Raw genomic sequence first — 40,505 nt, forward strand, 5'->3', positions numbered from 1 at the left:
GAGAGAGATACAAGGTCGGATTAGCGTTAGCGTAATCCGACAGTTTTATTTAAAAAGCTTTTGATTTTTAAAGGCACGTGTTCTTTACGCGCTGCACCCAGCGCGTGTTACTTTCTTTGCACGAGCAAAGAAAAGACACTCGCGCTCGGTGGGCGCGAAAAGAACAACTGGTTTTAAAATTTAAAAGCTCTAAAAGAAAAACAAAAAAACCACTACTTCTTCACCTTAGGCAACACCACCACACGCGTATCCGAAAACCGGTCATGCAAGGTGCGTTTCTCCTTATCGACGAGCATCCACAACATCGCCAGCCCGGCGGTCATCAATGTGACAATACCGGCCATGAAGCGCAGCAGGGACTGGCCCAGGTTGAGGGGGCTGCCATCCATGCTTTCCACGCGCAGGCGCCAGGCACGCATGCCGAGGGTCTGGCCGCCGCGCGTCCAGAACCAGGCATAGAAGATGAAACTCAGGGTGAACAGGTAGGTCTGGTACCAGGGATTGCCGGGGCTGATGGCCTCGCCGCCGCTGAAAGGCAGGGCAATGAAGCCCGCGATGAGCAGGATCGCGGCCAGCAGCAGGATATCGTAGATAAACGCGGCAAGGCGGCGGAGCAGCCCGGCAGGTGGCAGGGTCGGGAAATCGGTGTCTGTGGTCATGGTGATGTCGTATACACGGTGGTTAATGGCACGATTATGAAGGTTTTGCTGATGAATGTGCAGGAAAACTGCAAGAATGCCCCGAGCAATGCTATTATACACCCACTAATTTTCTACTTAAGCATTTGCTTGAACAGGTTTTTATCCGAATTTGAACACTTCATCAACAAGCGAGTCCGCACCGCGAATTATTCCCCGTGCCGAACACAGCATTTCCCGCTCGAATATCAGTAAAGAGGCCCTCAAGGTCCTTTACGGGTTGAAGAAGGCCGGGCATGCCGCCTACCTGGTCGGGGGCGGGGTCCGTGACCTGTTGCTCGGCCGTGAGCCCAAGGACTTTGATATTGCCACCGATGCCTCGCCGGAAGAGATCCGGGCGGCATTCCGTAACTGTCGCCTGATCGGGCGACGCTTTCGCCTCGCGCATATTCACTTTGGTCGCGAGATCATCGAAGTGGCCACTTTTCGTGCCCAGCTTGATGGCGAGGCCGAGGGCGATGTGCACATGGAGAATGGCCGTATTATCCGTGACAACGTCTATGGCACGATCGAGGAGGATGTCTGGCGCCGTGATTTCACGGTCAACGCCCTGTATTACAACATCCGTGACTTCTCGGTGATCGATTATGTTGGCGGCTACGAAGATCTGCAACAGGGGCTGTTGCGCCTGATCGGTGACCCCGAGCAACGCTATCGTGAAGACCCGGTGCGCATGCTGCGGGCAGTGCGCTTTGCCTGCAAACTGGGGATGCGTATCGAGCCCGAGACCGAGGCGCCGATGAGAGAGCTGGCGCCCTTGCTCGGTGATATCTCGCCGGCGCGACTGTTTGAAGAGGTCCTGAAACTGTTTCACGCCGGTTATGCCCTGCAGACCTATGAGCAGCTACGTCACTATGACCTGTTTGGGCAGTTGTTCCCGATGACCGAGCAGGCGCTTGCCAAGGAAGAAAACGGTTTCCCGAATATCCTTCTGGCAGAGTCCTTGCGGAGTACGGACAAGCGGATTGCGGAAGGCAAGCCGGTCAATCCTGCCTTCCTGTTTGCAGCATTGCTGTGGCAACCCATGCAAGAGTACCTGCCCAGGCTGCGGGACAGCGGCATGCCGGAGGTGCAGGCCATCCAGGTAGCGACGGACAAGGCCTTTACCCGCATGCGCGAGTCCGCCTCGATCCCGCGCCGTTTTGCCCTGATGGTGAAAGAGATTTATGTCCTGCAGGCGCGGCTGATGAACCGTGCCGGGCGCCGGGCACTGCGCCTGCTGGAACTGCCGCGTTTCCGCGCGGCATATGATTTCCTGGTGCTGCGCGCCATCGCCGATGAGTCCTTGCGTGAAACCGCCGAGTGGTGGACACGCATCCAGGAAGTTGAAGGCGAGGAACGTGACGCGATGCTGCTGCCGGCAGCGAAAAAAAAGAAGGCTCGCCGCCGCCGTAGCAAGCCCCGGAAGAAACCGGAAGGCGATTGAGACCGTGTCGGTGAAGGCCTATATCGGTCTGGGTGCTAACCTGGAGGAACCGCAACAACAGCTGGAGACAGCGCTTGTGGCACTGCACCGGCTTCCTGGCAGCCGCGTTGTCAAACGCTCCTCTTTCTACCGCAGTAAGCCGATGGGCCCGGCCGAGCAGCCCGACTATATTAATGCGGTGGCTGAACTGGAGACGACACTGGCCCCGCCGGCACTGTTACTTGCCTTGCAGGGCATTGAACAGGCACAGGGGCGAGACCGTAGCGGGCAGCGCTGGAGCGCGCGCACACTGGATCTGGACCTGTTGTTGTATGCCGATGAAATCATCCATACCGACAGCCTGCAGGTGCCGCATCCGGGTCTGGCCGAGCGAGACTTTGTGTTAGTCCCGCTGGCCGAGATTGCCCCGGATGTCGTCATCCCCGGTCAGCCGGGACTGCAAGCGTTGCTCGAACATTGCCCGGTGTATGGGCTGGAACGCCTGCCGGGTTGAGCCGAAACAGGTTACAATAAGGGCTTCTGGGTAGCGCTATACAGTTATGACTGAGACAAGACCGGATTTTATCGTCGTTGAAGGGCCGATCGGGGTAGGGAAGACCACTCTTGCCCGGCGTCTGGCCCGATCTTTTGGCAGCGAGTTGCTGCTGGAGGGCGCGGATGAAAACCCCTTCCTCGAACGCTTTTATAAGAAACCGCGTGAGGCGGCGCTGCCGACCCAGCTGTTCTTTCTCTTTCAGCGGGCCCGGCAGATGCAGGAGCTGCGCCAGACCGATATGTTCCGTCCGGTCAGGGTTTCGGATTTTCTGATCGAGAAGGACCGCCTGTTTGCCGAGCTGACCCTGGAGGACGACGAGTTTGACCTCTATGAGCAGGTTTATAACAACATGACCATGGATGCGCCGCAGCCGGATCTTGTGATTTACCTGCAGGCACCGGTCGAGGTTTTGTTGAATCGCATCAGTAAGCGTGGCCACGACTATGAACGCAATATTTCGGCCGCCTACCTGCAGCGCCTGAATGATTCCTATACACGTTTCTTCCACCAGTACACGGATGCCCCGTTATTGATTGTGAACGCCGCTGATCTGGACTTTGTGAACAGCAGCCAGGATTACGAGATGCTGCTGGAACGTGCCAAGGCCGTCCGTAGCGGACGACACTTCTTTAATCCGCAACCGTTTAACCTGTAACCATGTCGCGCCTTGACCTGAATACCTTTATGCAGATGAAACAGCGGGGTGAGAAGATCGCCGTGTTAACCGCTTATGATGTGAGCTTTGCCGGTTTGTTCGAGCAGGCCGGCGTGGAGGTATTACTGGTTGGCGATTCACTCGGCATGGTCATCCAGGGGCAGGCTTCCACCCGTCCCGTCAGCCTTGCTGACATGGTGTATCACGGCCAGGCAGTGGCGCGTGGCAGCCAACAGGGTTATATCGTTGTCGACATGCCCTATAACACCTATCAGACGACAACCGAGACCGTGGAGAATGCCCGGGTCCTTGTCGGGCAGGCCGGCGCGCAAATGGTCAAGCTGGAAGGTGGCCGCGAACAGCTTGAGGCAATCAATGCGCTGGTCGCGGCCTCAATCCCGGTCTGCGGGCACCTTGGCCTGTTGCCGCAATCGGTGACCACGCCTGATGGTTACAGGGTGCAGGGTCGTGATGCCGCGAGCGCAGAGCGCATTCTGGAAGACGCCGTATTGCTCGAACAGGCAGGCATCGGCATGCTGGTACTGGAGTGTGTGCCGGCGGGGCTGGCAAAACGAATCAGCCAACGCCTGCTGATACCGGTGATCGGCATCGGTGCCGGTGTCGATTGCGATGGCCAGGTGCTGGTGTGTTATGACATGCTTGGCATCAGTGGCGGGCACAAGGCAAGGTTCGTGCATAACTTCCTGGCAGGGCAAGACAGCATCGAGGCGGCCGTGCGGGCCTATGTCAAGGCAGTCAAAGATGCGCGTTACCCGGCCGTTGAACATACTTACCAGTAAAGACATGAAACAACTCCCGGATATAAACAGCCTGCATGAGCAGCTCCAGACCTGGCGCGCTGACGGTGAACGGATCGCGCTGGTGCCGACCATGGGCAACCTGCACGAGGGACATTTATGTTTGATCGACGCGGCGAAACGCCATGCCGATCGATGTGTGGTGAGTATCTTCGTCAACCCGACGCAGTTTGGTCCAAATGAAGACTTTGCCGCCTATCCGCGCACACAGGAAGAAGATTGCGCCCTGCTTGCGGCGCGCGGTGTTGATGCGGTGTTTCTGCCGACGGTCGACATGATGTACCCGCAGGGGGAGGCTATCAGCACGAGTATCGCCGTCCCTGAGGCGCTGGCGAATATCCTCTGCGGGGCTGCGCGGCCGGGGCACTTTAACGGTGTGGCCACGGTGGTGACGAAACTCCTCAACCTCGTCCGGCCTGACGTGGCCGTGTTTGGTGAAAAGGACTACCAGCAACTGCTCGTGATTCGTCGCGTGGTGGCGGACCTGAACATACCCGTCGAGATAATCGGCCAGGCTACGATTCGCGAGGCCAGCGGTCTGGCGATGAGTTCACGAAACCGCTATTTGACCGGCCCGCAACGTGACCAGGCCGCGCAATTGTATGCAAGCCTGCAAGCCTGTTGCGAGCAGTTGCAGACGGGCGAGCGCGATATCGCCGCTATCGAGGCGAGAGCAGAAGCCCGGCTTGAATCTGCCGGTTTCGAGCCGGAATACGTGAGCATTCGCCGGGCTGCAGATCTTGGTCTGCCCGGTGCCGCTGACAGTGAACTGGTGATCGTCGCCGCGGCCCATCTCGGGAAGGCGCGATTAATCGATAATCTGCTCTGTGGACGCTAAAAATGGCCTTTTGGGGGAATGTAACCTTATATAATTCAACAAGTTGTCGCAGAGATTTGAATGCCAGCGGGGAAAACCGGATAATACGGCCGGGCTCGCGACTGACGGGCCCTGTTTCTTACCGCAACTCAAGGGCAAAGCATGCACTTAACGATGCTTAAATGTAAGCTCCACCGAGCCTGTGTCACACACTCCGAACTGGAGTACGAAGGCTCGTGTGCGATTGACGGGCACCTGCTGGATACAGCGGGCATCCGTGAATATGAGCAGATCCAGATCTATAACGTGAACAACGGTGAGCGGTTCACGACCTACGCTATTCGTGCCCAGGATGGCTCCGGCATTATTTCCGTGAATGGTGCGGCCGCGCACAAGGCTGACCCCGGTGACCGGGTCATCATCTGCAGTTATGTCTCGCTGAGTCAGCAGGAATTGGCCGGTTTCCAGCCAACCCTGGTCTATCTCGATGAGAAAAACGAGATCACACACACGCGTAACACTATTCCTGTTCAGGTTGCCTGATTCCGGCCGATACAATATCGAGACTCCCGTGACACGCAACGGTCACGGTATACAGACGATATAAAAAGGAAGCGTGATAGATGGTCGATTCCTACGATGGTCGCGACTTTCGACGTATGAACATCGACTGCGAGGTTGTTGTACGTCGTATTGGCGAAGATGTCATCATTAACGGCACAGCAACCAACCTTAGTGCTACGGGGCTTTTGTTCAATTGCGCGACAGCACTCGAGTTCGATGAAGTACTCGAGATCAAAATCTCCCCCGGCAAGGAAGGCCTGACGCCACCCCTGCATGCCATGGCACGCGTGGTACGGGTAGAAGCCGGGGCCGGGGATGATTACGCTATTGGTTGCTTGATTACCGAAATGATCGATTAACCCCGGCAGCGCCCCGGCGCGTTACTTGCGGCGCCTCATCAAGCAGTTGGACGACGCCGGATATGAAGGCTCTCGGGCTTGCTGCGGCTACCTGCAACAGGGTTCTATGCATATGGAACATGCGAACTTTTATTTTCACGATGTCCTCAACGACTTCCTGCCTGCCGGCCTGGCAGGCAAGGCCTGCCCCTATCATTTCGATGCCCATCCCGCGATCAAAGATGCGATCGAGGCGATGGGTGTGCCACATACCGAGGTGGCCGTTATGCTTGTTAATGGTAAGGCGGTTAATTTCTCATATGGGTTGAATTACGGTGATGTGGTTCACGTTTATCCGCATGCTGCACACCCTTTCGTTGCCAATGAATACCGGCAGGATTTCCTGCCGATGGGATGTCCTGTTTTTGTGCTGGATGTTCACCTGGGAAAGTTGGCCCGCTACCTGCGCACGGCGGGTTTTGATACGCTCTATACTCCGGTCGATATGGGGGATGCCGAGATTGCTCATGTCGCCGAACGGGATGACAGGATCGTCGTGACACGCGATGTGGGCTTGCTCAAGCGCAGCCAGATCCGCTATGGCTACTGGCTCCGGCAAACGCAGTCCCGCCAACAGTTTCGCGAGCTGGTCTCGCATTACCGGCTGAAGGATTTGTTCAGGCCCTTCTCACGTTGTCCGCACTGTAACGGTAAAGTCAGGCAGGTAGAGAAAAGCACCGTCAGTAAGCGTCTTCCGGGCAGGGTGGCAAGTGATCCCGGACTGCAAAATTTCGTGCAGTGTTGTGATTGCGGGCAGGTCTACTGGGAAGGCTCGCACTATACCCGCATGCAAGAATTTTTCGACAGTGTTTGATGAAATAAGAAAAGATCCCAAAAAAGGGCACTGCCGGTAAGCATCGCCCTTTCTAAACCAAACCTTGTGCATCGAAGGCTTAACCGGTGTTACGCATACCCTGGGCGATAGCGTTGATGGTTCGCAGTAACGGGTTGCGCCAGATATCACGTTCATCGTCACTGACGCTTTCATCGCGCAGGCGGCGTAAAAGAGTCGTCTGGATATGGTTGAGCGGATCGAGATAGGGATTGCGACGCTCCAGTGAGAAGGCCAGCGCAGGGGTTTCCTCCATCAGGTAGCTGCAGTTTGAAACCCGCAGCACCTGCTCTTTGGTACAGGCATATTCGTCACTGATCTTGCTGTGCAGGCGTTCGGCCATGGCGCTGTCTTTGCACAGATCAGCATATTCGCGGGCGATGTTCATATCACCTTTGTAAAGCGCCATTTGCGAATTACTCAGCAGGGCGCGGAAGAATGGCCATTCCCTGTACATGCTTTGCAGCTTCTCGATACGTTGCGGGTCATTGTTGTGCCACTTGCTCAGGGCGGTGCCAATACCATACCAGGCAGGCACTGTATGCCGTGATTGTGCCCAGCCGAAGACCCAGGGTATGGCACGAATCGAGTTCATGGATCGGTCAGACTTCTTGCGATGTGAGGGACGCGAACCGATGTTAAGCAGGCCGATCTCTGAAACCGGTGTCGCCTCATAGAAGTAATCAAGGAACCCTTCGGTACGGTTAATGAGTTCGCGGTAGCAGTCTTCACCAATCTGTGCCAGTTCGTTCATGATCTCGAGATACTCGGTTTGATCATCTTTGGGCGGGACGATCAAACTGCGGCTGGCCTTCATCAGGCCGGTAACCCCCATGCTGAGTTCATAACTGGCGGTCTCAACATTGCTGTATTTGTATGAAAGGACTTCACCCTGCTCGGTGAACTTGATCTCGCCGTACACGGTATCCGCAGGCTGCGAAAGGATCGCGTGATGAGTCGGGCCACCACCTCGGCCAATGGTACCGCCACGACCATGAAACAGGCGTAGATCGATACTATACTGGCGCGCGAGCTCGGTGATCTGGCGTTGTGCCTGGTACAGGTTCCAGCCGGAGGCGAGAATACCGCCATCCTTGCAGGAGTCAGAGTAGCCCAGCATGATTTCCTGACGGTTACCCGCGACCTTGAGCAGGGCGGCATAGTTCGGGTTGCTGAACAGGGCCCGCATGACCGGATCGATGTGTTGCAGGTCTTCCACGGTTTCAAACAGCGGGCTGATTGAAATATCACAGAACCATTCGCCCTCTTTCTTGCCGGCCAGGCCACACAGGGAAGCCAGGAACATGACTTCCATGATGTGACTGGCCGCATGGGTCATGGAAATAACATAGCTGCCAAAGGCCTGCTTGCTGACCTCCTGCTGCATCTGGGCCATGACCTTAAAGACGGCAACGGTCTCGCTGGTCGGTTCACTATAAGCGGCTTTGTCCAGCGTGATGTCGTCATGGTCAGCCAGCAGACCGGCCAGTTTTTCCATGCGTGCGGTTTCATCCAGTGCGGCATAGTCGATGCCATTGGCCTGCATGATTTCGACGACCGCCTCGGTATGGCGGGTGGATTCCTGGCGAATGTCGAGATGCGCAAGGAAGAAGCCGAATGTCTCTACCAGACGTATCAGATCAAGCAGGTCCTGATCAGCAATATTCCTGTCACCATGACTGCTCAAGGAATCATGGATCATCTTCAGATCAGCAAGCAGCTCATCTTCATTCTGATAACGACCCTCGAAACGTTCACGGTCATTACCGGCCAGCTGGTTCTTGACCGTGCAGAGTGACAGTTCCAGACGGTAATGCATAAGGTGCAGTTTGCGACGATAGGGTTCATGACTGAAACGGTTCGGATTATCGGCAAAGGCACTGCGACAAATGTCATCCTCACATTCAATGCTTTTCCTGATAGCGGCACTTGGCTCGCAAAGCTGACTTGAGTGCGTGAGTTTGTGTCCGAGCCGACTAACGCGATGCAGGTACTCGAGCAGCATCACACGTTTTTGCATCCGCAAGGCCTCGACCGTCGTCTCCGGTTTTACAAACGGGTTACCGTCACGGTCGCCACCAATCCAGGATCCAAAGCGCATAATTGTCGGGATATGAATCTTTTTGGCTTCCTCTCCGTAGATACGGCGAAGTGCTTTCTCCAGGTAGCGGTAACTGCGGGGGACGGCCTCGAACAGGGATTCACGGAAATAGTACTGACCGTTACGGATCTCGTCGCGAACCTTGGGCTTGTGCACGCGGACTTCATCGGTCTTCCACAGTACCTGGATCTGTGACTTGATATCTTCAACGATCTCCTCACGTTCGCTCTTGCCCAGGCGTGGGTCGTTGAGTCTTTCACTGGTGACAAAGACACGGCGGAGTGTCTCAAGGATAGTCCGGCGCTTGGCCTCGGTCGGATGGGCGGTGAAGACAGGCATGTAATTCAGTTGACTGAGCAGGGTTTGCAGTTGTTCGGCAGTGATGCCCTGATCGCAGAATTCCTGCAGGGTGTGATTAAAAGACCCTTCCCAGAGTGGCCCACTGGTGCGGACCTGCTGGCGGCGTTGGCGGTGCTGGTAGGCCTCTTCGGCGATGTTGACCAGGCTGAAATAGGTGCTGAAGGCCCGCACGACGTGGGTGGCCAGTTCTGGTTCAAGCCCCTCGATAATCCTTTTCAGACGGCGTGCCCTGGCAGCATCATCCTTCTGGCGCAAGTTGACGTAGCCCCTGCGCAGGGTCTCGACGGCCCTGTAAACGCGCTCCCCAGCCTGCTCATGGAGGACATTACCGAGTAATCGACCGAGTAACTTGACCCGACTACGGAGCTGCTTATCGCTGATCTGGGTTGCCATAAAAAATAAAACCGCCTGTAAACAATTGGTTACAATAATAGTGGCGAGAATATAGGAATACCCTCGCCATACAAAGTGGCGCATTATACCTGTTTTGGGGACATATCGCAGGCTTCACCGCCATACCTTATATACTAGGACGAGGGCAGGTTGTTTCGGTTCTGGTTTTGCTGTTTCGTCAGTCAGTTGGCAGAATGGTCCGAACCGCCTGTGTTGCAAGCGAACGCGGTGACGTGAACCCGTTCAAGGTTTGGAAGGCATGAAAAGTTGATAATCACAGGCACTAATAACAATAGAAAAGGAGCCCGCGATGCCGGACATTAATGTCATTCTGGATTCGATGCATCGGGCGATGCGGAAAAATCCGATTTTTGGCGACTTGCTGTCGCAGCAAGATCGCGAGTACTTGCTGGCGCGTGGGACGATACGTGTAGTCGAGGCCGGTGAGATCCTGTGCCGGCAGTACCAGCGGGACCGCAATGTATTTGTCCTGATCAATGGTGCCGTTGAGGTTACCGAAGAGGTGCAAAACAAGACCGTTTCGCTCGGCAAGTTATATTCCGGTGAAGTCTTTGGCGAGATCGCCGCGCTATTCATGATGCCCCGCATCGCGACGGTGACAGTGTTGAAGAATTCCGTAGTACTGGATATACCTGGTGAGGTACTAGGTGAATTGATCGAGCAGGTGCCGGTGTTACGTGATGCCGTTTTCGAGCGTTATCACAGGCGCAGTATCCAGACGGCCCTGAAGTCGGTAAGTATATTCAATTCGCTTACTGACGAGGCCTTTGATGAAATGTGCAAGGTGGCCTCACTGGTGACGGCACGTAAGGGTGAACGACTGATTCGTGAAGGCGAGTTGGGTGATGCCTTGTATATAATCAATTACGGTATCGCACGTGTCTTTACGACGATTGACAATACCGAGCTGAACCTGGCCCTGTTACGCCCCGGGGACTATTTTGGTGAGTGGTCATTATTGACAGGTGCGCCACGTGCGGCTTCGGTAGCTGCCGTGACACAAATGGAACTGGTGCGCCTTGGCTGTAGTGAATTCCTTGAATTTATCCGTAAATTTCCCAATATTCAGGAAAGCATTGACCTGGTCGCGCATGCGCGAAAATCACGCACCGAGCATGCACGTACGCGTCCCGAGTCTGAAAGTGATGTACAGACTATCCTTGCCGATATTGAAACAGTACTGATTGCCGAGCATGAGGTTAATGAGTAGAATTTTCGCACGATACCGGTTTTTAAATCATAAAAAATACAAGGTTATATTTTATGGGGCAGGATGTGATTGAACTCTCCGCACAGGAATGGCGGGAACGCCTGAGTGACGAGCAATTCCATGTTTGCCGCGAGAAGGGTACCGAACGTGCCTTTAGTGGCAGATACCATGACTGTAAGGATAAAGGCATTTACCGGTGTGCCTGTTGCGGAGAGCCACTGTTTAATTCAGAAACCAAGTTTGATTCCGGTACCGGTTGGCCGAGCTTCTGGCGGGCACTTGATGAAGTCGCTATAGAATCTGATGTCGATGTAAGTCACGGCATGCGACGTGAAGAGGTGCATTGCCGCAAGTGTGGATGTCACCTCGGACATGTGTTCCCCGACGGTCCACAGCCAACCGGTCTGCGTTATTGCATTAACTCGGCATCTTTGACGCTAGAGAAAGAATAATTTTCAAATGGAGAAAATGTGATGAAAAAGATTACCTGTGCGGCCCTGTTTTTATGCCTGTTTTCTGCCCTTGCCCAGGCCGCGGTCAAGACCGAAGAAGTGACTTACAAGGACAACGGCACCGAGCTAAAGGGCTACCTGGCCTATGATGACGCCATACAGGGCAAACGCCCTGGCATTCTCGTTGTACACGAGTGGTGGGGTCATAACGATTATGCGCGCAAGCGTGCCCGCATGCTGGCCGAGCTCGGTTACACCGCGCTGGCCATAGATATGTACGGTGATGGCAAGACCGCCAACCATCCGGATGATGCCGGTAAATTTGCCAAGGCAGTAGGTAGCGATTTGCCGCTTGCCAAGGCCCGTTTTCTCGCCGCGCTAAACCTGTTGATGACGCATGAGACAGTCGACAAGGACAAGACTGCCGCGATCGGCTATTGCTTCGGCGGCGGTATAGTATTGCAAATGGCAAGACAGGGTGTTGACCTTGATGGTGTGGTCAGCTTCCATGGCAGCGTTGCCACTACTACGCCGGCGAGCAAGGGTGATGTCAAGGCCAGCGTGCTGGTTTATAACGGGGCAGATGACCCGTTTGTGAAACCGGAACAGATCGCAGCCTTCAAAAAGGAAATGGATGAGGCCGGCGTCGCGTATGATTTTGTAAATATTCCCGGCGCAAAACACAGCTTTACGAATCCTGCGGCGGATGATTTTGCGAAGCAGTTCGGTATGCCGCTGGCCTATGACAAGAGTGCGGACGATCTGTCATGGCAGGGTATGCAGGACTTCTTCAAGAAAATCTTTAAGCAGGATTGATGATCAGGAGAAACTTGAACTTATCCGTGAATATTACACAGCGAATTATATAAATAGACAGGATTTACAGGATTGACGGGATAAAAAACAGCACGAATAAAATCCTGTTATGTCCTGTAAATCCTGTCCATATTATTTTTTGGTTTTCTTCTTTTCTTTAGACTTTTCCTTGCTCTTCTTGGCGCGTTTCCTGGCCGCATCTTTCTTGCGTTCGGAAGACCATTTTTCTTTTTTGCGCTCGGTCTTCTTTTTTGGCACCGGGCTGTCTTCCTGTACCTTGCCTCGCGGTTTCTTCTGCACCGGCGCGTCGCTGAAAGTTGAGCCATCGGCAAGACTGATGTTTAACGGCTTGTGGCAGACCCGAACCTTTATGAGGTGCTGGAAGTTCGTTTTTGACAGGTCCTTTGGCAGCTCGACGGTGCTGTAGTCATCATAGAGCTTGATGTGGCCGATACTGGAAAAATCCAGACCGACTTCATTGGCAATGGCGCCGACGATGTTCTTCGGCATTACACCGTCATCGCGACCGACCTCGAGACGATAGGTAACCATGTCGGCTTCGTTATCGGCACTGCGATGCTTGTCTGTCTTGCGCGGGCGTTCCTGGCGTTCGCGTGTTGGTGTTTCCTTCCGCGATCGCGGTGATTCTTTTTCCTGCCGTGCCTGGGGGAGTTCCTTCATGCGCAGCGGGCGTTCGGTTTGCACCTGTTTTGCCAGTGCAGCGGCTATTTGTTCAACGCTGATTTCATGTTCATGCTTAATCTGGTCGATTATGTCGTGGAAGAAATCCAGGTTACCTGATTCAATTGTTTCGAGTATCTTTTCCTTGAACTGGGCGATACGCTTGTTAGTGATTATTTCAGAAGATGGTAGCTGTACCCGCTCGATTTTCTGACGGGTGGCGCGCTCAATGGCGTGCAGCATGCGCATTTCCCGAGGCGCTACAAACAGGATGGCGCAACCCTTGCGGCCGGCACGACCGGTGCGGCCGATGCGGTGTACATAGGATTCGACATCATTCGGAATGTCGTAGTTAATCACATGCGATATGCGCTGCACATCGAGACCACGAGCAGCGACATCGGTGGCGATAATAATATCGAGCTTCTTGTTCTTTAACTGCTGGACAGTGCGTTCACGAATATCCTGACTGATGTCCCCATTCAGGGCTGCGCAACGATAACCCCGTGCCTCGAGTTTCTCCGCAAGTTCCACTGTTGCGGTACGGGTGCGGACAAAAATGATACTGGCATCAAAGTCCTGTACTTCCAGGATCCGGGTCAGGGCATCCAGCTTGTTGGTGCCGCTGACCTGCCAATAGTGCTGTTCGATAGTCTCGACAGTACTGGTTTTGGTTTTGATCTTGATCTCAACAGGGTCGTTAAGATGCTTGCGGGCAACCTTGCGGATAACATCGGGCATGGTCGCGGAAAACAGCGCGATCTGGCGCTGTTCAGGGGTCTGTTCGAGGATCCATTCGACATCGTCGATAAAACCCATGCGTAGCATTTCATCGGCCTCGTCGAGCACCATCGCGCGTAGTGTATCGAGCTTGAGGCTTTTACGGCGCATATGATCCATAACCCGCCCCGGTGTGCCGACGATAACGTGCGGGCCACGTTTCAGGTGTTGCAGTTGCTGGCTCATACTCTGGCCACCATAGATAGGTAAGACATGAAAACCTTTCAGGTGCCGTGCATAGGTCTGGAAGGCCTCGGCTACCTGGATAGCCAGTTCACGCGTCGGGGTCAGAACCAGGACCTGCGGCTGTTTGACAGCCAGCTCGAGCTTATGCAGCAGCGGCAGGGCAAAGGCCGCGGTTTTTCCCGTCCCGGTCTGGGCCTGGCCGAGCAGGTCATGGCCCGCCAGCAAGGGCGGGATACTTTCCGCCTGGATCGGCGACGGGGTTTCATAGCCGACTTCTTGCAGAACCTGAAGAATGGGAGCAGACAGGGCCAACTGTTCGAAGTTGGCAATCTCGGTGGACATGGGGGTGCGCCTTGGTTAATAGGGTAATCGCCGGATATGGCGAATTACCGAGTGGATAATATCGTGCCGGGATCATACCTGATTTTGCCGCCAACACCCAGATATATGCGGGTTAATCGGCTATTTCAGCATTAAAATCGTAACCACAGGGGGTGTACTGTGAAGGCTTGATTGCGTTTGCTTCTGGGGGCAGCGGGCCTTCGCAATCTGGAAACACCTGCTAAAACCTGGTAACCGATTGGAAATTATAGTAAAAAAATCAGGAAACCGTGTCTTTGAGGGGAAACTGAAATGGTACCGAGGGTCGGACTCGAACCGACAAGGTGTCTCCACCGGGGGATTTTGAATCCCCTGCGTCTACCAATTTCGCCACCCCGGCACGGGTCAGGAGGTGACATTCTATAGTATTTCCTGTTTCGCTCAAGCCAAATCTGGTTACCCCCGCTAAACAAGACGGAAACAATTACCCACAGCGGGGACTCGGCTCCCGCATGTATAACCGGTGTTTACATTTCACACTGCAATAGTCTCTGCGAGAGCAACCTGGTCTGCCGATTTATAAAACAGGGGCTTTTAAAAATAGTGTTACAGCTCTCCCGCTGTATACCGGACATTTAGTGCTGACAGAGAATATGTGAACGGGAAATGTTTTAAAGGACTGAATATGCTGTGCCAGTTCAGGCGGGTCAGCACGCCGCTACGTAGCTGGTAAATAATCTTGTAAGCTTGATTGTGCATAGCCCCGGGTCTTATGAGTCACGATCTATTCCCGGCTCTGTTAGAATCCCGCCATGCAGCGCAGTGATTTTCATTTTGATCTCCCCACGGAACTGATCGCCCAGCAGCCCGCCGCAGAGCGCGGCGGCAGTAGGCTGTTGTGCGTGAATGTCGCCGATGCCACGCTGGCGGATCGCCGCTTCAGTGATCTGCCTGAGCTGTTGCGGGCCGGTGACCTGCTGGTATTTAACGATACCCGCGTGATCCCGGCGCGCCTGCACGGCCACAAGGCCAGTGGTGGCAGGGTCGAGGTGCTGGTCGAGCGGCTGCTGGATACCCGCCACGTACTGGCCCACATCCGCGCCAGCAAGACCCCGAGACCCGGTAACCCGTTGCGCCTCGAGGGCTGTATTGATGCCGAGGTGCTGGGGCGGGAAGGGGAGTTGTTCAAGCTCCGCTTTGATGACTCGCGCGAGGTGCTCGAGATCCTCGAGGCCCACGGGCACATGCCATTGCCTCCTTATATAGATCGCGAGGATGCGGAGCAGGACCGCGAGCGTTACCAGACCGTGTATGCGCAACGCCCCGGTGCAGTAGCCGCACCCACGGCCGGCCTGCACTTTGACGAGGCGATGCTGACGACATTGAAAGATATGGGGGTGAATAGCACGCAGGTGACCTTGCATGTGGGGGCAGGCACCTTCCAGCCGGTACGCGCGGATGATATTCGCGATCACCACATGCACAGTGAATACATTGAAGTCAGTGCCAAAACGGTGGCCGCGATTGAACAGACTCGTGCCGCCGGGGGCCGTGTCATCGGCGTGGGCACGACCAGTGTCCGCGCGCTGGAGAGTGCCGCGCAGGCGAACGGTGGGGTGCTGGCACCGTTCAGCGGCGAGACCGATATTTTCATGTATCCCGGTTACGAATTTCTGACCATTGATGCGATGCTGACCAATTTCCACCTGCCGGAGTCCACCCTGATTATGCTGGTGAGTGCCTTTGCCGGGCATGAGCTTATAATGACCGCCTACCGGCATGCCGTAGAAGAACGTTACCGTTTTTTCAGCTACGGCGACGCGATGTTTATCAGCAAGTTGTGAGTATTTAATAATAAAGCCCAACGCAGAGGCGCGGAGACGCAGCGAACGCGAAGGTTAATGAAGAATAGAATCGTAAGCTCGCAATGCCGTATTTGTATAGGCTTAAAATGAAAACTCTAATACTTATAATTATTTTCTCCGCGTTCTTCGCGCCTTTGCGCCTCTGCGTTGGGCTTTGGGATTGTTATAACTATGAAATTTGAATTACACACCACAGATGGTCAGGCACGTCGCGGCCAGTTGCAGTTTGCGCGCGGCACGGTTGAGACCCCGGCCTTTATGCCGGTCGGCACCTATGGCACGGTCAAGGCCATGACCCCGGAAGAACTGCGTGACATCGGTGCCGAGATCATCCTTGGCAATACCTTTCACCTGATGCTGCGGCCGGGCACGGCAATTATCGAGAAACATGGCGATCTGCATGATTTCATGCACTGGGACGGGCCTATCCTCACCGATTCGGGCGGTTTCCAGGTCTGGAGCCTGGGCAAGCTGCGCAAGATCACCGAGGCAGGCGTGCACTTCAGCTCGCCCGTGAACGGCGACAAGGTTTTCATGGGCCCGGAAGAGTCGATGGCGGTGCAACGCGCCCTGGGGGCCGATATCGTCATGATCTTTGACGAGTGTACGCCGTTTCCGGCCACCGAGAAAGAGGCCCGCGATTCCATGGAACTCTCGTTGCGTTGGGCGGCACGGAGCAAGCAGGCGCACGGCGATAACCCGGCGGCGCTGTTCGGCATTGTGCAAGGCGGCATGTATGCACACTTGCGCGAGGAATCCCTGGCCGGGTTGGTCGAGATCGGCTTTGATGGTTATGCCCTCGGCGGCCTCTCGGTCGGCGAGCCCAAGGAGGAAATGCTGAAGGTGCTCGATCGGCTGGCCGGACAGATGCCCGCGGATCGACCACGTTACCTGATGGGCGTAGGCACGCCCGAGGACCTGGTCGATAGCGTCTGTCGCGGGATTGATATGTTTGACTGCGTGATGCCGACTCGCAATGCCCGTAATGGACATTTGTTCACCAGCGAGGGGGTCGTGCGCATACGCAATGCCCCCTACCGTGATGACACGCGCCCACTGGACCCGGCATGCGAATGCTACACGTGCAAAAACTATACTCGGGCCTATCTGCACCACCTTGACCGGGCTAACGAGATCCTCGGTGCACGTCTCAATACTATACATAATTTGTATTATTATCAGGCACTCATGCGTGGTTTGCGCGTGGCCATTGCGAGTGGCACCCTGCAGGACTTCGTGGATGATTTCTATGCAAAACGCGACCAAACCGCGCCGGCTGTGTCATAATAGCCAAAGTTTTAACTGAGCAATAACGAGAGAAGGTTAAATATCATGAGTTTTTTCATTTCTGAGGCCCTCGCCGAGGGTAATGGCCAGGCGGCCACACAGGGCGACCCCATGACCAGTCTCATCTTTATGGTCGTCATTTTTGCCGTATTTTATTTCCTGCTTATCCGGCCACAGGCCAAGCGCGCCAAGCAACACAGGCAGCTGGTAGCGTCGTTGAGCAAGGGTGACGAGGTACTCACATCTGGCGGGATCTACGGCAAGCTGAGCAATGTGGCCGATGACCATGTGGACGTCGATATTGCCGATGGCACAACCATTAAAGTGCAGCGTCAGGCGGTGGCATCGGTGTTACCGAAGGGCACAATCAAGAGTTTGTGAAGGCAAAAGCCTCTAAGCAGATATGTGTAAGGAAACAATGCAGTCGGCGGAAAGCCGACAGCGCACAACAAAACGATAGATAATTTATGAACCAGTATCCGCTCTGGAAATACCTGTTAATCCTCTTTGTCATTGCTGTCGGTGTGCTCTACGCCGTGCCGAACCTGTATCCGGGTGAGCCGGCTGTGCAGGTGTCGCCGTCATTGCGAGGCGCCAAACTTGATCCGGGTCTTGCCGATCGAGTCAGGACCATTCTCGATGACAAGGCCATTGTCTATCGGCGCATCGAAGCCAGTAGCGAAAAACTGATCGCGCGCTTTGATGACACCGAGTTGCAGCTCAGGGCCAAGGATATTATCAAGGAGGAGCTGGGGCGTGACTTTGCCGTGGCCCTGAACCTCGTACCTACTACGCCCGAATGGTTGCGTTCGATGAACGCCTTGCCGATGTATCTCGGTCTGGATCTGCGCGGCGGGGTGTACTTCCTCATGGAAGTGGATATGGAGGCTGCCGAGCGTCTCGGTGAAGAGCGTTATGTCAGTGATGTTCGTTCCGCGCTCCGTGATGAAAAGATCCGTTATCTGACGATTAACCGTGTGCCTGGCAATGAAACCCGCACCGGTGGTGTTGAAGTGAAATTCCGTGACGCCGAACGTCGTGACAAGGCACATGCGATTATCGCCACGGAATTTCGCAATCTGGAATTGACTGATGAAGAACGTGATGGCGCCTTTTATCTGCGTGCCAGCCTGAGCCGGGATGAAATTATTGAAACAAAGCGTTCGGCCCTGCAACAGAATCTTTCCACCTTGCGTAACCGGGTGAATGAACTCGGCGTGGCCGAGCCGATTATCCAGCAGCAGGGGGATACCCGGATCGTTGTACAGCTGCCCGGCGTGCAGGACCCTGTCTATGCCCGGGATATTCTCGGCGCCACGGCAACCCTCGAATATCACGCCGTGGATACCGAAAACGATCTGCAGGAAGCCCTGCGCGGCCGCGTACCGCCAGGTTCACGCATATATAAGGAACGTAACGGCAACCCGATCCTGCTGAAGAAGCGCCTGATCGTGACCGGTGACATGGTCGTGAATGCCGCCTCCGGGATTGACCAGCGTGCCGGCAGCCCGATGGTCAGCGTGACCCTCGATGATGCCGGGGCCAAGCGCATGCTCAAGTTCACCAAGGAGAATGTCGGTAAGCCCATGGCCGTGGTCTACATCGAGACCAAGACGGTGATCCGCAATATCGATGGCGAGGAAGTCCGCCAGCGCAAGAAGATCGAAGAGGTCATCAGTGTCGCCAATATCCTCGAGCCCTTCAGCAAGCGCTTTCAGACTACTGGTCTGGATAGCCCGGATGAGGCCCGCCAGCTGGCATTGTTGCTCCGTGCCGGTTCACTGGCCACGCCAATCGACATCGTCGAGGAGCGGACCATCGGGCCGTCACTCGGGCAGGATAATATTGACAAGGGCACCCGCTCGGTCATCATCGGTTTTGTGCTGGTGCTCGTGTTCATGGTCATGTGGTACCGCGGTTTCGGCTTGGTCGCAAACCTGGCCCTGGCCATGAACCTGGTTCTGATTATCGCGGTATTGTCGATGCTGCAGGCCACACTGACCCTGCCCGGTATCGCCGGTATCGTCCTCACCGTGGGCATGGCGGTGGATGCCAATGTGCTGATCTTTGAACGTATCCGGGAAGAGCTCCGCATAGGTAACTCACCCCAGGCGAGTATTGCGGCCGGTTACGATAAGGCGCTCTCGACTATTGCCGATGCCAATGTCACGACCTTGATTGCCGCGGTCGTCCTGTTTGTATTCGGGACCGGGCCGATTAAAGGTTTCGCGATTACGCTATCCATCGGCATTGTCACTTCCATGTTTACCGCCATCATGGGTACCCGGGCAGTAGTCAACCTGGTCTGGGGCAAGCGCCGCCTGACCAAGCTGTCGATTTAAGGAAACGACCATGCAGATATTCAAGCAAGCCGCCACATTCAACTTCATGGGCAAGCGCCGCCTGGCGATGGTGCTGTCATTGCTCCTGATTGCAGCCTCAATTGCCTCGCTGGCCACCAGGGGGCTGAACCTCGGGGTCGATTTTACGGGTGGGGCCGTGATCGAAGTTGGCTATGAACAACCGACGGAACTGGCCGGGGTGCGTGCGGCCCTGGCGAAAGACTATGGCGATGCCCAGGTACAACACTTCGGGGCCTCTACCGATGTGCTGATTCGGCTGGCACCGCGCGAGGGCATTAGCAGTGTGGATTTGAGCAAGAAGCTTATCGACACCTTGCAGGCGGCGTCAGAAGACGAAGTTGAAATGCGCCGCGTTGAATACGTCGGCCCACAGGTAGGCGATGAACTGACCGAGCAGGGGGCATTTGCCATTCTGTATGCCCTGTTCGGCATCTTTGTTTATGTCTTCCTGCGCTTTCAGTGGCAGTTTTCGGTCGGCGCGGTGGCGGCCTTGTTTCATGATGTGTTGATAACCCTGGGGTTTTTCTCACTGCTGCAACTCGAGTTTGACCTGACCGTCCTTGCCGCCATTCTGGCCGTGATTGGTTACTCTCTGAACGATACTATCGTCGTGTTTGACCGCATTCGTGAGAATTTCCGTCGTCTGCGTACCAGCAACCCGCTTGATGTAGTTAATATTTCCATTAATGAAACCCTGTCCCGCACCATCATCACCTCGTTGACCACGATGCTGGTTTTGCTGGCCCTGTTCTTTCTCGGTGGCGAGTTGATCCACAGTTTTGCCACCGCGCTGCTTGTCGGTGTTGTTGTCGGTACTTACTCGTCTATTTATGTGGCCGGTTCCGCCTCACTGTCACTGGGCGTGAGCAAGGCCGACCTGGTACAGGTAAAGCCGGAGAATGTGAATCCGGATGGCTCACAGGTCTGATTAGACCGCCTTAACCGGGTCAAACAAAAACGGCGACTGATACAGTCGCCGTTTTTTTGTCTTTGGAGTTGGGTCAAGCTGTTGCTGCGGTTTAGGTGGGCCACTAAATCCCAATCATCAATCAGCGATCATAAATCATCAATTCCTGTTTTATGCCGCTGCCTGTTTCTTGCGCTTCAGGGGGATAACCACGGCACTGTCTTGCCCGGCCTTTTCGGTTTCTGTGGCTGGCAGGGGCGAATCGACAAAGTCCTCAGGTGAATCGATGCCGAGGATCTCAAAACAATGCCCGCCCCTGGGGGAAAAGCCGCTCATGTTGGCAAGTTCTTCCATGCCGTCGATCACGTCACGCATAATCAACTCGAGCGCCTTGCTAGTCTGCAGATTTTTAGAATCGCTGAATTTTTCGAGGTCATACCGCTTCGGCATTTTGATACCCAAGTGTTTGTGTTGTGTATTTACTATGTCGGACAACACAGGCAAAACTTGAGTGATCTGCGTCACACTATGCGGTGTGAGACAGGGCGCGCAGCTACATTATCTTGTGGTCAAGGCCGTGTGGCGATCAAGAGGCGAAAAACTCCGGCTTCAGGTGTGGGCGGATCGTTGACAGAATTGCCTTAAACATCCTTGGGTTGCCGGCGACAATATGACCTTTCTCGAGGTATTTGTGGTCGCCGGCGAAGTCCCCGACGATACCGCCCGCTTCGAGGATGAGCAGGGCCCCCGCGGCCATATCCCATTGGTGCAGGCCCAGTTCCCAGAAACCGTCCAGACGCCCGGCGGCGACGTAGGCGAGATCCAGCGAGGCTGCACCGGGCCGGCGGACACCACTGCAGTGTTGGAACAGGGACTTGAAGGTCTCCAGGTACATATCGAGGTGTTCTTGCTGGCGGATCGGGAAACCGGTACCGAGCAGGCTACCCTCAAGGGTGCGTGAATTACTGACCCGAATCCGGCGTTCGTTCAGCGCAGCGCCGCCTCCGCGAGAGGCCGTGAACAGGTCCTGGCTGACCGGATCATAGACCACACCCTGGGTGAGGCGGCCCTTGTGGCGCAGCGCGATCGAGACCGCAAACTGGGGAAAACCGTGCAGGAAATTGGTGGTGCCATCCAGGGGGTCAATGATCCATTCGAATTCATTGTGGCCCTGGGTACCAGACTCCTCGGCGAGGATAGCATGGTCCGGGTAGGCCTTGTGGATGGCCTGAATGATGGTCTGCTCGGTCTTCATATCGACCTCGCTGACAAAGTCGTTTCTGGCCTTGGCACTGATCGTCAGGTTATCAAGTCGTTCGTAATGATACATGATGATCTTGCCTGCTTCGCGCGCGGCGCGCACAGCAATATTCAGCATCGGTTGCATGCGTTTGTTCCTGCTATCCGGTTTAGGTAAGAGCGTGCAGGCAGAGGCCTGCGAGTGGCCGCAAGTGTATAGTCGGGAAGGAAAAATCACAAGTCGTAGCTGGACTTGCGTGGCACTTATCGGTAGCTTTCACGCCATGTACGAGAATATCCGCATTGTGCTGGTCAATACGAGCCATCCCGGCAACATTGGTGCGGCCGCCCGGGCCATGAAAAACATGGGCCTGAGCCAGCTTTACCTGGTCGAACCGCTTTCTTTCCCCAATGCCGATGCCAGCGCCCGTGCCTCCGGTGCCGATGACCTGCTGGCACGGGCGACAGTCTGCCAAAGCCTGGAAGCCGCCGTGGCCGGCTGCAGTCTTGTATTCGGGGCCAGTGCCCGGCTGCGGAGCCTGCCCTGGCCGCTGGCCGAGCCACGCGAAGCGGCGGCGCAGATCATTGGCGCCAGCAAGCAGACCCCGGTGGCCGTGGTGTTCGGTCGCGAGCACTCGGGCCTGACCAATACGGAACTGCTGTGTTGCAATGCCCTCGTGCATATTCCCTGTAACGAGCACTTCAGTTCCCTGAACGTGGCGGCCGCTGTGCAGGTGCTCAGCTACGAAATCCACATGGCCGGTCGCGAGGGTGTGACCGAGGTGGAGAGTGACAGTCCGCCGGCGACCACGGCTGACGTTGAGCGGTTCTTTGAGCATCTCGAGCAGGCGCTGATCGAGATCGAGTTTCTCGACCCGCAACAACCACGCCAGCTCATGCGCCGTCTGCGCAGGCTATATAACAGGACTCGCCTGGAGGAGACCGAGGTGAATATCCTCCGTGGAATTCTGACCGCGACGCAAAAACGGGTGCGGGATCGTTTACAATAGCGCTATTAACCAACCACGAGAATCAGGAATCTTATGTTTGCACGTATCCGCGAAGACCTCATGTGTGTATTCGATCGCGACCCCGCGGCGCGGAGTGTGTTCGAGGTCCTGACAACCTATCCCGGTTACCATGCCTTGCTGGCCCATCGAATCAGTCATCGCCTGTGGTTGTGGAAGCTGCGCTGGCTGTCACGCTGGTTATCGACGCTCGCTCGCTGGCTCACAGGCGTGGAGATACATCCCGGGGCCTGTATTGGCCGGCGTTTTTTTATCGATCACGGTATGGGCGTGGTCATTGGTGAGACAGCAGAGATCGGTGATGACTGCACGCTTTATCATGGTGTGACCCTTGGCGGTACCAGTTGGAAGAAGGGCAAACGCCACCCGACCCTCGGCGATAACGTCGTCGTGGGCGCCGGGGCCAAGGTCCTCGGCCCGATAACGATCGGCACCAATGGCCGTATCGGCTCAAATGCCGTGGTGGTCAAAGATGTCCCGGCGAATGCCACGGTGGTCGGGATCCCGGGCCACATCGTCAAGGTGGTGAGCACAAAAGACCATGAAAAACGTAAGGCATTTGCCGAGAAGATCGGCTTCGATGCCTATGGCACCTCGCACGGTGACATGCCTGACCCGGTGGCTAATGCCGTCAACAGCATGCTGGATCATATTCATGCCATGGACTCCAAAATGGAAACCATGTGCCAGGCCCTGAAAAGTTTAGGTAGCGAAATCGCGGACTTATCGCTACCAGACCTGGGGCCCTGCAAGATCCAGACGGCGGATGAACCCGAACCCATAGATGATGGTGACATGTCTGAGGAAGAGCCGCACAGCGACCAGGAACCGCCCCGGAGCAAGAGCTGAAACCCGCTACAAAGTCCCTGCAGTTTATCGTAGAATATGCGCCCTTCCGTTCGGCCTGGAAAGAGAGGTATCGAGGGGTATTTAAAGTTGACTAAATTACTCAGGTATGTAAAATAAGTACAAGCTTATATTATGTTCCCAAGAGGGTATTTGCAATGAGACTCACGACAAAAGGCCGTTACGCTGTAACCGCAATGCTCGATCTCGCTCTTCATTATGACGATGGCCCGATTACCCTGGCCGACATCTCTCGTCGACAAGGTATTTCCCTGTCTTATCTTGAACAGCTGTTCTCCCGCCTGCGCAAGAAAGAACTGGTGATCAGTGCCCGTGGTCCGGGCGGTGGTTATCGTCTTAGCCGTGTGGCCAGTGATATCGCAGTGGCTGACGTGGTAACCGCAATTGATGAAAAGGTTGATGCAACCCGCTGTGGTGGGCTTGCCAACTGCCAGGATGACGAACCCTGTCTTACCCATGAATTGTGGACCGACCTGAGCGAGCGTATTTATGATTTCCTGAGTGGAATTACCCTGCATGACCTGGTTAACCGCCGGGAAGTACAGGAAGTCGCACAGCGCCAGCATGGTGTGAAAGTAAGTGAAATTAACGGCAAGACTGTCACCGTTTAATGCTATCTGAATTTTAATGCTATCTGAATTGCCCGGGTATACGGGTAATGACTACGGAGCAGATGTATATGAAGCTACCGATTTATTTTGACTACTCAGCAACAACACCGGTAGATCCGCGTGTTGCCGAGAAGATGATGGAATGTCTGACGCTGGAGGGTAACTTCGGTAACCCGGCCTCGCGTTCACATGCCTATGGCTGGGACGCGGAAGCCGCGATCGACCTCGCCCGCAAGCAAGTTGCCGATCTTGTTAACTGTGACCCGAAAGAAATTATCTGGACCTCCGGTGCTACCGAATCCGATAACCTCGCCATCAAGGGTGCTGCACACTTCTACAAGAAGAAGGGCAAGCACATCATTACCTGCAAGACAGAGCACAAGGCAGTGCTGGACAGTTGTCGCCAGCTGGAACGCGAAGGTTTTGAGGTTACCTATCTTGATCCGGAAACGAACGGTCTTATCGATCTGGGCAAGCTGGAAGCAGCCATGCGTGAAGACACCATCCTGGTTTCAATCATGCACGTGAATAACGAAATCGGTGTGATCCAGGATATCGAGGCGATCGGTGAACTGACCCGTCCGCGAGGCATCCTTTTTCATGTTGATGGTGCACAGAGTGCCGGCAAGGTCGAGATTGACTTGCAAAAGGCCAAGGTTGACCTGATGTCATTCTCTGCCCACAAGATCTATGGGCCGAAGGGTATGGGTGCCCTGTTTGTTCGACGTAAACCACGCATCCGTCTCGAGGCACAGATGCATGGTGGTGGTCATGAGCGCGGTCTGCGTTCCGGCACATTACCGACTCACCAGATCGTGGGTATGGGCGAGGCCTTCCGGATTGCCGGTGAAGAAATGGCTGAAGAAACTGCACGTCTTCTGAAGCTGCGCCAGCGACTACTGGATGGCATGGAAGGTATTGAGGAAGTCTATATCAATGGTGATATGGAGCATCGCATCGCCGGTAACATCAACATCAGTTACAACTATGTTGAAGGCGAATCATTGATCATGGCACTCAAGGACCTCGCTGTTTCATCCGGTTCGGCCTGTACTTCAGCGAGCCTGGAGCCATCTTATGTATTACGTGCCATTGGCCGCAATGATGAACTGGCACATAGCTCAATTCGCTTTACGATGGGCCGTTTTACAACGGAAGAAGAAATTGATTATGCGATTGGGCTGATACGAAAGAGTATCGATAAACTTCGGGATCTGTCGCCACTTTGGGATATGTACAAGGCAGGTATCGATCTGGAATCAGTACAGTGGGCTGCGCATTAATCCATGTGCATTATTTTTTAAAGATTTAAAGATAATCTTTATCTCTGGAGGTATAGAAAGATGGCATACAGTGACAAGGTAATGGATCATTACGAGAATCCACGTAACGTTGGTTCTTTCGAAAACAGTGATACCGAAGTCGGTACCGGTATGGTCGGTGCCCCGGCATGTGGCGATGTTATGCGCTTGCAGATAAAGGTTAATGCCAGTGGTATTATCGAAGATGCCCGTTTCAAGACCTATGGCTGTGGCTCAGCGATTGCATCCAGCTCCTTGCTGACCGAATGGGTCAAGGGCAAGACACTGGATGAGGCAGGTGAGATCAAGAATTCGCAAATCGCGGAAGAGCTCGCATTGCCACCTGTGAAGGTACATTGCTCGGTGCTTGCTGAAGACGCCATCAAGGCCGCGATCACTGACTACAAGAGCAAGAATGTTAAATAATCGATCGGAGTTTTTATCATGGCGGTTACGCTAACCGATAAGGCAGCTGAACGCATTCGCCATTTCCTTGAGTCTCGTGGCTCGGGAGTAGGTCTGCGTCTCGGTGTAAAGACAACCGGCTGCTCGGGCATGGCCTATGTGATCGAGTTTGTTGACGAGGCTAATTCTGAGGATACAAGCTTCGAGGCCCAGGGTATCAAGATATTTGTCGATCCGAAAAGCCTTCTCTACCTTGATGGCACAGAACTCGACTATGCCAGGGAAGGCCTGAATGAGGGCTTTCAGTTCAAGAACCCTAATGTCAAGGATACCTGTGGCTGCGGCGAGAGCTTTACCGTATAACGGCAGTGTTCGATTGGTGAGCACTGGAGTAGTTACATGCAGGTAGTTCCTGGTAAAAATTATTTTGAATTATTCGGCCTCCCGGTTTCCTTCGAGGTTGATATCTCCAGCCTGAGAGAGCGATATCGTGACCTGCAGCGCAGTGCACATCCGGATCGCTTTGCCAACGCCAGCGATCGGGAACGTCGACTGTCTATGCAGCAGGCGTCGCTGATCAACGAAGCGCACCGGGCATTAAAAGATCCCCTGCAGCGGGCGCGTTACCTGTTAAGCCTGCATGGTATCGACATCAATGATGAATCGAATACCGTCATGGATGGCATGTTCCTGATGGAGCAGATGGAACTGCGCGAAGAGCTTGATGCGATTCCCGGGAAGGACGAGCCGTTGGCGACACTGGCGGAATTCACGGCCAGTATCGAGTCACGTATTAGCGAGCGGGTACAGAAAATGACGGACCTGTTCGCCAACGTGAATGACGAAAACCTGCAACAGGCACATAGCCTGAGCCTGCAGTTACAATTTTTATATCGCTTGCGCGAAGAGGCAGAGTCTCGTGAAGAGAGCCTGCTCTAAGGACATTAATCAGTTATGGCATTACTGCAAATATCAGAACCGGGTAAAGCAACCGCGCCACACCAGCATCGTCTGGCCGCGGGGATCGATCTGGGGACGACCAACTCACTGGTCGCCAGCGTGCTCAGTGGCGAGGCGGTGACTCTGGCGGACGCCGACGGGGAACACCTGTTGCCTTCCGTGGTGCGTTACCTTGCCGATGTCAGCCCCATGGTTGGTGAAGCGGCAAGACAGTCCGCCAGCCAGGACCCGCAGAACACGATTATCTCCGTGAAACGTTTCATGGGACGTGGGTTCGTGGATGTACAGGCCGATAACAGCGGTTATCAGTTTCTGGAGACGGATTCCGTCCCGCGCCTGAAGACGATTGCCGGTGAGGTCAGTGCCATCGAGGTCTCGGCCGAGATCCTGAAAGCACTAAAGCAACGTGCAGAACAAAGCCTCGGCGGTGAGCTGAGTGGTGTCGTGATCACGGTGCCGGCATACTTTGATGACGCACAGCGCCAGGCGACCAAGGACGCGGCCCGTTTTGCCGGCCTGAATGTCATGCGCCTGTTAAATGAACCGACCGCTGCTGCGGTAGCCTATGGACTGGACCGTGGCTCGGAAGGCGTGCATGCCATTTATGACCTTGGCGGTGGCACCTTTGATATTTCTATCCTGCGCCTGAACAAGGGCGTATTTGAAGTCATGGCCACGGCTGGTGACTCGGCGCTTGGCGGTGATGACATGGACCGCACCATTGTCGAATGGATAGCGACGCAAGCGGATGTTGATACACAACAGCCGGCGGTCTTTCGCCAGCTTATGCACCAGGCGCGCGCAGCCAAAGAGGCATTGACGGACAGTGACGTCACAACGATTGATATTCAGGTGGCGGATAACCACTGGCAGGGTGAGCTTAGCCGTGCACAGCTCAATATGCTTGTTGATGGCCTGATCCGCAAGACCCTGAACCCGTGTCGGCGAGCCTTGCGCGATGCCGGTATTGAACTGGACGAGATTGAAGACGTTGTCATGGTAGGGGGCTCGACCCGTGTGCCCCGCGTGCGCGAACTGGTCGGCGAGTTTTTCAAGTGTGAACCGCTGGTTAACATTGATCCTGACAAGGTGGTGGCCGTTGGTGCCGCAATCCAGGCGGACATCCTCGCCGGTAACAAGCCTGATGACGAGATGTTATTGCTCGACGTGATCCCCTTGTCACTCGGCATCGAGACCATGGGCGGGCTGGTAGAGAAAATCATTCCGCGCAACACGACCATCCCGGTGGCCCGTGCGCAGGAATTCACGACCTTCAAGGATGGCCAGACCGCGATGGCCGTGCACGTCCTCCAGGGTGAGCGTGAACTGGTTGACGACTGCCGCTCGCTGGCCCGTTTCGAATTACGCGGTATCCCGCCGATGGTCGCGGGTGCCGGGCGGATCCTGGTGACCTTCCAGGTTGATGCTGACGGCCTGCTGGAAGTTACCGCCCGCGAGCAGAACAGTGGCGTCGAGAGCAGTGTGCAAGTGAAGCCGTCGTACGGGTTATCGGATAATGAGATCGAACGCATGTTGCGTGAAAACTTCGAGCATGCCAGCGATGATGTCGAGGCCCGCAAACTGCGCGAGCAGCAGGTCGAGGCGGACCGTGTGCTCGAGGCCATTACTGCCGCATTGAACGAGAATGGCGAGGCCCTGCTGAATGACGGCGAACGTGCTGTCATTGATGCCGCCATGGACGATCTGCGTCAGGCCCGTGCAAGTGGTGCGGCCCGGGACATCAAGGCGGCTATCACTGCTGCCGACAAGGCCACGGCCGAATTTGCCGCCAGGCGCATGGATTCGAGTATAAATCAGGCCCTGAGTGGCCACACCCTTGAAGAATTTGAGTAAGTAAACGCAACGGAAGAGACCATGCCACAGATTATTGTTTTACCCCATGAAGAGATTTGTCCGGAAGGCGCGGTCATTGAGGCCGAGTCAGGGGTGACTGTTATTGATGCCGTTCAGGCCGGCGGAGTCGAGATTGAGCATGCCTGTGAGAAATCCTGTGCGTGCACGACCTGCCATGTCATTGTGCGCGAAGGCGGCGAGTCCCTGAACGAGGCCGATGAGGCCGAGGATGATATGCTCGACAAGGCCTGGGGGCTGGAGCCGGACTCGCGCCTGAGTTGCCAGGCTATCGTCGCTGACAAGGACCTGGTCATCGAAATCCCGAAATATACCATCAATATGGTCTCGGAAAATCATTAAGCTATTGTAATAAATAGAGAATCAGGAGGCTGGTATGGGCTTGAAATGGACGGATACCCTCGATATCGCCATCGAGCTGGATGACAGGCACCCCGAGATAGACCCGAAGGTGATACGTTTCACTGACCTGCATAGCTGGATCTGTGAGCTGGAAGAATTTGATGATGATCCGGAGCGTTCCGGCGAGAAAATCCTCGAGGCCATCCAGATGGCCTGGATAGAGGAGCGGGAATAATGCGGATGGTCAAAAAATAAGCACCCCCCCCCCTCGCGGGCATTGTTACTGCCGCAGCCAGCGGCTAGAATAGCACTCCGTTTTTCCCCCTAAGCCCACGTATCTGCGTGGGTTTTTATGTTATTGTTAACACCTTAGATTGGAGTTTCCCAAGAATGGCGATTGAACGTACTCTCTCAATTATCAAGCCCGATGCGGTGGCCAAAAACGTGATCGGTGAGATTTATAGCCGCTTTGAAAAGGCCGGTCTGCGCATTGTGGCGGCGCGTATGCTGCATCTGAGCCGCGCACAGGCAGAAGGCTTCTATGCCGTGCATAAAGAACGCCCATTCTTCAACGACCTGGTCGATTTCATGATCTCCGGGCCGGTGATGGTGCAGTGCCTGGAAGGTGAAGATGCCATTAACAAGAATCGCGAACTGATGGGAGCCACCAATCCGGCTGATGCCGCGCCTGGAACCATCCGTGCCGATTTTGCGGAAACCGTAGATGAAAATGCCGTGCATGGTTCAGATGGAGTGGAAACCGCGGCACAGGAAATTGCCTTCTTTTTCCCGGAAGGTGTTTGCGAACGTACCCGCTAAAGGTACTCTGCTCAATGATTAACTGGAAACATGAGGCATGTCTGAACAGACAAGCAAAATAAATCTGCTCGATTTTAACCGGGCTGACATGGAGGCCTTCTTCGTCGAACATGGCGAGAAGGCCTTTCGTGCTTCTCAGGTCATGCAGTGGATTCACCAGCATGGCGTGACTGACTTCGAGCAGATGTCCAATATCAGCAAGGCCCTGCGCACACGGCTCGCCGGGATCGCCGAGATACGTGTGCCTGAAGTGCTTGTTGATCAGGCCTCGATTGATGGCACTCACAAGTGGTTATTACGCCTCGATTCCGGCAACAGTATTGAAACCGTTTTTATCCCCGAAGGCGCTCGCGGTACCCTGTGTGTTTCCTCACAGATCGGTTGTGCACTGGATTGCAGTTTTTGTTCAACCGGCAAGCAGGGGTTTAACCGCAACCTGACCACCGGTGAAATCATCAGCCAGGTACTGGTGGCGAACAAGGCCATGGGGATCGGCCGTGATGGTGAACGTATCGTCACCAACGTGGTGATGATGGGCATGGGTGAGCCGCTGCTGAACTTTGATAATGTCGTCCGCGCCATGGCTATTATGCAGGATGATTTTGCCTATGGTATCTCCAAGCGCCGTGTGACCCTGAGCACGGCCGGGGTGGTACCCGCCCTGGACAGGCTGCGCGAGGTCAGTGACGTCAGTCTGGCCCTGTCACTGCACGCACCGAATAACCCCTTGCGTGATGAACTGGTGCCGCTGAATAAAAAATACCCCATCAAGGAAGTGCTGGCAGCCTGCAAACGTTACCTGGATGGCAAGCAGCGTCGCCGCGTGACGGTGGAATATGTCATGCTTGATGGTATTAACGACAGTGACGAACATGCCCGGGAACTGGTCGGCCTGCTAAAGAATCTGCCGGCGAAGATAAACCTTATCCCGTTTAATCCGTTCCCGCAGTCAGGTTATAAACGTTCCCCGGCGAAACGGATCGCCAGGTTCAGTGATATCCTCATCCAGGGTGGGCTGGTAACGATCACGCGCAAGACACGCGGTGATGATATTGATGCAGCCTGTGGTCAACTGGCGGGCCAGGTAAAAGACAAAACCAGGCGCACCAAACCCGGTGTGCCGTTACGCAAAAGGGCAGGCGCGGCATGAAAATAATAAAATCCCTATTCATCTACATGGTTGTGGCAATGGGTGGGCTGGGTCTTGCCGGTTGTAGTACTACCGGCAGCGATGCCAGTGAGGAAGGCGAGCTGCGCGTGGCCCCGGAAGGTGACAAGCTGGCGGAAACCAATGTCAAACTCGGTGTCGGTTATATGCAAAAGGGGAGTTACGAATTTGCCCTGAGTAAATTTCGTCGGGCCATCGAGATTGATAATAGTTACCCGGATGCGCATTATGCTATTGCCCTGCTATATGACAAGCTGGGCCGGCCCGAGGCGGCAAAAACACATTTCGAGAAGGCGATTAGCCTGAACCCGAGTTACTCCGATGCCTATAATGCCTATGCCGCGTTCCTCTGCCGCAAGCAGGAGTATGAGGCTGCTGATGAAACGTTTCGCAAGGCCCTGTCCAACCCCCTTTATCGTTCGCCACAGTTGGTACAGATAAACGCGGGTATCTGTTCTGTTAATGCGAAACAGTATGATCGTGCAGAAGCATATTTTCGCAAGGTCCTGCAGGCGAATTCAAAACATCCTGTGGCCCTCTACCAAATGGCCAAACTCAATTACGAGAGCGGTCGTTACCTGCAGGCACGTGCCTATATGCAGCGCTTTTCCATAATCAGCCGGCCGACACCACAAAGCCTGTGGCTGGCTGTGCGTATCGAACGCGAAATGGGTGATCGGGGAGCCGCAGCCAGCTATGCCCTGACATTGCGCAAACAATTTCCGGATTCGGATGAGGCGCACCTGTTACGTGAGTCAAACAGACGATGAACGATCAAACTACACCCGCACAAGAGCCAACCGAGATAAGCCCTTCATTCGGCCAGCGCTTGTCTTCGGCCCGGCGTGCCCTGAACCTCTCACAGGAACAGGTAGCCGCCGAGCTGCGCCTGAAGGTGAGCCTGATCCAGGCACTCGAGGAAGAAGATTACAGCCGCTTGCCGACCCGCATGTACATAGCCGGTTACCTGCGCAATTATGCGCGTCTGCTCAATGTGCCGGTCGAACCATTACTCAAGGCTCTTGATCATGCGCAGCTGGAATCGCCGCCGCTGATCGGCAATACCGGTCAGCCTTACAAGACCTCACACAGCAGTTTCCTGGTGAAGCTGTTTGCCCTGGTGCTGACTGTTGTTGTTATCGCCGGCATCATCAGCTGGATACAGTCACAGGACTTTACCGCGTTCTCAGGCAAACCGGTAGTGCCTGCGCCGCAAGAGCCAAATGCCATGCTGCCGGCATTGCCCGGGGAACCTGTCGAGGAAGCCCCTGTCAGCGAGGTGCCGGAGGCGGCAGTCCGCCCCCGGCCCGTGCCGGAAGCAGACGTTGCAGAGCCAGGGCCACCGCCGGTAGACAATCCTGCCCGGGAAGAGGTCGTCGCCGCGCAGGCTGGCGAGGAAGAAGCCGGTGAGAATGGCATGCCGCAGACCACCCGACCGGAAGCCGGAGACGCCGGTGCCGAACTGGTGTTGGAGTTTACCGGCGACAGCTGGACAGAGGTCACCGACAGTCGCGGAGAAAGACTGGCCTATGACTTGTATCGTGAAGGACAGACCAAGCACATCACGGGCCGCGCGCCTTTCAATATTTTCCTGGGGAATGCCGCCGCTGTAACAGTTGAATATAACGGCCAGCCCTATGATTTCAGTGCCTATGTGCAAGACGAGCTGGCCCGTTTTCAACTGGGTGCAGCAGAAGATAACAAGAGTAATCGAGAATGAGCTTCCGACATGAAATCAAGCGCAGGGTCTCCCGGCAGATCCAGGTAGGGCGGGTCGCGGTTGGCGGGAATGCGCCGATCTCTGTGCAGAGTATGACCAATACCGAGACCTGTGACGTCGAGGCAACCCTGGCACAATTGCAGGCGCTGCAGCGTGCCGGTGCGGATATTGTGCGTATTTCGATTCCGAGCATGGAGGCTGCCGAGGCCTTCGCGCAGATCCGCAAACGTACCGATCTGCCATTGATCACCGATATCCATTTTGACTACAAGATTGCCCTGCGGGTTGCCGAGCTGGGCGCCGACTGCCTGCGCATCAACCCGGGTAATATCGGTCGCGAAGACCGCGTGCGCGCCGTTGTTGACAGCGCCCGCGCCAACGGTATCCCGATCAGAATCGGTGTGAATGCCGGTTCACTGGAAAAGGATCTACAAAAGAAATATGGCGAGCCGACACCGGCCGCGCTGGTGGAATCGGCCTTGCGGCATATTGATATTCTGAACCGGCTCGACTTTCAGGATTTCAAGATCAGCCTCAAGGCATCTGATGTGCATACCACGGTGGCTGCCTACCGTCAGCTGGCTGGTCAGATAGAACAGCCGCTGCATCTCGGGATTACCGAGGCCGGCGGCGCGCGTGCAGGTGCTGTGAAATCCGCGATTGGCCTGGGCATGTTGCTCAACGACGGCATCGGCGACACGATTCGTGTATCACTCGCGGCCGATCCAGTGCAAGAGATCAAGGTTGGTTTCGACATTCTCAAGAGCCTGCAGATCCGCAGCAAGGGTGTGAACCTGATCGCGTGTCCTTCCTGTTCGCGGCAGCAGTTTGATGTTATCAAGACGGTCAACGCACTCGAAGAAAGACTCGAAGACATTCTCGAGCCGATTGATGTCGCTGTGATTGGTTGCGTGGTAAACGGCCCGGGTGAAGCACGCGAGGCCGACATCGGCCTGACCGGTGGTTCACCGAACCTGTTGTATATCAATGGCAAGCCGGATCACAAGGTCGACGACGAACAACTGGTCGATGAGCTGGAACGTGTTGTGCGCGAATTTATCGCGAACCGCGTGGATGACAAGAATATATTAAAAGTTTCCGTTCCGGCCTGAGCCGGACGAATACAGTTTTAGGGGTAAGCACTTGGCTAAGAACATTCAGGCGATTCGCGGTATGCATGACATATTGCCGGAGCAATCGCCGCGCTGGCAGCAACTGGAACAGACTATCAAATCGATCCTTGCCGGTTACGGTTATAGTGAAATCCGCATGCCGATACTGGAAAAGACCGATCTGTTTTGCCGCTCTATCGGTGAGGTGACCGACATTGTCGAAAAAGAGATGTACACCTTCGAGGATCGTAACGGCGACAGCCTGACCCTGCGTCCGGAAGGTACCGCCAGTTGTGTGCGTGCCTGCCTGGAGAATGGTTTGTTGCACAACCAGACGCAAAAACTCTGGTATTCAGGGCCGATGTTCCGTCATGAACGACCGCAGAAGGGCCGTTATCGCCAGTTCCATCAGTTTGGCGTCGAGACCTTTGGTCTGGCCGGGCCGGACATTGATGCCGAGCTTATCTTTATGACGGCGCGCCTCTGGCAAGAACTTGGCCTTGACGGCATTCGCCTCGAGATCAATTCGCTGGGCAGCAGTGAGGCCCGCGCCGCCTACCGTGAGCAACTGGTTGAATACCTGTCCGCCCACGGCGATCTGCTGGATGAAGACAGTCAGCGTCGGCTGCATACCAACCCCTTGCGTATTCTCGATAGCAAGAACCCGGACATGCAGGCCATGATCGAAAAGGCCCCGCGCCTGCTGGAGCACCTCGATGAAGAGTCCCGGCAGCACTTTGAACGACTTAAGGCACTGCTTGATGCGGCAGGTATTGAATACACCATCAATACCCGCCTGGTGCGCGGCCTGGATTATTACTGCAAGACGGTTTTCGAATGGGTCACCGATCGCCTGGGCGCGCAGGGTACAGTGTGTGCCGGTGGCCGTTTCGACGGCCTGGTCGAACAACTCGGTGGCCGTGCTACACCGGCCTCGGGTTTTGCCATGGGTATCGAACGCCTGGTAAGCCTGCTCGAGGAAAGTGGCGCGGCAATACCGGCGCAACGCCCGCATGCCTACCTGGTCATGTCCGGGGAAGAGGCTGAATTACGCGGCATGCAACTTGCCGAACAGTGTCGAAACCAGGTCCCGGGCCTGCAACTTGTGGTAAATTGTGGCGCGGGCAGTATCAAGAGCCAGTTCAAGCGCGCGGATAAAAGCGGCGCCGCCTGGGCCCTGATCCTGGGTGAGGATGAACTGGCTGCGAATATGATTGCGGTCAAGGACTTGCGGGGCACCAGTGAACAACAGGTGTTTGCCCAGGCAGGCCTGGCGGATTGGTTACAGGCGATTGTTGAGAAAACAGCCTGAGTATTTTGGAGAGGATTACGTGGCAGAACATCTAACAGAAGAGCAACAGGTCGAGGCGATCAAGACCTGGTGGAAGGAAAACGGTATTGCCGTCGTGGCCGGTCTGATCATCGGTTTCGGGGCCCTGTTTGGCTGGCGCTACTACCTTGATTACCGGGAGACGCAATCCATTGAGGCCTCCGGTATTTATGAGAGCATGCAACAGAAATTCAAGCTCGGTCAGGCTGACGATGCCAGCTTGCTGGCCAGCCAGATCATCAGTGACTATCCGCGAACTCCTTATGCCACGATGGCCGCGCTGGCGGCGGCAAAACAGGCCGCCGTTAAAATGAATATGCAACAGGCGCGCAAGCAGTTGCAATGGGTGCTGGATAATGGCCGTCAGCCACAATTGTTACACACCGCACGTTTGCAACTGGCGGCGATTATGCTGAACGCCGCCGAATATGATGCTGCGCTGGGCCTCATCGCTGCAGCCGGTCCGGGTGGCTATGCCGGGCTCTATGAGGAAATCAAAGGTGACGTCCTGCTGGCCAGGGGCGAGCGCAATGCTGCACACGAGGCCTATGACAGGGCCTTGCAGGCTGAGGGTCTGGGCGCACAGCAACGCCAGGTTGTGCAGATGAAGTTCGATGACACCAGGCCGAGCATGTCAATCGCAGATGCCGGGGTGGAAAAATGATGTATCGCCTGTTTATTGTTTCCCTGATTATTGCCTTGAGTGGTTGTAGTTCTGTGCGTGAGTCGATGACGGAATCCGTTACCGGCTGGTTCGGCGACAAGGACAATGTTGAGCCGCCAGCCAAGCTGGTGGACTTTAAAGAGACGGTCCCGGTTTCCCGGCGCTGGTCAGCGAGCGTGGGCAGCGATAGCAAGAAACTCTATGTACGTCTGCAGCCCCGCGTCGACGGTGATCGCATTTATGCAGCCGGCGCCAAGGGGCGGGTCAGTGCCTTTGATGTGAATACCGGCGACTTGCTGTGGCAAGTCGATACCGGTCTGCCACTACGCGGGGGCCCGGGTAGCGGCGACGGGCTTGTCTTGCTGGGTACGGCCGATGCCGAGGTAATTGCCCTCAACCGTGATACTGGCGAGGAGCGCTGGCGCGTCAAGGTCTCAAGTGAGGTGCTGGCGGCACCTTCCGCAGCAGAAGGGATTGCCGTGGCGCGCAGTATTGATGGTCGTATCTACGGATTTTCATCCGATACTGGCAAGCGTGTCTGGATTTATGACAGCCGCGTGCCGGTACTGACCCTGCGTGGCACCAGTGCCCCGGTCATTACCAATGGTGGCGTCATCGCCGGCCTGGCCAATGGCAAACTGGTAGCGCTGTTGCTCAAGAACGGTTCGGTCATGTGGGAAAGCCGTATTGCCATCCCCAGCGGCCGCTCCGAGATCGAGCGTATTGTTGACATCGATGCCGACCCGATTGTTGCCAATGGCGTGGTGCACGTGGCCACCTACCAGGGAAATGTTGCAACAGTGGCACTGGAAAATGGTCGCGGCCTGTGGAATCGCAAAATGTCTTCACATGCCGGTATCGGCGCGGACAATAATGTACTTTACGTCACCGATGAGAACAGTGAAGTATGGGCACTCGATCGCCGGAACGGCTCCTCGTACTGGAAACTCGATAAGCTACGTGCGCGCAAGCTTTCTGCACCGACAGCCTTTGGTGAATATATCGTGGTCGGTGACCTGGAAGGCTATGTGCATTTTCTTGATCGCAAGAGTGGTGCCTTTGCCGCACGCCTTCGGGTCGGTAACAGCCCGATTGTTGCCGCACCAATCGTGGCCGGTGATACCCTGTTCATCAGCAGTAGTGGCGGTGAACTGACCGCACTACGTATTGGTGGTTAACTACCACATATCAGCAAGAAACTGTGGCATTAACTTAAAATCATGAAACCCGTTATCGCACTGGTCGGCCGCCCCAACGTGGGCAAGTCGACGCTGTTTAATCGCCTGACCCGGACGCGAGACGCCATCGTGGTGGATCAACCCGGCATGACGCGTGATCGTCAGTATGGCACGGCGCGTTTTGGCGAACGGGATATGATCGTCATCGACACGGGCGGCCTCAGTGGCGAAGACGGCATTGATGAGCTCATGGAAGGCCAGACCTTGCAAGCCATTAAAGAGGCCGACCTGGTTCTGTTTATGGTTGATGCCCGTGACGGTCTCACCGGCGGCGACGAAATCATCGCCACTCGCCTGCGCCAGCTCGGTAAAAATATCCTCTTAATCATGAACAAGAGCGACGGTGTCAATACTGATTACCTCGCCGCGGATTTTTATGCCCTCGGTCTCGGCGAACCGATCCCGATCTCTGCCGTGCATGGCCGGGGGCCCGGTGGTCTCGAGGACGTTGTGCTCGAGGCCTTGCCGGAAATGCTCGAGGGCGAGGACGAGGAAACCGAGGAAGGCATTCGTATCGCGGTCATCGGTCGCCCGAATGCCGGCAAGTCGACACTGATCAACCGGATTCTCGGTGAAGAGCGGGTGCTGGTCTATGACATGCCCGGTACCACGCGCGACAGTATCAGTATCCCGTTTGAACGACGTGGCACGCACTATACCCTCATCGATACCGCCGGTGTGCGCCGACGTGGCAAGGTACATGAGACTGCGGAGAAGTTCAGCGTCATCAAGACCCTGCAGGCGATCGGTGAGGCAAACGTGGTGATCGTGGTGTTTGATGCCCACCGTGGCATCACTGATCAGGACGTGACCTTGCTGGGCTTTGCCCTTGAGCAGGGCAGGGCGCTGGTTATCGCCATCAATAAATGGGATGGTCTGCAAAAGGATGAACGCCAGCGCATCAAGGTTGAACTGGACCGCCGCCTGAACTTTATCGACTATGCTGACGAGTATTTTATCTCGGCCCTGCATGGCACCGGTGTGGGGGACCTGTTTGCGGCTGTGGACAAGGCCTATGCCTCGGCGATGATCAAGGTCAGTGCCTCGCGCCTGACGCAGATACTTGAAGATGCGGTTAGTGCGCATGCCCCGCCGTTGGTACGCGGTCGCCGTATCAAACTGCGTTATGCTCACCAGGGCGGGCAGAATCCGCCGATCATTGTTATCCACGGCAACCAGACCAACAATGTGCCGGAAAGTTACCAGCGTTATCTTACCAATACCTATCGCAAGGTGCTTGACCTGCATGGCACGCCGGTGCGGATAGAATTCAAGACCGGCGAAAATCCATTTGAAGGCCGTCGTAACAAACTCACGCCGCGTCAGCAGTACAAGAAAAAGCGCCTGATGAAGCACGTACGTAAGAGCTGAAAGGCCGTTACTGACAACCGTCCGGCAGATCGGTTGTCATCTTCGGGCGAATAGATCACGGGTAGTCATTACGCGAAAAGACAAGGGGGTATGGAAACGTTGCCAGATACATTTATTGCCGAAACCTTTATAGTCATCGGCGGTCTGTTGTTGCTGGGCCTGCTTACTGATGTCCTCGGGCGCTATACCTTTCTGCCTCGCGTCACCTTATTGCTTCTATTTGGTTTTCTGATCGGCCCAGCTATGCTGGATGTCCTGCCGGCACCACGTGTCAGCTGGGAACCCTTTATCTCAAGTCTTGCCCTGATGATGATCGGTTTTTTGCTAGGTGAAAAACTGTGCCTGTCGAGTTTGCGGAAAAGCGGTAAACGCATTATCAATATCTCTCTGAGCGCCGTTATCATCACCGCCTTCATCGTCTTTGCGGGGCTGACCTTGCTGGGGTTTTCTATCGCGGTTGCCTTGTTGCTGGCCGCCATCGCCACCGCCACTGACCCGGCCGCCACCCTCGATGTAGTAACGGAAAGCGGTCAGCACAATGCCTTCACGGAAACGATACTCGGTGTCGTCGCCATTGATGACGTCTGGGGACTACTGGCCTTCGGGGTCTTGTTTGCCATTGCCGAGACCATTCATGTCGGTACCGGGGCAAATGCAATTTTAATCCACATGCTCCGCGACCTCGGCGGGGCGATTCTGCTCGGCGTGTTGCTGGGGCTGCCGCTGTCCTGGCTGAGTGGTCGCCTGCGCGGTGGCGAACTGAACCTGGTCGAGGCACTGGGAATGGTCTTGCTGTGTGGTGGCCTGGCCATGTGGTTCGAGGTCTCTTACCTGCTCAGTGCCGTCACACTGGGGGCGGTGGTGGCCAATGTGTCGCGTCATCGTGAGCGTTCTTTCCGGGCCATCAGCCATATTGAACATCCATTTCTGATCCTGTTTTTTGTCCTCGCCGGGGCCTCGCTGGAACCGGCAGTGATCAATGGTTTCGGTTTGTTGGCGGTGGGCTATATCGGTTTCCGTATTGTGGGCAGGGTCCTTGGCGGCTGGCTTGGCTGTCCCCGGCATCTTTGTCCGGCCAGTATGAGTCGCTGGATAGGCTGGACGCTTATGCCACAGGCTGGTGTTGCCCTGGGCATGGCGCTGGTCGTGCAACAACGTATGCCGGAACTGGGTGAATTGATCATGCCGGTTGTGATCGGTTCGACCGTATTATTCGAAATATTTGGTCCGATAATGACAAGGTATGCGATACGCCAGACCGCGAACCACTAGCATAAGCCTGGAGCAGGTAAAAATACCTGCTGCCGTCTTGAGCACCTGGCAAGGGAGAAAACTATGCAAAGATTATGGATTCTGATGTTACCGTTATCGATATTGATGAGCAGTTGTTCGGCAGACAAGCCTGCACCGGCCCGTGAAAAGGCCGGTTTGGCAGGCATGGTAGAGAGCCAGACCCGGGCTATGCAAAAGGCCAAAAACCTTGACGGGATATTGCTGGAGGCCGATAAACAACGGCGCGAGACAAACAGCCAGTAACCGGGTCATAGGGGTGTTGCAGTCTGCCATAGAGCTAGTAAGCTGTAGCAATATAAAGGACATTCAGACCCCATGCCGGCACCGATATTATTTTCCATCATTGAATCCCCCACGCACCCGCCCCTGTCTGAATATTACCGGCAGCTTGGCATCGAAGAAGTGCGCCTGACATCAACACGCAAGGCTATTCATGCCCTGAAGACACAGACGCCTGATTTCGTGGTGGCTGAATTCTTTTATGGTTATGGCAATAATTATGCGGGGGTGAACATTTGCAACCTCGACGTATTTTTATATAGTTTGCAAAAGTATGCACCGGCAGCGAAGGTCATCGTATTCGTCGATAAAGAAGAAAAAAAGGGCTCTTCGGAAAAATTAGTGGGTAAAAATATAGCGAATTTGGAGCAATAGAGATAGTTTTCTGGAAATTGGAGGG

The 40,505-nt window shown here is 55.2% G+C and carries 43 protein-coding genes and 1 tRNA gene; 38 read left to right on the forward strand and 6 right to left on the reverse strand.

Features of this window, described 5'->3' with window-relative positions; translation table 11 throughout:
- Window positions 1-212: 212 nt before the first annotated feature.
- Window positions 213-659 carry an RDD family protein gene (locus tag RQ738_RS05595; protein ID WP_314162728.1) on the reverse strand — a complete coding sequence of 149 codons (447 nt, stop codon included), beginning with the start codon at window positions 657-659 and terminating at the stop codon, window positions 213-215.
- Window positions 660-810: 151 nt separating this feature from the next.
- On the opposite strand from RQ738_RS05595, the gene pcnB reads away from it, so the two are divergent.
- The 8 genes from pcnB to RQ738_RS05635 all read left to right on the forward strand — a co-directional run bounded on the left by pcnB (window position 811) and on the right by RQ738_RS05635 (window position 6,725).
- Window positions 811-2,124 (forward strand): polynucleotide adenylyltransferase PcnB, encoded by a 1,314-nt coding sequence (pcnB, locus tag RQ738_RS05600; protein WP_314162730.1) that lies wholly within the window; start codon window positions 811-813, stop codon window positions 2,122-2,124.
- Window positions 2,125-2,128: 4 nt separating this feature from the next.
- Window positions 2,129-2,617, forward strand: a complete 489-nt coding sequence (gene folK, locus RQ738_RS05605; protein ID WP_314162731.1) for a 2-amino-4-hydroxy-6-hydroxymethyldihydropteridine diphosphokinase — start codon at window positions 2,129-2,131, stop codon at window positions 2,615-2,617.
- A 46-nt stretch (window positions 2,618-2,663) separates the two neighbouring features.
- Window positions 2,664-3,314, forward strand: coding sequence for a deoxynucleoside kinase (locus RQ738_RS05610; protein WP_314162732.1), 651 nt, complete (start codon window positions 2,664-2,666; stop codon window positions 3,312-3,314).
- A gap of 2 nt (window positions 3,315-3,316) precedes the next feature.
- A complete protein-coding gene (gene panB, locus RQ738_RS05615) occupies window positions 3,317-4,114 on the forward strand; it encodes a 3-methyl-2-oxobutanoate hydroxymethyltransferase (protein ID WP_314162733.1) in 798 nt (265 codons plus the stop codon).
- A 4-nt stretch (window positions 4,115-4,118) separates the two neighbouring features.
- Window positions 4,119-4,970, forward strand: coding sequence for a pantoate--beta-alanine ligase (panC, locus tag RQ738_RS05620; RefSeq protein ID WP_314162734.1), 852 nt, complete (start codon window positions 4,119-4,121; stop codon window positions 4,968-4,970).
- Window positions 4,971-5,111: 141 nt separating this feature from the next.
- Window positions 5,112-5,492 (forward strand): aspartate 1-decarboxylase, encoded by a 381-nt coding sequence (gene panD, locus RQ738_RS05625; RefSeq protein ID WP_314162735.1) that lies wholly within the window; start codon window positions 5,112-5,114, stop codon window positions 5,490-5,492.
- A gap of 80 nt (window positions 5,493-5,572) precedes the next feature.
- Entirely contained in the window at window positions 5,573-5,872 is a 300-nt protein-coding gene (locus RQ738_RS05630; RefSeq protein WP_314162736.1) for a PilZ domain-containing protein, read from the forward strand.
- Window positions 5,873-5,984: 112 nt separating this feature from the next.
- Entirely contained in the window at window positions 5,985-6,725 is a 741-nt protein-coding gene (locus RQ738_RS05635; RefSeq protein WP_314162737.1) for a Mut7-C RNAse domain-containing protein, read from the forward strand.
- A 79-nt stretch (window positions 6,726-6,804) separates the two neighbouring features.
- Here the strand turns inward: RQ738_RS05635 and ppc are convergent, their stop codons facing one another.
- Window positions 6,805-9,597 carry a phosphoenolpyruvate carboxylase gene (ppc, locus tag RQ738_RS05640; RefSeq protein WP_314162738.1) on the reverse strand — a complete coding sequence of 931 codons (2,793 nt, stop codon included), beginning with the start codon at window positions 9,595-9,597 and terminating at the stop codon, window positions 6,805-6,807.
- Between the two features lie 310 nt (window positions 9,598-9,907).
- On the opposite strand from ppc, the gene RQ738_RS05645 reads away from it, so the two are divergent.
- The 3 genes from RQ738_RS05645 to RQ738_RS05655 are packed head-to-tail and all read left to right on the forward strand — an operon-like array spanning window position 9,908 to window position 12,096.
- Window positions 9,908-10,828 (forward strand): Crp/Fnr family transcriptional regulator, encoded by a 921-nt coding sequence (locus tag RQ738_RS05645; protein ID WP_314162739.1) that lies wholly within the window; start codon window positions 9,908-9,910, stop codon window positions 10,826-10,828.
- Between the two features lie 53 nt (window positions 10,829-10,881).
- Window positions 10,882-11,280, forward strand: coding sequence for a peptide-methionine (R)-S-oxide reductase MsrB (gene msrB / locus RQ738_RS05650; RefSeq protein ID WP_314162740.1), 399 nt, complete (start codon window positions 10,882-10,884; stop codon window positions 11,278-11,280).
- Window positions 11,281-11,301: 21 nt separating this feature from the next.
- A complete protein-coding gene (locus RQ738_RS05655; RefSeq protein WP_314162741.1) occupies window positions 11,302-12,096 on the forward strand; it encodes a dienelactone hydrolase family protein in 795 nt (264 codons plus the stop codon).
- 132 nt (window positions 12,097-12,228) lie between these two features.
- Here RQ738_RS05655 and RQ738_RS05660 read toward each other — a convergent pair whose 3' ends face one another.
- Window positions 12,229-14,085: a DEAD/DEAH box helicase gene (locus RQ738_RS05660; protein ID WP_314162742.1), complete on the reverse strand. Its 1,857-nt coding sequence runs from the start codon at window positions 14,083-14,085 to the stop codon at window positions 12,229-12,231.
- 292 nt (window positions 14,086-14,377) lie between these two features.
- Window positions 14,378-14,464: transfer RNA gene (locus RQ738_RS05665), tRNA-Leu, on the reverse strand.
- 412 nt (window positions 14,465-14,876) lie between these two features.
- On the opposite strand from RQ738_RS05665, the gene queA reads away from it, so the two are divergent.
- From queA to secF, 5 genes are all read left to right on the forward strand, one after another.
- Window positions 14,877-15,908 carry a tRNA preQ1(34) S-adenosylmethionine ribosyltransferase-isomerase QueA gene (queA, locus tag RQ738_RS05670; RefSeq protein WP_314162743.1) on the forward strand — a complete coding sequence of 344 codons (1,032 nt, stop codon included), beginning with the start codon at window positions 14,877-14,879 and terminating at the stop codon, window positions 15,906-15,908.
- Window positions 15,909-16,100: 192 nt separating this feature from the next.
- Window positions 16,101-17,216, forward strand: coding sequence for a tRNA guanosine(34) transglycosylase Tgt (gene tgt, locus RQ738_RS05675; RefSeq protein ID WP_314162744.1), 1,116 nt, complete (start codon window positions 16,101-16,103; stop codon window positions 17,214-17,216).
- Window positions 17,217-17,261: 45 nt separating this feature from the next.
- Window positions 17,262-17,597, forward strand: coding sequence for a preprotein translocase subunit YajC (gene yajC, locus RQ738_RS05680; RefSeq protein ID WP_314162745.1), 336 nt, complete (start codon window positions 17,262-17,264; stop codon window positions 17,595-17,597).
- Window positions 17,598-17,683: 86 nt separating this feature from the next.
- On the forward strand, window positions 17,684-19,558 hold the full coding sequence (gene secD, locus RQ738_RS05685; RefSeq protein ID WP_314162747.1) for a protein translocase subunit SecD: 1,875 nt from the start codon (window positions 17,684-17,686) through the stop codon (window positions 19,556-19,558).
- 10 nt (window positions 19,559-19,568) lie between these two features.
- Window positions 19,569-20,507 carry a protein translocase subunit SecF gene (gene secF, locus RQ738_RS05690; protein WP_314162748.1) on the forward strand — a complete coding sequence of 313 codons (939 nt, stop codon included), beginning with the start codon at window positions 19,569-19,571 and terminating at the stop codon, window positions 20,505-20,507.
- Window positions 20,508-20,657: 150 nt separating this feature from the next.
- Here the strand turns inward: secF and RQ738_RS05695 are convergent, their stop codons facing one another.
- Both RQ738_RS05695 and suhB read right to left on the reverse strand, forming a co-directional pair.
- A complete protein-coding gene (locus RQ738_RS05695) occupies window positions 20,658-20,936 on the reverse strand; it encodes a hypothetical protein (protein WP_314162749.1) in 279 nt (92 codons plus the stop codon).
- 136 nt (window positions 20,937-21,072) lie between these two features.
- A complete protein-coding gene (gene suhB, locus RQ738_RS05700; RefSeq protein ID WP_314162750.1) occupies window positions 21,073-21,873 on the reverse strand; it encodes an inositol-1-monophosphatase in 801 nt (266 codons plus the stop codon).
- 136 nt (window positions 21,874-22,009) lie between these two features.
- Here suhB and RQ738_RS05705 point away from each other — a divergent pair, with 136 nt between their 5' ends.
- The 22 genes from RQ738_RS05705 to RQ738_RS05810 all read left to right on the forward strand — a co-directional run bounded on the left by RQ738_RS05705 (window position 22,010) and on the right by RQ738_RS05810 (window position 40,480).
- Complete coding sequence (locus tag RQ738_RS05705) at window positions 22,010-22,735, forward strand: RNA methyltransferase (protein WP_314162773.1); 726 nt, start codon at window positions 22,010-22,012, stop codon at window positions 22,733-22,735.
- Between the two features lie 33 nt (window positions 22,736-22,768).
- Window positions 22,769-23,602 (forward strand): serine O-acetyltransferase, encoded by an 834-nt coding sequence (gene cysE, locus RQ738_RS05710; RefSeq protein ID WP_314162751.1) that lies wholly within the window; start codon window positions 22,769-22,771, stop codon window positions 23,600-23,602.
- Between the two features lie 155 nt (window positions 23,603-23,757).
- Complete coding sequence (gene iscR, locus RQ738_RS05715; protein WP_314162752.1) at window positions 23,758-24,231, forward strand: Fe-S cluster assembly transcriptional regulator IscR; 474 nt, start codon at window positions 23,758-23,760, stop codon at window positions 24,229-24,231.
- Window positions 24,232-24,299: 68 nt separating this feature from the next.
- Complete coding sequence (locus tag RQ738_RS05720) at window positions 24,300-25,514, forward strand: IscS subfamily cysteine desulfurase (RefSeq protein ID WP_314162753.1); 1,215 nt, start codon at window positions 24,300-24,302, stop codon at window positions 25,512-25,514.
- A gap of 60 nt (window positions 25,515-25,574) precedes the next feature.
- Window positions 25,575-25,958 (forward strand): Fe-S cluster assembly scaffold IscU, encoded by a 384-nt coding sequence (gene iscU / locus RQ738_RS05725; protein ID WP_314162754.1) that lies wholly within the window; start codon window positions 25,575-25,577, stop codon window positions 25,956-25,958.
- Window positions 25,959-25,976: 18 nt separating this feature from the next.
- Window positions 25,977-26,300 carry an iron-sulfur cluster assembly protein IscA gene (gene iscA / locus RQ738_RS05730; RefSeq protein WP_314162755.1) on the forward strand — a complete coding sequence of 108 codons (324 nt, stop codon included), beginning with the start codon at window positions 25,977-25,979 and terminating at the stop codon, window positions 26,298-26,300.
- 36 nt (window positions 26,301-26,336) lie between these two features.
- Window positions 26,337-26,876: a co-chaperone HscB gene (gene hscB, locus RQ738_RS05735; RefSeq protein WP_314162756.1), complete on the forward strand. Its 540-nt coding sequence runs from the start codon at window positions 26,337-26,339 to the stop codon at window positions 26,874-26,876.
- 15 nt (window positions 26,877-26,891) lie between these two features.
- The gene (gene hscA, locus RQ738_RS05740) at window positions 26,892-28,751 is read left to right on the forward strand and encodes a Fe-S protein assembly chaperone HscA (protein WP_314162757.1); all 1,860 of its coding nucleotides are present in this window, start codon (window positions 26,892-26,894) and stop codon (window positions 28,749-28,751) included.
- 21 nt (window positions 28,752-28,772) lie between these two features.
- The gene (fdx, locus tag RQ738_RS05745) at window positions 28,773-29,111 is read left to right on the forward strand and encodes an ISC system 2Fe-2S type ferredoxin (RefSeq protein WP_314162758.1); all 339 of its coding nucleotides are present in this window, start codon (window positions 28,773-28,775) and stop codon (window positions 29,109-29,111) included.
- A gap of 34 nt (window positions 29,112-29,145) precedes the next feature.
- Window positions 29,146-29,346: a Fe-S cluster assembly protein IscX gene (gene iscX / locus RQ738_RS05750; RefSeq protein ID WP_314162759.1), complete on the forward strand. Its 201-nt coding sequence runs from the start codon at window positions 29,146-29,148 to the stop codon at window positions 29,344-29,346.
- 155 nt (window positions 29,347-29,501) lie between these two features.
- Window positions 29,502-29,930, forward strand: coding sequence for a nucleoside-diphosphate kinase (gene ndk / locus RQ738_RS05755; RefSeq protein WP_314162761.1), 429 nt, complete (start codon window positions 29,502-29,504; stop codon window positions 29,928-29,930).
- 37 nt (window positions 29,931-29,967) lie between these two features.
- Window positions 29,968-31,080, forward strand: a complete 1,113-nt coding sequence (rlmN, locus tag RQ738_RS05760; protein WP_314162762.1) for a 23S rRNA (adenine(2503)-C(2))-methyltransferase RlmN — start codon at window positions 29,968-29,970, stop codon at window positions 31,078-31,080.
- Window positions 31,077-31,868, forward strand: coding sequence for a type IV pilus biogenesis/stability protein PilW (gene pilW, locus RQ738_RS05765; RefSeq protein WP_314162763.1), 792 nt, complete (start codon window positions 31,077-31,079; stop codon window positions 31,866-31,868). The genes rlmN and pilW overlap by 4 nt, the downstream gene beginning before the upstream one ends.
- Window positions 31,865-32,818 carry a RodZ domain-containing protein gene (locus RQ738_RS05770; RefSeq protein ID WP_314162764.1) on the forward strand — a complete coding sequence of 318 codons (954 nt, stop codon included), beginning with the start codon at window positions 31,865-31,867 and terminating at the stop codon, window positions 32,816-32,818. Before pilW ends, RQ738_RS05770 begins: the two co-directional genes overlap by 4 nt.
- Window positions 32,815-33,930, forward strand: coding sequence for a flavodoxin-dependent (E)-4-hydroxy-3-methylbut-2-enyl-diphosphate synthase (gene ispG / locus RQ738_RS05775; protein ID WP_314162765.1), 1,116 nt, complete (start codon window positions 32,815-32,817; stop codon window positions 33,928-33,930). Before RQ738_RS05770 ends, ispG begins: the two co-directional genes overlap by 4 nt.
- Window positions 33,931-33,961: 31 nt before the next feature.
- Window positions 33,962-35,242, forward strand: coding sequence for a histidine--tRNA ligase (gene hisS, locus RQ738_RS05780; protein WP_314162766.1), 1,281 nt, complete (start codon window positions 33,962-33,964; stop codon window positions 35,240-35,242).
- A gap of 19 nt (window positions 35,243-35,261) precedes the next feature.
- Window positions 35,262-35,924, forward strand: coding sequence for a YfgM family protein (locus tag RQ738_RS05785; protein WP_314162767.1), 663 nt, complete (start codon window positions 35,262-35,264; stop codon window positions 35,922-35,924).
- On the forward strand, window positions 35,921-37,102 hold the full coding sequence (gene bamB, locus RQ738_RS05790; protein WP_314162768.1) for an outer membrane protein assembly factor BamB: 1,182 nt from the start codon (window positions 35,921-35,923) through the stop codon (window positions 37,100-37,102). Before RQ738_RS05785 ends, bamB begins: the two co-directional genes overlap by 4 nt.
- Window positions 37,103-37,144: 42 nt before the next feature.
- Window positions 37,145-38,533 carry a ribosome biogenesis GTPase Der gene (gene der, locus RQ738_RS05795; RefSeq protein ID WP_314162769.1) on the forward strand — a complete coding sequence of 463 codons (1,389 nt, stop codon included), beginning with the start codon at window positions 37,145-37,147 and terminating at the stop codon, window positions 38,531-38,533.
- A 90-nt stretch (window positions 38,534-38,623) separates the two neighbouring features.
- Window positions 38,624-39,805, forward strand: a complete 1,182-nt coding sequence (locus RQ738_RS05800) for a cation:proton antiporter (protein ID WP_314162770.1) — start codon at window positions 38,624-38,626, stop codon at window positions 39,803-39,805.
- A 63-nt stretch (window positions 39,806-39,868) separates the two neighbouring features.
- A complete protein-coding gene (locus tag RQ738_RS05805; protein WP_314162771.1) occupies window positions 39,869-40,069 on the forward strand; it encodes a hypothetical protein in 201 nt (66 codons plus the stop codon).
- Between the two features lie 72 nt (window positions 40,070-40,141).
- Window positions 40,142-40,480 carry a hypothetical protein gene (locus RQ738_RS05810; RefSeq protein WP_314162772.1) on the forward strand — a complete coding sequence of 113 codons (339 nt, stop codon included), beginning with the start codon at window positions 40,142-40,144 and terminating at the stop codon, window positions 40,478-40,480.
- The last annotated feature ends 25 nt before the right edge of the window (window positions 40,481-40,505 follow it).

Source organism: Sulfuriflexus sp., assembly GCF_032250955.1.
GTDB lineage: Bacteria > Pseudomonadota > Gammaproteobacteria > AKS1 > AKS1 > Sulfuriflexus.

Coding starts and splice junctions, on each gene's coding strand:
- RQ738_RS05595 (WP_314162728.1), bottom strand. CDS start 659: ATGACCACAGACACCGATTTCCCGACCCTGCCACCTGCCGGGCTGCTC.
- RQ738_RS05610 (WP_314162732.1), top strand. CDS start 2,664: ATGACTGAGACAAGACCGGATTTTATCGTCGTTGAAGGGCCGATCGGG.
- panB (WP_314162733.1), top strand. CDS start 3,317: ATGTCGCGCCTTGACCTGAATACCTTTATGCAGATGAAACAGCGGGGT.
- panC (WP_314162734.1), top strand. CDS start 4,119: ATGAAACAACTCCCGGATATAAACAGCCTGCATGAGCAGCTCCAGACC.
- panD (WP_314162735.1), top strand. CDS start 5,112: ATGCACTTAACGATGCTTAAATGTAAGCTCCACCGAGCCTGTGTCACA.
- RQ738_RS05630 (WP_314162736.1), top strand. CDS start 5,573: ATGGTCGATTCCTACGATGGTCGCGACTTTCGACGTATGAACATCGAC.
- RQ738_RS05635 (WP_314162737.1), top strand. CDS start 5,985: ATGGAACATGCGAACTTTTATTTTCACGATGTCCTCAACGACTTCCTG.
- ppc (WP_314162738.1), bottom strand. CDS start 9,597: ATGGCAACCCAGATCAGCGATAAGCAGCTCCGTAGTCGGGTCAAGTTA.
- RQ738_RS05645 (WP_314162739.1), top strand. CDS start 9,908: ATGCCGGACATTAATGTCATTCTGGATTCGATGCATCGGGCGATGCGG.
- msrB (WP_314162740.1), top strand. CDS start 10,882: ATGGGGCAGGATGTGATTGAACTCTCCGCACAGGAATGGCGGGAACGC.
- RQ738_RS05655 (WP_314162741.1), top strand. CDS start 11,302: ATGAAAAAGATTACCTGTGCGGCCCTGTTTTTATGCCTGTTTTCTGCC.
- RQ738_RS05660 (WP_314162742.1), bottom strand. CDS start 14,085: ATGTCCACCGAGATTGCCAACTTCGAACAGTTGGCCCTGTCTGCTCCC.
- queA (WP_314162743.1), top strand. CDS start 14,877: ATGCAGCGCAGTGATTTTCATTTTGATCTCCCCACGGAACTGATCGCC.
- tgt (WP_314162744.1), top strand. CDS start 16,101: ATGAAATTTGAATTACACACCACAGATGGTCAGGCACGTCGCGGCCAG.
- yajC (WP_314162745.1), top strand. CDS start 17,262: ATGAGTTTTTTCATTTCTGAGGCCCTCGCCGAGGGTAATGGCCAGGCG.
- secD (WP_314162747.1), top strand. CDS start 17,684: ATGAACCAGTATCCGCTCTGGAAATACCTGTTAATCCTCTTTGTCATT.
- secF (WP_314162748.1), top strand. CDS start 19,569: ATGCAGATATTCAAGCAAGCCGCCACATTCAACTTCATGGGCAAGCGC.
- RQ738_RS05695 (WP_314162749.1), bottom strand. CDS start 20,936: ATGCCGAAGCGGTATGACCTCGAAAAATTCAGCGATTCTAAAAATCTG.
- suhB (WP_314162750.1), bottom strand. CDS start 21,873: ATGCAACCGATGCTGAATATTGCTGTGCGCGCCGCGCGCGAAGCAGGC.
- RQ738_RS05705 (WP_314162773.1), top strand. CDS start 22,010: ATGTACGAGAATATCCGCATTGTGCTGGTCAATACGAGCCATCCCGGC.
- cysE (WP_314162751.1), top strand. CDS start 22,769: ATGTTTGCACGTATCCGCGAAGACCTCATGTGTGTATTCGATCGCGAC.
- iscR (WP_314162752.1), top strand. CDS start 23,758: ATGAGACTCACGACAAAAGGCCGTTACGCTGTAACCGCAATGCTCGAT.
- RQ738_RS05720 (WP_314162753.1), top strand. CDS start 24,300: ATGAAGCTACCGATTTATTTTGACTACTCAGCAACAACACCGGTAGAT.
- iscU (WP_314162754.1), top strand. CDS start 25,575: ATGGCATACAGTGACAAGGTAATGGATCATTACGAGAATCCACGTAAC.
- iscA (WP_314162755.1), top strand. CDS start 25,977: ATGGCGGTTACGCTAACCGATAAGGCAGCTGAACGCATTCGCCATTTC.
- hscB (WP_314162756.1), top strand. CDS start 26,337: ATGCAGGTAGTTCCTGGTAAAAATTATTTTGAATTATTCGGCCTCCCG.
- hscA (WP_314162757.1), top strand. CDS start 26,892: ATGGCATTACTGCAAATATCAGAACCGGGTAAAGCAACCGCGCCACAC.
- fdx (WP_314162758.1), top strand. CDS start 28,773: ATGCCACAGATTATTGTTTTACCCCATGAAGAGATTTGTCCGGAAGGC.
- iscX (WP_314162759.1), top strand. CDS start 29,146: ATGGGCTTGAAATGGACGGATACCCTCGATATCGCCATCGAGCTGGAT.
- ndk (WP_314162761.1), top strand. CDS start 29,502: ATGGCGATTGAACGTACTCTCTCAATTATCAAGCCCGATGCGGTGGCC.
- rlmN (WP_314162762.1), top strand. CDS start 29,968: ATGTCTGAACAGACAAGCAAAATAAATCTGCTCGATTTTAACCGGGCT.
- pilW (WP_314162763.1), top strand. CDS start 31,077: ATGAAAATAATAAAATCCCTATTCATCTACATGGTTGTGGCAATGGGT.
- RQ738_RS05770 (WP_314162764.1), top strand. CDS start 31,865: ATGAACGATCAAACTACACCCGCACAAGAGCCAACCGAGATAAGCCCT.
- ispG (WP_314162765.1), top strand. CDS start 32,815: ATGAGCTTCCGACATGAAATCAAGCGCAGGGTCTCCCGGCAGATCCAG.
- bamB (WP_314162768.1), top strand. CDS start 35,921: ATGATGTATCGCCTGTTTATTGTTTCCCTGATTATTGCCTTGAGTGGT.
- der (WP_314162769.1), top strand. CDS start 37,145: ATGAAACCCGTTATCGCACTGGTCGGCCGCCCCAACGTGGGCAAGTCG.
- RQ738_RS05800 (WP_314162770.1), top strand. CDS start 38,624: ATGGAAACGTTGCCAGATACATTTATTGCCGAAACCTTTATAGTCATC.
- RQ738_RS05805 (WP_314162771.1), top strand. CDS start 39,869: ATGCAAAGATTATGGATTCTGATGTTACCGTTATCGATATTGATGAGC.
- RQ738_RS05810 (WP_314162772.1), top strand. CDS start 40,142: ATGCCGGCACCGATATTATTTTCCATCATTGAATCCCCCACGCACCCG.